This window comes from Stenotrophomonas sp. SORGH_AS_0282, from assembly GCF_030818125.1.
In the GTDB taxonomy this organism is placed as follows: Bacteria; Pseudomonadota; Gammaproteobacteria; order Xanthomonadales; family Xanthomonadaceae; genus Stenotrophomonas; species Stenotrophomonas rhizophila_A.
The window spans coordinates 2980120-3035122 of sequence record NZ_JAUTAB010000001.1; the positions used below are offsets into that span (position 1 = coordinate 2980120).

General features: G+C 66.9%; 58 protein-coding genes (2 of these 58 running past the window's edge). 35 read left to right on the forward strand and 23 right to left on the reverse strand.

Annotated features, from left to right (window positions below):
- Together QE395_RS13270 and QE395_RS13275 are read left to right on the forward strand one after the other, a co-directional pair.
- Positions 1 to 244, forward strand: the 3' portion of a protein-coding gene (locus QE395_RS13270) for a glycoside hydrolase family 97 protein (RefSeq protein ID WP_306989528.1). 1823 nt of this gene lie to the left of the window's left edge; 244 of the gene's 2067 nt are visible here — the last part of the coding sequence; its start codon lies off the left edge, out of view; its stop codon occupies positions 242 to 244.
- Between the two features lie 253 nt (positions 245 to 497).
- A complete protein-coding gene (locus QE395_RS13275) occupies positions 498 to 3248 on the forward strand; it encodes a TonB-dependent receptor (RefSeq protein WP_306989529.1) in 2751 nt (916 codons plus the stop codon).
- Between the two features lie 358 nt (positions 3249 to 3606).
- On the opposite strand, the gene QE395_RS13280 is transcribed toward QE395_RS13275, so the two are convergent.
- Positions 3607 to 5220, reverse strand: coding sequence for an alpha-amylase family glycosyl hydrolase (locus QE395_RS13280; protein WP_306989530.1), 1614 nt, complete (start codon positions 5218 to 5220; stop codon positions 3607 to 3609).
- A gap of 194 nt (positions 5221 to 5414) precedes the next feature.
- On the opposite strand from QE395_RS13280, the gene QE395_RS13285 reads away from it, so the two are divergent.
- A complete protein-coding gene (locus QE395_RS13285; RefSeq protein WP_093536772.1) occupies positions 5415 to 6413 on the forward strand; it encodes a polyprenyl synthetase family protein in 999 nt (332 codons plus the stop codon).
- 83 nt (positions 6414 to 6496) lie between these two features.
- Here the strand turns inward: QE395_RS13285 and QE395_RS13290 are convergent, their stop codons facing one another.
- The 4 genes from QE395_RS13290 to QE395_RS13305 form a co-directional block, all read right to left on the reverse strand.
- Positions 6497 to 7291, reverse strand: a complete 795-nt coding sequence (locus QE395_RS13290) for a dienelactone hydrolase family protein (RefSeq protein ID WP_095363772.1) — start codon at positions 7289 to 7291, stop codon at positions 6497 to 6499.
- A 415-nt stretch (positions 7292 to 7706) separates the two neighbouring features.
- Entirely contained in the window at positions 7707 to 9116 is a 1410-nt protein-coding gene (gene murD / locus QE395_RS13295) for a UDP-N-acetylmuramoyl-L-alanine--D-glutamate ligase (RefSeq protein ID WP_306989532.1), read from the reverse strand.
- Complete coding sequence (gene murL, locus QE395_RS13300) at positions 9097 to 10449, reverse strand: UDP-N-acetyl-alpha-D-muramoyl-L-alanyl-L-glutamate epimerase (RefSeq protein ID WP_306989534.1); 1353 nt, start codon at positions 10447 to 10449, stop codon at positions 9097 to 9099. Before murL ends, murD begins: the two co-directional genes overlap by 20 nt.
- Before the next feature lie 42 nt (positions 10450 to 10491).
- The gene (locus QE395_RS13305) at positions 10492 to 13095 is read right to left on the reverse strand and encodes a bifunctional aspartate kinase/diaminopimelate decarboxylase (protein WP_306989536.1); all 2604 of its coding nucleotides are present in this window, start codon (positions 13093 to 13095) and stop codon (positions 10492 to 10494) included.
- A gap of 128 nt (positions 13096 to 13223) precedes the next feature.
- Here QE395_RS13305 and QE395_RS13310 point away from each other — a divergent pair, with 128 nt between their 5' ends.
- Positions 13224 to 14099 (forward strand): PhzF family phenazine biosynthesis protein, encoded by an 876-nt coding sequence (locus tag QE395_RS13310; protein WP_306989538.1) that lies wholly within the window; start codon positions 13224 to 13226, stop codon positions 14097 to 14099.
- 42 nt (positions 14100 to 14141) lie between these two features.
- Here the strand turns inward: QE395_RS13310 and QE395_RS13315 are convergent, their stop codons facing one another.
- Entirely contained in the window at positions 14142 to 14576 is a 435-nt protein-coding gene (locus tag QE395_RS13315; protein WP_068849927.1) for an OsmC family protein, read from the reverse strand.
- A 384-nt stretch (positions 14577 to 14960) separates the two neighbouring features.
- On the opposite strand from QE395_RS13315, the gene QE395_RS13320 reads away from it, so the two are divergent.
- From QE395_RS13320 to QE395_RS13335, 4 genes are all read left to right on the forward strand, one after another.
- The gene (locus QE395_RS13320) at positions 14961 to 15359 is read left to right on the forward strand and encodes an HU family DNA-binding protein (protein ID WP_068854576.1); all 399 of its coding nucleotides are present in this window, start codon (positions 14961 to 14963) and stop codon (positions 15357 to 15359) included.
- Positions 15360 to 15618: 259 nt separating this feature from the next.
- The gene (locus tag QE395_RS13325; protein ID WP_306989540.1) at positions 15619 to 15927 is read left to right on the forward strand and encodes a DUF3861 family protein; all 309 of its coding nucleotides are present in this window, start codon (positions 15619 to 15621) and stop codon (positions 15925 to 15927) included.
- A gap of 39 nt (positions 15928 to 15966) precedes the next feature.
- Entirely contained in the window at positions 15967 to 16497 is a 531-nt protein-coding gene (locus tag QE395_RS13330) for a hypothetical protein (RefSeq protein WP_306989543.1), read from the forward strand.
- 121 nt (positions 16498 to 16618) lie between these two features.
- The gene (locus QE395_RS13335; RefSeq protein ID WP_306989544.1) at positions 16619 to 17215 is read left to right on the forward strand and encodes a DUF1439 domain-containing protein; all 597 of its coding nucleotides are present in this window, start codon (positions 16619 to 16621) and stop codon (positions 17213 to 17215) included.
- 57 nt (positions 17216 to 17272) lie between these two features.
- Here the strand turns inward: QE395_RS13335 and QE395_RS13340 are convergent, their stop codons facing one another.
- Positions 17273 to 17815: a type 1 glutamine amidotransferase domain-containing protein gene (locus tag QE395_RS13340; protein WP_306989546.1), complete on the reverse strand. Its 543-nt coding sequence runs from the start codon at positions 17813 to 17815 to the stop codon at positions 17273 to 17275.
- 166 nt (positions 17816 to 17981) lie between these two features.
- On the reverse strand, positions 17982 to 18449 hold the full coding sequence (locus QE395_RS13345; protein WP_068854575.1) for an SET domain-containing protein-lysine N-methyltransferase: 468 nt from the start codon (positions 18447 to 18449) through the stop codon (positions 17982 to 17984).
- 174 nt (positions 18450 to 18623) lie between these two features.
- Between QE395_RS13345 and QE395_RS13350 the strand changes: the two genes are divergently transcribed.
- The 5 genes from QE395_RS13350 to QE395_RS13370 all read left to right on the forward strand — a co-directional run bounded on the left by QE395_RS13350 (position 18624) and on the right by QE395_RS13370 (position 23912).
- Entirely contained in the window at positions 18624 to 19076 is a 453-nt protein-coding gene (locus QE395_RS13350) for an SUF system Fe-S cluster assembly regulator (RefSeq protein ID WP_068849911.1), read from the forward strand.
- Positions 19077 to 19092: 16 nt separating this feature from the next.
- The gene (gene sufB / locus QE395_RS13355) at positions 19093 to 20568 is read left to right on the forward strand and encodes a Fe-S cluster assembly protein SufB (RefSeq protein WP_210131767.1); all 1476 of its coding nucleotides are present in this window, start codon (positions 19093 to 19095) and stop codon (positions 20566 to 20568) included.
- Positions 20569 to 20629: 61 nt separating this feature from the next.
- Complete coding sequence (gene sufC / locus QE395_RS13360; RefSeq protein ID WP_306989550.1) at positions 20630 to 21397, forward strand: Fe-S cluster assembly ATPase SufC; 768 nt, start codon at positions 20630 to 20632, stop codon at positions 21395 to 21397.
- Entirely contained in the window at positions 21397 to 22659 is a 1263-nt protein-coding gene (sufD, locus tag QE395_RS13365) for a Fe-S cluster assembly protein SufD (RefSeq protein WP_095363761.1), read from the forward strand. The genes sufC and sufD overlap by 1 nt, the downstream gene beginning before the upstream one ends.
- On the forward strand, positions 22656 to 23912 hold the full coding sequence (locus QE395_RS13370) for a cysteine desulfurase (RefSeq protein WP_093533355.1): 1257 nt from the start codon (positions 22656 to 22658) through the stop codon (positions 23910 to 23912). The genes sufD and QE395_RS13370 overlap by 4 nt, the downstream gene beginning before the upstream one ends.
- A gap of 100 nt (positions 23913 to 24012) precedes the next feature.
- On the opposite strand, the gene QE395_RS13375 is transcribed toward QE395_RS13370, so the two are convergent.
- The 7 genes from QE395_RS13375 to QE395_RS13405 all read right to left on the reverse strand — a co-directional run bounded on the left by QE395_RS13375 (position 24013) and on the right by QE395_RS13405 (position 27963).
- Positions 24013 to 24228, reverse strand: coding sequence for a hypothetical protein (locus QE395_RS13375; RefSeq protein WP_095363760.1), 216 nt, complete (start codon positions 24226 to 24228; stop codon positions 24013 to 24015).
- Positions 24229 to 24356: 128 nt separating this feature from the next.
- Positions 24357 to 24722 carry a hypothetical protein gene (locus tag QE395_RS13380; protein WP_141236251.1) on the reverse strand — a complete coding sequence of 122 codons (366 nt, stop codon included), beginning with the start codon at positions 24720 to 24722 and terminating at the stop codon, positions 24357 to 24359.
- Positions 24723 to 24991: 269 nt separating this feature from the next.
- A complete protein-coding gene (locus tag QE395_RS13385; protein ID WP_095363757.1) occupies positions 24992 to 25558 on the reverse strand; it encodes a hypothetical protein in 567 nt (188 codons plus the stop codon).
- Entirely contained in the window at positions 25555 to 26079 is a 525-nt protein-coding gene (locus tag QE395_RS13390; RefSeq protein WP_141236250.1) for a hypothetical protein, read from the reverse strand. The genes QE395_RS13385 and QE395_RS13390 overlap by 4 nt, the downstream gene beginning before the upstream one ends.
- Before the next feature lie 250 nt (positions 26080 to 26329).
- On the reverse strand, positions 26330 to 26806 hold the full coding sequence (locus tag QE395_RS13395) for a DUF4265 domain-containing protein (RefSeq protein ID WP_176472649.1): 477 nt from the start codon (positions 26804 to 26806) through the stop codon (positions 26330 to 26332).
- 61 nt (positions 26807 to 26867) lie between these two features.
- Positions 26868 to 27143: a hypothetical protein gene (locus QE395_RS13400; RefSeq protein WP_176472648.1), complete on the reverse strand. Its 276-nt coding sequence runs from the start codon at positions 27141 to 27143 to the stop codon at positions 26868 to 26870.
- A gap of 484 nt (positions 27144 to 27627) precedes the next feature.
- Positions 27628 to 27963: a hypothetical protein gene (locus QE395_RS13405; RefSeq protein WP_176472647.1), complete on the reverse strand. Its 336-nt coding sequence runs from the start codon at positions 27961 to 27963 to the stop codon at positions 27628 to 27630.
- Positions 27964 to 28113: 150 nt separating this feature from the next.
- Between QE395_RS13405 and QE395_RS13410 the strand changes: the two genes are divergently transcribed.
- Positions 28114 to 28908 carry an energy transducer TonB gene (locus QE395_RS13410; RefSeq protein ID WP_306989555.1) on the forward strand — a complete coding sequence of 265 codons (795 nt, stop codon included), beginning with the start codon at positions 28114 to 28116 and terminating at the stop codon, positions 28906 to 28908.
- 17 nt (positions 28909 to 28925) lie between these two features.
- On the opposite strand, the gene QE395_RS13415 is transcribed toward QE395_RS13410, so the two are convergent.
- Positions 28926 to 29351, reverse strand: coding sequence for a hypothetical protein (locus tag QE395_RS13415; RefSeq protein ID WP_306989557.1), 426 nt, complete (start codon positions 29349 to 29351; stop codon positions 28926 to 28928).
- A 121-nt stretch (positions 29352 to 29472) separates the two neighbouring features.
- On the opposite strand from QE395_RS13415, the gene QE395_RS13420 reads away from it, so the two are divergent.
- From QE395_RS13420 to QE395_RS13475, 12 genes are all read left to right on the forward strand, one after another.
- Positions 29473 to 30009, forward strand: coding sequence for a GNAT family N-acetyltransferase (locus tag QE395_RS13420; RefSeq protein ID WP_217538039.1), 537 nt, complete (start codon positions 29473 to 29475; stop codon positions 30007 to 30009).
- A complete protein-coding gene (locus QE395_RS13425) occupies positions 30006 to 30338 on the forward strand; it encodes a non-heme iron oxygenase ferredoxin subunit (RefSeq protein ID WP_068849893.1) in 333 nt (110 codons plus the stop codon). Before QE395_RS13420 ends, QE395_RS13425 begins: the two co-directional genes overlap by 4 nt.
- Positions 30339 to 30477: 139 nt before the next feature.
- Positions 30478 to 30876 (forward strand): hypothetical protein, encoded by a 399-nt coding sequence (locus tag QE395_RS13430; RefSeq protein ID WP_176472646.1) that lies wholly within the window; start codon positions 30478 to 30480, stop codon positions 30874 to 30876.
- Between the two features lie 151 nt (positions 30877 to 31027).
- Positions 31028 to 33349, forward strand: a complete 2322-nt coding sequence (locus tag QE395_RS13435) for a catecholate siderophore receptor Fiu (protein ID WP_306989562.1) — start codon at positions 31028 to 31030, stop codon at positions 33347 to 33349.
- 18 nt (positions 33350 to 33367) lie between these two features.
- Positions 33368 to 34054, forward strand: a complete 687-nt coding sequence (locus QE395_RS13440; RefSeq protein WP_210131776.1) for a Fe2+-dependent dioxygenase — start codon at positions 33368 to 33370, stop codon at positions 34052 to 34054.
- Positions 34055 to 34148: 94 nt separating this feature from the next.
- Positions 34149 to 34577 (forward strand): hypothetical protein, encoded by a 429-nt coding sequence (locus tag QE395_RS13445; RefSeq protein WP_306989564.1) that lies wholly within the window; start codon positions 34149 to 34151, stop codon positions 34575 to 34577.
- 148 nt (positions 34578 to 34725) lie between these two features.
- Positions 34726 to 37158 carry a TonB-dependent receptor gene (locus QE395_RS13450; protein ID WP_306989566.1) on the forward strand — a complete coding sequence of 811 codons (2433 nt, stop codon included), beginning with the start codon at positions 34726 to 34728 and terminating at the stop codon, positions 37156 to 37158.
- A gap of 209 nt (positions 37159 to 37367) precedes the next feature.
- Complete coding sequence (locus QE395_RS13455) at positions 37368 to 38009, forward strand: PepSY-associated TM helix domain-containing protein (protein WP_095363795.1); 642 nt, start codon at positions 37368 to 37370, stop codon at positions 38007 to 38009.
- A 35-nt stretch (positions 38010 to 38044) separates the two neighbouring features.
- Positions 38045 to 38563: a DUF2271 domain-containing protein gene (locus tag QE395_RS13460; RefSeq protein WP_210131782.1), complete on the forward strand. Its 519-nt coding sequence runs from the start codon at positions 38045 to 38047 to the stop codon at positions 38561 to 38563.
- Between the two features lie 54 nt (positions 38564 to 38617).
- Entirely contained in the window at positions 38618 to 39424 is an 807-nt protein-coding gene (locus QE395_RS13465) for a DUF4198 domain-containing protein (protein ID WP_068849875.1), read from the forward strand.
- A gap of 2 nt (positions 39425 to 39426) precedes the next feature.
- Positions 39427 to 40401, forward strand: coding sequence for an FAD:protein FMN transferase (locus tag QE395_RS13470; RefSeq protein ID WP_095363746.1), 975 nt, complete (start codon positions 39427 to 39429; stop codon positions 40399 to 40401).
- The gene (locus tag QE395_RS13475; protein ID WP_306989570.1) at positions 40398 to 42008 is read left to right on the forward strand and encodes a sulfite reductase flavoprotein subunit alpha; all 1611 of its coding nucleotides are present in this window, start codon (positions 40398 to 40400) and stop codon (positions 42006 to 42008) included. The genes QE395_RS13470 and QE395_RS13475 overlap by 4 nt, the downstream gene beginning before the upstream one ends.
- On the opposite strand, the gene QE395_RS13480 is transcribed toward QE395_RS13475, so the two are convergent.
- The 4 genes from QE395_RS13480 to QE395_RS13495 form a co-directional block, all read right to left on the reverse strand.
- A complete protein-coding gene (locus QE395_RS13480; protein WP_306989572.1) occupies positions 42002 to 42607 on the reverse strand; it encodes a HutD family protein in 606 nt (201 codons plus the stop codon). The genes QE395_RS13475 and QE395_RS13480 overlap by 7 nt on opposite strands.
- Before the next feature lie 14 nt (positions 42608 to 42621).
- Positions 42622 to 43347 carry a murein L,D-transpeptidase catalytic domain family protein gene (locus QE395_RS13485; protein ID WP_306989575.1) on the reverse strand — a complete coding sequence of 242 codons (726 nt, stop codon included), beginning with the start codon at positions 43345 to 43347 and terminating at the stop codon, positions 42622 to 42624.
- A gap of 25 nt (positions 43348 to 43372) precedes the next feature.
- Positions 43373 to 44428, reverse strand: a complete 1056-nt coding sequence (locus QE395_RS13490) for a L,D-transpeptidase (RefSeq protein WP_306989577.1) — start codon at positions 44426 to 44428, stop codon at positions 43373 to 43375.
- A 345-nt stretch (positions 44429 to 44773) separates the two neighbouring features.
- A complete protein-coding gene (locus QE395_RS13495; protein WP_306990510.1) occupies positions 44774 to 45064 on the reverse strand; it encodes a helix-hairpin-helix domain-containing protein in 291 nt (96 codons plus the stop codon).
- Positions 45065 to 45302: 238 nt separating this feature from the next.
- Here QE395_RS13495 and QE395_RS13500 point away from each other — a divergent pair, with 238 nt between their 5' ends.
- From QE395_RS13500 to murU, 4 genes are all read left to right on the forward strand, one after another.
- A complete protein-coding gene (locus tag QE395_RS13500) occupies positions 45303 to 46796 on the forward strand; it encodes a M20 family metallopeptidase (RefSeq protein WP_306990513.1) in 1494 nt (497 codons plus the stop codon).
- A 66-nt stretch (positions 46797 to 46862) separates the two neighbouring features.
- The gene (locus QE395_RS13505) at positions 46863 to 47132 is read left to right on the forward strand and encodes a GlsB/YeaQ/YmgE family stress response membrane protein (protein WP_095363741.1); all 270 of its coding nucleotides are present in this window, start codon (positions 46863 to 46865) and stop codon (positions 47130 to 47132) included.
- Positions 47133 to 47189: 57 nt separating this feature from the next.
- On the forward strand, positions 47190 to 48215 hold the full coding sequence (locus QE395_RS13510; RefSeq protein ID WP_095363740.1) for a phosphotransferase: 1026 nt from the start codon (positions 47190 to 47192) through the stop codon (positions 48213 to 48215).
- Positions 48212 to 48913 carry an N-acetylmuramate alpha-1-phosphate uridylyltransferase MurU gene (murU, locus tag QE395_RS13515; RefSeq protein WP_306989581.1) on the forward strand — a complete coding sequence of 234 codons (702 nt, stop codon included), beginning with the start codon at positions 48212 to 48214 and terminating at the stop codon, positions 48911 to 48913. Before QE395_RS13510 ends, murU begins: the two co-directional genes overlap by 4 nt.
- Before the next feature lie 75 nt (positions 48914 to 48988).
- On the opposite strand, the gene hda is transcribed toward murU, so the two are convergent.
- Genes hda through QE395_RS13530 form a run of 3 tightly spaced genes read right to left on the reverse strand, consistent with a single transcriptional unit; the run spans position 48989 to position 51986 of the window.
- Complete coding sequence (hda, locus tag QE395_RS13520) at positions 48989 to 49699, reverse strand: DnaA regulatory inactivator Hda (RefSeq protein WP_068849849.1); 711 nt, start codon at positions 49697 to 49699, stop codon at positions 48989 to 48991.
- The gene (locus QE395_RS13525; RefSeq protein ID WP_306989584.1) at positions 49696 to 50865 is read right to left on the reverse strand and encodes an AI-2E family transporter; all 1170 of its coding nucleotides are present in this window, start codon (positions 50863 to 50865) and stop codon (positions 49696 to 49698) included. Before QE395_RS13525 ends, hda begins: the two co-directional genes overlap by 4 nt.
- Entirely contained in the window at positions 50862 to 51986 is a 1125-nt protein-coding gene (locus QE395_RS13530) for a DUF2066 domain-containing protein (protein WP_083214254.1), read from the reverse strand. Before QE395_RS13530 ends, QE395_RS13525 begins: the two co-directional genes overlap by 4 nt.
- Before the next feature lie 138 nt (positions 51987 to 52124).
- On the opposite strand from QE395_RS13530, the gene purM reads away from it, so the two are divergent.
- The 5 genes in view from purM to purN are tightly spaced (at most 47 nt apart) and all read left to right on the forward strand, a layout consistent with a single transcriptional unit that may run on beyond the window.
- Positions 52125 to 53150, forward strand: a complete 1026-nt coding sequence (gene purM / locus QE395_RS13535; RefSeq protein ID WP_306990515.1) for a phosphoribosylformylglycinamidine cyclo-ligase — start codon at positions 52125 to 52127, stop codon at positions 53148 to 53150.
- Positions 53151 to 53168: 18 nt separating this feature from the next.
- The gene (locus tag QE395_RS13540) at positions 53169 to 53627 is read left to right on the forward strand and encodes a hypothetical protein (protein ID WP_095363736.1); all 459 of its coding nucleotides are present in this window, start codon (positions 53169 to 53171) and stop codon (positions 53625 to 53627) included.
- 9 nt (positions 53628 to 53636) lie between these two features.
- Complete coding sequence (locus tag QE395_RS13545; RefSeq protein ID WP_068849836.1) at positions 53637 to 54074, forward strand: hypothetical protein; 438 nt, start codon at positions 53637 to 53639, stop codon at positions 54072 to 54074.
- 47 nt (positions 54075 to 54121) lie between these two features.
- Positions 54122 to 54733, forward strand: a complete 612-nt coding sequence (locus QE395_RS13550) for a DUF2238 domain-containing protein (RefSeq protein ID WP_068854568.1) — start codon at positions 54122 to 54124, stop codon at positions 54731 to 54733.
- Positions 54730 to 55003, forward strand: the 5' end (the start) of a protein-coding gene (purN, locus tag QE395_RS13555) for a phosphoribosylglycinamide formyltransferase (RefSeq protein ID WP_306989589.1). The gene runs 386 nt beyond the window's last position; the window shows 274 of its 660 coding nt (coding positions 1-274); it begins with the start codon at positions 54730 to 54732; its stop codon lies off the right edge, out of view. The genes QE395_RS13550 and purN overlap by 4 nt, the downstream gene beginning before the upstream one ends.

Genomic DNA, 55003 nt, shown 5'->3' on the forward strand with positions numbered 1-55003 from the left:
CAGCCGCGATTGGTTTCTGGGCAGCATCACCGATGAGCATGGGCGTTCGCTGCCGGTACCGCTGTCGTTCCTGGAGCCCGGCGTGCGCTACCGCGCCGAGATCTACCGCGATGGGGAGGGTGCGGATTATCAGTCCAATCCTTTCGCGTTCATGCGCGAAACCCGCCAGGTCACCAGCGCTGACACCCTGACTATCGTGCTGGCGCCCGGTGGCGGCCAAGCCATCCGGTTCACCCCGTTGTGAAGCCGTAACGACCAGCGGTCGTTACCTACCGCGGGCGTCAATGCCCCGGTAGGGCACGACCGTTGGTCGAGCCGCCGGTGAAACCGGTTCCATAATCCCGCATTTTCATTGAATACGTATGCAGGGTGATTCACGCCGAAGGCGCGCTGCCTACCATAGCCACGCAGTCAACGGCCACCGCGCCATGACACCTGCGGCAACGCATCGCCGTTGATCACAACATGAGTTTGGCAACATTGCCTGGGAGGGGAAAATGTTGAATCGCAAGCGCAGCGCGCTGAGTATCGCGCTGGCCGTCGCCCTGACGCCGTCATTGGCGTTGGCGCAGTCCACCACCACCGCACCGCCGGCGGGTAACGCCGCCACCGACCTGGATACCGTCCAGGTCACCGGCATCCGCCGCGGCATCGAAAACGCCATTGCGATCAAGCAGGACGCCACCTCGGTAGTCGAGGTGATCTCGGCCGAAGACATCGGCAAGCTGCCGGATGTGAGCATCGCCGAATCCTTGGCCCGCCTGCCCGGCCTGGCCGCCCAGCGCGTAGCCGGCCGTGCGCAGGTGATCAGCGTGCGCGGCCTGTCGCCCGACTTCGCCACCACCCTGCTCAACGGGCGTGAAGTGGTCAGCACCGGCGATAACCGCAGCGTGGAATTCGACCAGTACCCGTCCGAACTGGTCAACGGCGTGACCGTGTACAAGACCCCGGATGCGGCGCTGGTCGGCCAGGGCCTGTCGGGCACCATCGACATGCAGACCGTGCGCCCGCTGGCATTCGGCGAGCGCGTGATCGCGCTCAGCGGCCGCTATTCGAAGAACTCGCTTGGCAAGGCCGCCAACGTGGACGCGTTCGGCAACCGCTTCAGCGCCAGCTACATCGACCAGTTCGCCGAAGACACCTGGGGCATCGCACTGGGCTACGCGCACAGCGACAACCCTATCCAGGAAAACCAGGTGGGCCTGTACGAGCCGTGGACCACCGAGCAGACCGACCAGGGCAACCGCCCCGGCGTGGCGCCGGGCACCGCGTTCTCCGACGGCATCAAGGCGCTGCGCCGTACCGGCAACGCCAAGCGTGACGGCTACATGGCCACCGTGCAGTTCCGCCCGTCGAACGTGTGGACCAGCACCCTGGACATGTTCCACACCAAAGCCGAGCAGATCGACACCGCCAACCAGTTCGAGGTCAACCTCAGCAACTACAACGGCGGCTACACCCCGGGCCTGCTGATCACCAATCCGCAGGTGAACGGCAACGGCACCTTCACCGGCGGCACCGCCAGCGGCGTGTACCCGTTGGTGCGCGGCATGTACAACAAGCGCGAAGACAAGATCGACGCGTTCGGCTGGAACAACGAGCTGACCTTCGACAGCTTCAAGCTCACCGCCGATGTGAACTACTCCAAGGCCACCCGCGATGAGCTGAACCTGGAGAACAACCTGCAGCTCACCCCGATGCCGCAGCTGGACACCATCGGGCTGACCATCAACCCGGATGGCTTCTCGCAGATCCGCCCGGGCCTGGACTACTCCAACCCTGAAGGGCTGTACCTGACCAACACCATCTACGGCTCCGGCTACGGCAAGGTGCCGCAGGTGGAAGACCGCCTGAAGGGCGCGCGACTGCAGGGCACGTTCAACATGCCCGAAGCGCTGTCGTGGTTCCAGGACGTGGACGTGGGCGTCAACTACGCCGATCGCCGCAAAGAAAAGACCCAGGCCGAAGGCAACATCCTGCTCGGCGCGCAGGGCGACGCCAACGTCGCCGGCGACCTGCAGTACGCCCCGGTCAACCTGGGCTTTGCCGGCATCGGCTACATCCCGGCGTGGAACGTGCCGGCGGCGGTCGACCGCTACATGACGTTCAACCCGGTCACCAACCTGGATTACCTGATTCCCAAGTCGTGGGTGGTGCAGGAAAAGACCACCACGGCCTGGGTGCGCGCCAACATCAACACCGACATCGGTGACGTGGGCGTGCGCGGCAACATCGGTGTGCAGATGATCACCACCGACCAGAGCTCGCAGTCGAACTACTTCGACCGCTCGCGCCCGGCCGGCCAGGAAGTGCTGCCGATCGATGAAGGCAAAAAGTACACCGACTGGCTGCCGAGCCTGAACCTGGCCTTCCTGTTCCCGCACCAGCAGACCCTGCGCTTCGCGGTGGCCAAGCAGGTCGCGCGCCCGCGCGTGGACCAGATGCGCGCCGGCCTGGAGTTCGGCGTGGATACGGCCACCGGCAAGCCGGGCGGCAGTGGCGGCAACCCGCTGCTGGATCCGTGGCGCGCCAACGCGATCGACCTGTCGTACGAGAAGTACTTCGGTGAGAAGGCGTATGTGGCGGCAGCGATCTTCTACAAGGACCTGAAGAGCTACGTCTACACCCAGTCGGTGGACGATTACGACTTCAGCGACCTGCTGGCCAGCTACGTCATCCCGCCGGGCATGACCGCCCCGCTGCAGACCACGGGCACCTTCTCCGCACCGCAGAACGGCGAAGGCGGCACCCTGCGTGGCCTGGAGCTGACCGCCTCGTTCCCGCTGGAAATGCTGGCCGAACCGCTGCGTGGCTTCGGCGTGCAGGCCAGCGCGACCTTCAATGACAGCGACATCAAGATCCTGGACCCGGAAAGCGCGTCCAGCGTGGGCACCGATCCGATCAGCCTGCCTGGCCTGTCCGAGCGCGTGTACAACTTCACCGCCTATTACGAGCGCAACGGCTTCGAAGCGCGCGTGAGCCAGCGCCGTCGTTCGGACTTCATCGGTGAAATCGGCAACTTCAACGGCAACCGCACGCTGCGTTACGTGGTGGGTGAGAACGTCACCGACGCGCAGATCAGCTACACCTTCGCCGACGACAGCGCGCTGCACGGCCTGACCCTGCTGCTGCAGGGAAGCAACCTGACCAACGAGCCGTACCGCACCTACGCCGGCACCAAGGATCGCCCGCTGGAGTACATCGAGTGGGGCCGTACCTACATGCTGGGTGTGAACTACAAGTTCTGATCCAGGCGTAGAAGCACGAATAAAGAACCCGCTGCGCGAGCAGCGGGTTTTTTTATAGGTCCGTGGTGAATCAAACGCGGCTGCCGGTGAATCGAGCGCCGGGGCGGCATACCCTTTCCGGCGAATGTCCCCCGGCGTCGGCCGGAGGCCGACACCTCCTCCTTTACTTCGCCTCCAAGGGTATGCCGCCCCGGCACTCGACCCACCGGCGTTGCCCCCCTCCTTCTGCTTTTTCCATCGCGAACCGCAAGCCTTGCCCCGTCGCGGCCGGGGCCCTCAACGCTCACGATGAACCTGATCGAAGAAAAAAGGGCGGAACCTTGCGGCTCCGCCCATCAATACCACCGGAAATCGTGTATCAGGCGCGGCGTGCGCAGTACATTGCCTGTGCCGGCAGATGCAGAAGGCCACCGTCGGCCTGTCCCGCATCCGGGCCGGGCACATGCAGCGCGTGCCACTGCCCTTCGGGCAACGTCAAATGGGTCGCCTCGGCCGACAGGTTGAACGCCAGCAGCAGCGTCTCATCGCCGTGCGTGCGTTCAAACATCAGCACCGGTTCGGCCGTCTCCAGAAACCGGATGTCACCCAGCAGCAGCGTCGGCATCGTCCGCCGCCACGCCAGGAACTGGCGGAACGCGTTCAACACCGAATGCGGATCGTGCTCCTGCACCGCCACTGCACTCGCCTGGTGCTCCTGCGGGATCGGCAGCCACGGCGCACCGATGGTGAACCCTGCCAGCGGAGCGTCCAGCCACGGCATCGGCGTGCGGCACCCGTCGCGGCCCTTGAAGTTGGGCCAGAAGGTGATGCCGTACGGATCCTGCAGCGCCTCGAACGGCACGTCCGCTTCGCCCAAGCCCAGTTCCTCGCCCTGGTACAGACAGATCGAACCGCGCAGCGAACACAGCACCGCCACCAGCAGCCGCGCCAGCCGCGGCTGCGCCGGGTGCCCGCCCCAACGGGTCACCGCGCGTTCCACGTCGTGGTTGGAGATCGCCCAGCACGGCCAGCCTTCGGTCATGGTCGCTTCCAGCCGCGACACGGTGTCGCGGATGTAGGCCGCGCTGTAGTCCTTGACCAGCAGTTCGAAGCTGTAGCCCATGTGCAGGCGACCCGGCGCGGTGTACTCGGCCGTGGTCGCCAGCGAATCCTCGGCGGAGATTTCGCCCAGGCTGACCGCGCCCGGGTACTCGTCCAGCAGCTCGCGCAGGCGCTGGATGAACGGCAGGTTCTCCGGCTGGGTGTTGTTGTAGTAGTGGTACTGGTAGGCGTACGGGTTGTCGGTGCTGAAGCCCCGGCCCAGGCGCTTTTCCAGCGGCTTGGCCGGGTTGTCGCGCAGCTGCTTGTCGTGGAAGCAGAAGTTGATCGAATCCAGGCGGAAGCCGTCCACGCCGCGGTCCAGCCAGAACCGCACGTAGTCCAGGGTGGCCTGCTGCACGGCCGGATTGTGGAAATCCAGGTCCGGCTGGTCTGCCAGGAAATTGTGCAGGAAGTACTGCTCGCGGCGCGGCTCCCACTGCCAGGCCACGCCTCCGAAGATGGACATCCAGTTGTTGGGCGGGGTGCCGTCCTCGCGCGGGTCGGCCCACACGTACCAGTCCGCCTTGGGATTGGTGCGGTCCTGGCGGCTCTCGCGGAACCAGGCGTGCTCGATCGAGGTGTGGCTGAACACCTGGTCGATCATCACCTTCAGGCCCAGCGCGTGCGCCTTGGCCAGCAACCGGTCGAAATCGGCCAGGGTGCCGAACAGCGGATCCACATCGCGGTGGTCGGCGATGTCGTAGCCGAAGTCGGCCATGGGCGAGGTGAAGAACGGCGAAATCCAGATCGCGTCCACCCCCAGCGAGGCCACGTAGTCCAGCCGTTCGATGATGCCGGGCAGGTCGCCCACGCCATCACCGTTGGCATCCAGGAAACTGCGCGGGTAAATCTGATAGATGACGGCACCGCGCCACCATGGAATCTGCGTCATCAAGGGCCCCCCTCCGGGCTTCCAGGGCGCCCTCCCACGGGCGCCAGAACGTACCCGACAAGCTTAGCGGCGCACCCTCGGCGGTGGCGCCGCTTGCATACGTATTCACGCCCTGCCCGGCCCCCGGACCGCCTTCGCGGGCGGAATACGTCCGCACCGCCTATAATTCCGCCCAAGCCTGAAAGTCAGACCGCATGACCATCACCGAAGACACCCGCCCCGCGCTGGGCCTGCCCCAGATCCAGTCGCTCGCCGCGCCCGACATGGCCGCCGTGGATGCGCTGATTCGCCGCCGACTGTCCTCGGATGTCGTGCTGATCAACCAGATCGCCGACCACATCATCTCTGCCGGCGGCAAGCGCCTGCGGCCGATGCTGGTCATGCTGGCCGGCCACGCGGTCGGCCAGGCTGGTCCGGAGCACCACCAGCTGGCGGCGATCATCGAGTTCATCCACACCTCGACCCTGCTGCACGACGACGTGGTGGACGAATCCAGCCTGCGGCGCGGCCGCAGCACCGCCAATGCGCTGTGGGGCAACGCCCCGAGCGTGCTGGTCGGCGACTTCCTGTACTCGCGCAGTTTCCAGCTGATGGTCGAACTGGACCGCATGCCGGTCATGCAGATCCTGGCCGACACCACCAACCGCATCGCCGAAGGCGAAGTGCTGCAGCTGCTGCACGTGCACAACCCGGATACCGACGAGGCCGCCTACCTGCGGGTGATCGAGCGCAAGACCGCGGTGCTGTTCGCCGCCGGTACCCGGCTGGGGGCACTGGCCAGCGGCGTGGACGAGGCGACCCAGCAGGCGCTGTACGACTACGGCATGCACCTGGGCTACGCCTTCCAGATCGCAGACGACGTGCTGGATTACTCGGCCAACGCCGACGAGCTGGGCAAGAACCTGGGCGACGACCTGGCCGAAGGCAAGGCGACCCTGCCGCTGATCCACGCCATGGCCCATTCCGACGCCACCACCCGCGAGCGTCTGCGCGCCATCGTGCAGAACGGCGATGCGGATGCGATGCCGGAAGTGCTGGCCGCCATCCACGCCACCGGCGGGCTGGAATACAGCCGCCGCCGCGCCGAGGAATACGCCGACGCCGCCGAGCGCGCGCTCGACGGCCTGGCCGACAACGATGCGGTCGCCGCCCTGCGCGGCCTGGCCCGTTACGCGGTACAGCGTTCGCATTGATCCCCGCGGGTGACGACCAACGGTCGTCGCCTACCGGGGTAGCGCCCGACCGTTGGTCGGGCGGCGCCGCAACGCGGCGTGCGTCAGCGCTTGTCGAACAACCCGTCGAAGAATGTATCCAGGCTCTTCCACGCCCGCTTCGCCGCCCGCTCGTTGTACAGGCAGCCCGGCGGGTTGTTGGCATCGGATTCGGCGAAGCAGTGCACCGCACCGCTGTAGTTGGTGAACTCCCAATCGACCTTGGCCGCGTTCATCTCCTGCTCGAAGCTGGCGATGTCGTCCTTGCTGATGCCCTTGTCGTCGGCGCCATTGAGCACCAGCACCGACGGATGAGTACCGCCGGCCTTGGCCGGCAACGGCGAGCCCAGCCCGCCATGCAGGCTGACCACACCGGCCAGCGGCGCCCCGGCACGGGCCAGCTCCAGCACCGTGGTGCCGCCGAAGCAGAACCCGACCGCGCCGATCTTCGTGGCATCCAGCGGCGCGTTGCCGGCCTGGGCCTTGAGCACTTCCAGCGCCTTCAGCGCGCGGGCGCGCAGCACCGGGCGGTCATTGCGCAGCTTGGTCGCCACCGGGCCGGCTTCCGCGTCGGTCTTCGGGCGCACGCCCTTGCCGTACACGTCGGCCACCAGCACCACGTAGTCATCGCCGGCCAGCTGCTTGGCCTTGGCGATGGCTGAGTCGTTCACGCCCCTCCAGTTCGGCACCATCACCAGGCCGGGGCGCTTGTCGTTGTCTTCGTCGTCGTAGACCAGCACCCCGCTGAAGGTGGTGCCTTCGTGCTTCCACTCCACCGGCTTGGCCTGCATCGCCGCCACCGCCGGCAACGCCGTCATGCCCAGTACCAGTGCCGCACCCCACTGCCATTGCTGCTTCATGCGCCTGCTCCTTCCGGGAAAGAGCCCAGAGTGTATGTCGGGACATGTGACGGGCCGCAGGTGGCGGGTGGTTACGTGGCGGGGGGTCGCGTGGCGAGTGGTCAAACGGCGGGTGGTCGCTCGGCGCGGGTCAAACGGCGGGCGGTCGCTCGGCGCGGGTCAAACGGTGGGCGGTCGCGCGGCGGGTGGTAGAGCCGACTGTTAGTCGGCTGCGCCGTTGGCGCGATGTCAAGGTAGGCCGCGAAGAGCAGCGGACTAACAGTCCGCTCTACCGTCCGGCTGCGCCGTTGGCGCTTTGCCAGGGTGGGCCGCGAAGAGCAGCGGACTGACAGTCCGCTCTACCGTCCGCTCTACCGTCCGCTCTACCGTCCGCTCTACCGTCCGCTCTACCGTCCGCTGCGCCTTTGGCGAAATGTCAGGCGATGCCGATGCCCGGGATCGCGGTGATCTGGTCCGGGTCGAACCCGGCCAGCTCGGCGAAATGGCGGCCGCGGGCGACGTAATCGCGGTAGACGCCGTAGCTCGGTGCGCCCGGGGACATCAATACCACCCCACCCTGTTCGCCGAGCGCCGTGCGGGCGAGGCGCACCGCCTCCTCCAGGTCGCGGGCGGCATGCAGACCGAACCTCCCTGCATCAGCCAGCGGCTGCAGCAACGCATGGATGCGCGGGCCGTTGGCGCCCATGGTGACGATCTCCACCGGCGGCACGTCGTGCGCCATGTGGTCCACGAAATCGTGCCAGTCCAGCCCCCGGTCATGCCCGCCCACCAGCAGCGCGATGCGCTGGCCAGCGAAGCATTCCAGCGCCGCCAGGCTGGCGTGCGGGGTGGTGCTGATCGAATCGTTGACGAAGCGCAGCCCGTCGCGGATGCCGATGGTCTGCAGGCGGTTGGGCAGCGGCCGGAAATCCTGCACGGCAGGCGCCAGCGCCACCGCATCCAGGCCCAGCGCTTCGATCGCCGCCAGCACCGCGCACAGGTTGCCGCGGTTGTGCCGGCCCGGCAGCGGCGTGTTCGCGGTATCGAACACCCGCTGCTCGCCGCGATACACCCACTCGCCGCGCATGTGCCAGCCCTGCGGCTGGTTGAACCACACTACTTCGCTGTCCGGCAGCGACAGCGCGGCCAGGTGCGGGTCGGCCGCGTTGAGCACCGCGATACGCGGTGCCGCGCCGGTCACCAGCGCCAGCTTGTCCTGGATGTAGCGCGCTTCGCTGCCATGCCAGTCCAGGTGCTCGGGAAACAGGTTCAGCACCACCGCCACCTGCGGGTGCGCGCCACTGCGCGCCACCTCGCCGGTCTGGTAGCTGGACAGCTCCACCGCCCAGTACTCCGGCGCCGGCTGCGGGTCCAGCACCTCCAGCAGCGGCAGGCCGATGTTGCCCACCAGGCCGGTGCGCGCGCCGGAGGCGCGCAGCAGATGCGCCAGCAACGAGGTGGTGGTGCTCTTGCCCTTGGTGCCGGTCACGCACACGGTGTCGCGCACGGTGTCTTCGGCATCGGCATGCTCGGCAAACCACAGCGAGGTACCGCCGATGAACTGCGTGCCCTGCGTCGCCGCCGACACCGCGGCTTCGCCGTAGGGGCTGATCCCCGGCGACTTGATCACCACCTCGAAGGCGGCCAGGGATTCACCGCTGACATCCGACCGCACCTGCAGCGCATTGCCGGCCTCGGCCCGCGCGGCGGCGGCCTCGGCCTCGGGGCAGAACAGGGTCAGGGCCAGCGCCGGCAGGCGCTGGCGCAGGACGGCGAATGCCGCACGCCCCTCACGCCCCCAGCCCCACAGCGCTACGCGCTTGCCTTCAAGCTGCGAAATTCGCACGCAGGCGCTCCCAGATCGCCGCCGGAATCCGGTGCTCGCCTTCCAGCACCAGCAACGGTTCGATCTGCAGTTCGGCGCCGTCCAGCTGCGGCTGGATCTCCTGGATGAAACGCTTCACCAGCGCATCCTCGTTCCATTCCGGACGTGCCGCCAGGGTGGCCATCGCCGCACGCGATTCGCGGCCTTCGCCCACGCATTCGAACGGCTTGTGGTCCTGGAATTCCAGCAGCGCGTCGAAGCCGCCGGCCTGCTCCATGTCGTCCAGCAGGTTGCGGCCGAAGATGCGCACCAGCCGGGTCTTGGGCATGAACGGGGCCAGCGCCAGGAACACGAAGTGGCACTTCGGGCAGACCCCGCACCAGCGGTTCACCGGGCGCTCGCCCAGGATGTGGAAGTTGCGGTTGCAGCTGGAGAAATGCGCGTCGTAGAAATCGGTCCTGGCGAACTGGCGCGCCACGGCCAGCTCCGACAGCGGGCGCAGCAGCGAGTAGTAGTGCAGGTCCGCCGCCACGTGCCTCTCAAGGTGTTCGCCAAAGGCCTGCTCGAAGGCCCAGCCCTTGGACCACTGGTGGTTCACTTCACCGGTACCCGGGATCTGGCTGCCGTAGCTGGCCGAACGCTCGTTGGAGAACACGACCTGGTCCACGCCCTGCAGCAGCGCGGCCAGCACCATGATCGCCGAGTTCACCGCGGTGACCGGGATATGCCCGTTCCACGCGCCCTGGCGGTTGAGCTCGAACAGCTCGGGGGCCAGCGTGCGGCCGATGTTGAGCATCGGCAGGCCGGTGCGTTCGGCGCAGGCACGGATCAGCTGCGAACCGCCGATCCAGGTCACCGTTTCGGTGATGCCCAGCGTGCGCAGCGCTTCAATGCTGACAAGCGAATCCTTGCCGCCGCCGATGGCCACCAGTGCATGCTCGCGCAGGCCCACCGCCGGCGCGTTGAACGCCTCGCCGTCCACCGGCAGGCGGAACCGCCCGCGCAGGTTCAGCCCGTTGCGGTAGGCGAACTCGCCCAGCCCGTTGAGGTACACCGTTTCCACCAGCGCGGCGGTATCGGCATCGATGCTGTAGCTGTCGATCCGCACCTGCTCCGGCACCGCAGCCTTGTAATAGCTGACGCCCGCGAACAGGTGCAGCAGGCGCAGCGCACGCTCAACGGCCTCGGCGCGGGCAGCGTCCAGCACGAACGGCGCGCCGGGAATGCTGACCGTCTCGACCAGCTCCGGACCATTGTCGAAGGCGTAGACCAGCTGCGCCACGCCGGTATCCGCGGCGAAGTCGCAGCGGACGAAGCGGAAGCAGGCAACCTGGTGTTTATCGAAAGCAGTCATGGCGTATCCGGTGAGGCAATAAGGGAAACCAACGGGAGGCGCTCAAGGCACATCGTCGATGATGTCCTCGCGCGGCAGCTCGCGCTGGTTGTAGGTGTTGGCCATGACGTACCCGTAGGCACCGGCATCGGCGATCAGCATCACATCGTCCGGCGCGGTGGATACCGGCAGCCGGCGGCGCTTGCCGAACACATCGCTGGATTCGCAGATCGGCCCGACCACGTCGAACAGTGCCTCGGCATACCCGCCCAGCCGGCTGAGGTTCTCGATGTCGTGCCAGGCGTCGTACAGCGCCGGGCGCATCAGGGTGTTCATGCCCGCATCCAGGCCCACGCGGCGGATGCCGTCCTTCTCCACCACCTGGGTGGCGGTGGTGAGCAGCACGCCCGATTCGGCCACCAGGTAGCGGCCCGGTTCAATCGCCAGGCGGAACGCCGGGTGCACCGCCTTCACCTCGGCCAGGCCGACGGCCCAGGCGTCCAGGTCGAACGGTTCATCGTCATCGCTGTAGGGAATGGGCAACCCGCCGCCGATATCGATGGTTTCCACGCTGCCGATCCGGCGCGCGAACCCGGCCAGTTCGTCGCACATCAGGCGCCAGTGCTGCGCCGTTTCCACGCCGCTGCCCAAGTGGGCGTGCAGGCCGACCACGCGGGTGCCGAGGTCTTCGGCCAGGCGCACGAACTCGTCCACGCGGGCGATCGGCAGGCCGAACTTGGAGTCCTTGCCGCCGGTACGGACCTTGGCGTGGTGGCCTTCGCCCCGGCCCAGGTCCACGCGCAGCCACAGCTCGCGGTTGCGGAACAGGTCCGGCCAGCGCTGCAGCGCTTCCACGTTGTCCACGGTGACGGTCACGCCGAGCGCGAACGCCGCTTCATATTCGGTGCGCGGCGCGAAGCTGGGGGTGAACAGCACCCGGCGCGGCGACAGCGTCGGCAGCACATTGAACACATGCTTGAGTTCACCGTGCGACACGCATTCCAGGCCGAAGCCTTCCTGCTCCAGCAGCTCCAGGATGGCCGGGTGGCTGTTGGCCTTGATCGCGTAATACCGCTGGTCGATCGGCCTGATCGCCGCCAGCGCGCGGGCGCGGGCGCGCACCGTGGCCAGGTTGTACACATAGCGCGGCGTACCGGCCTGGGCCAGGTGCAGCAGGTGCTCGCGCTGGCCCCGCCACCAGGCGGTTTCGCGCGGGCGGATGGTGCCGGCGATCTCGCGCCAGCGCGGGCCGAACACCTCGCCTTCTTCCACCGGCATCGCGCCGCTGTCGATCAGCTCGGCGTGCAGGATCGGCAGCAGGCCGTCGGCGTCGGCTTCATCGATGACGAAGGTCAGGTTGAGGTCGTTGGACGACTGCGAAATCATGTGCACGCGCTCGCGCCCGAAGGTCGCCCACACGTCCGACAGCTTGTGCAGCAGCGAACGCATGCCGCGGCCGACCAGGGTGATCGCCGCGCACGGCACGATGATCTTGACCTTGCAGATCTGCGACAGGTCGGCCGACAGCGCGGCCAGCACATCGGTATTGACCAGGTTTTCGGACGGGTCCAGCGATACCGTGACGTTGGTTTCGGCCGAACCGATCAGGTCCACCGACAGTCCGTGCTTCTTGAACAGCCCGAACACGTCGGCCAGGAAGCCGACCTGCTGCCACATGCCGATGCCTTCCATCGACACCAGCACGATGCCGTTGCGGCGGCTGATCGCCTTCACCCCCGGCACCGGTGCGGCATTGCCGTCGATGCTGGTGCCCGGCAGTTCCGGGCGTTCGGTATCCAGGATCGCCATCGGCACGCCGGCATCGCGGCACGGCTTGATCGAACGCGGGTGCAGCACCTTGGCGCCGGTGGTGGCAATTTCCTGTGCTTCGTAATAATCCAGGCGGGTCAGCAGGCGCGCGTCGGGTACGTCCTTCGGGTTGGCGCTGAACATGCCCGGCACGTCGGTCCAGATTTCCACCCGGCTGGCACCCAGCAGCGCGCCAAAGTAGGCGGCCGAGGTATCCGAGCCGCCCCGGCCGAGGATGGCGGTACCGCCATCGGCGTGGCGCGAGATGAAGCCCTGGGTGATCAGCATGCGGGTCGGCTGGGCGCGGAACGCCGCAGCCCACTCGGCGTCCGAACGCCACTGGCAGTTCACCGACAGGCGCTGCGACCAGTCGCTCTGGTTGGGCTGCGGCGGCAGCGCCTGCAGCCACTCACGGGCGTCCATCCAGCCGAAATCCAGGCCGCTGGTGCGCAGGTAGGCCGCGCCGATGGTGGAGGACAGCAGTTCGCCCTGGCCCAGCACGTCGGCCTGCCACTCCAGCGGCCGCGCGGCGGCGCGCGGCTCGTCCAGCAGGCCCTGCAGCGCGGCCAGGCGCACATCCAGCGCGCTGGCATCGAGCTCGAGCTCGGCCAGGAACTCGCGGTGGCGGGCCACCAGCGCATCCACGCGGGCGCGGCTGTCGGCGGCGCCATCGGCGATCGCGGTCAGTTCATTGGTCACCCCGGACAGGGCCGACACCACCACCAGCACGCGCGCACCGGTTTCTTCCGCACGTTTTTTCGCCAGCTTCCCGATCGTGTCCCAACGGTGACGACGCGACACGGAGGTGCCGCCGAACTTCAGTACGATCCAGCGATCGACAAGGGGGGAAGCTGACATGGAGGTAAGAATGGGTAGGTAGTGGGGGGATCGACCCGGCACGCCGGGCCGAACCTCTGATTCTATGCCAAGCCACGCCCCGGCAGGGCTTGTTAAGCTGCCCGACCGTTCCGCCAGACCGATCCGCCATGACCGCCCGCCGTTTCCTGCAGCTTGACGTGTTTTCCCCTTATCCCGGCGCCGGCAACCCGCTGGCCGTGGTGCTGGACGCGGAGGGCCTGGACGACGCGCGCATGCAGGCCATCGCCCGCTGGACCCGCCTGCCGGAAACCACGTTCGTTTTCGCCCCGCAGGTGCCGGGCGACAGCTACCGCATCCGCATGTTCAGCCCGCAGAAGGAAGTGCCGTTCGCCGGCCACCCCAGCGTGGGCACCGCGCACGCGGTGCTGGACGCCGGCCTGGCCGCGCCGGTGGACGGCGTCCTGGTCCAGGACGGCATCGCCGGCGCGCTGCCGCTGCGGGTGGTGGGCGAAGGGGCCACGCGCAGCATCGCCATCCGCACCCCGCGCGCGGAGGTCGCCGAGGTGACCACGGCGGACGATCCGCGCCTGCAGGCGGCGCTGGCTGGCTGGACATTGGGCGGATTGCCGCCGGCGCGCATGTTCGGCGGACGCAGCTGGTGGGTGGTGGAACTGGCCGATGAAGCCACGTTGCGCGCCCTGTCACCGGACTGGGACGCGGTGGCTGCGCTGGCCGAAAGCACCGACAGCATGGGCGTGTTCGCCTATACGCGGAGCTCGGCAGACGATTACCAGCTGGCCGTGCGCGCGTTCGTGGGCAACGGCCGGCGCTTCGAGGATGCCGCTTCAGGCGCGGCCAATGCGGTGTTGGCCGCGTGGCTGGACAGCCGCAACGCCCTGCCCGGCGTGGATGGCAGTTATGTCGTCAGCCAAGGCCGCGAGGTCGGCCACGACGCGCGGTTGACCCTGCATGTGGATGCCGAGGGCGAGGTTTGGTCCGGCGGCCAGGTGCAGACGGTCATCCAGGGCACGATCACCTGGTAGGGACACTCAGGGTGCCGACTTTGCGTCGGCACCCTGAACATTTCAGCCAGCCAGCTCGGCTTCCATGCTGATCGGCACCGCGCTCAGCGCCTTGGATACCGGGCAGTTCTGCTTGGCATCATCGGCAATGGCACGGAACTGGGCCGCGTCGATGTTGGGGACCACCGCTTTGACCGTGAGCGTGATCTGCGACAGTTGCGGGCCACCTTCCATCGACAGGTCGACCTTGGCTTCAGTGTCCAGCGAGGTAGGCACGAAACCGGCCTCGGTGAGCTTGGCCGACAGCGCCATGGTGAAGCAGCCGGCGTGCGCGGCGGCGATCAGTTCTTCCGGGTTGGTGCCCTTCTCGTCGCCGAAGCGGCTGCTGAAGGCATAGCGGGTCTTGTCCAGCAGGCCGCTCTGCGGCGTGCTCAATTGTCCCTTGCCTGTCTTGAGGTCACCTTCCCAGTGCGCAGTGGCGTGACGCGAAATGCCCATCGTTGGATCCTTAGTGGGTGAATGGCAGCACCAGCGTAGACCGGCAGGCGTTAGCACCGTGTCTGGCCGTGCCGGCCTGCGGCTTCCGGTCGCAGCCGCCCGCCCCCTTGCCAGCCATGCGTGACCCTGGCCTCGTTGCAAAGTGCTGTTTTCAAGGCATTTCCGCACAATCCCTGCCCGCCCGCCTGGCCCGGCAAACCGCTTCCACGCCGCCGAACGGACCGTTTTTTTGGGCATGTCCTGATGCACTGCAGTAACCGCAAACGCAGAAAAGCCGAATATTTATGCGTTTGCCTATTGGCGGCGCCGCATTGTTGCCCTACATTTCGCTTGCCGATGGGTTCGGCGCGACCACACAACCAACCGATCACGGAACAGGAAACCATGGCAAAGACCGCTAAGAAGGCTGCCCCGAAGAAGGCAGTGAAGAAAGTCGCTACGAAGGCCGCCGCAAAGCCGGCAGCTCCGAAGCCGATCAAGGAAGTGCTGACCAAGTCCGGCCTGGTTGCACACATCGTGGAAGCCTCCGGCGTTGTCGCCAAGGACGTCCGCGCTGTGCTGGCCTCGCTGGAAACCGCCGTGGCTTCCTCGGTGCACAAGAAGGGCGCAGGCAGCTTCACCCTGCCGGGCCTGCTGAAGATCACCACCGTCAGCGTTGCGGCCAAGCCGAAGCGCAAGGGCATCAACCCGTTCACCAAGGAAGAACAGTGGTTCGCCGCCAAGCCGGCCACCACCAAGCTGAAGGTGCGTCCGCTCAAGAAGCTCAAGGACGCCGCGCTGTAATCTGCGCGCTTCCTGCAGCACCCGAACGGGACGGCCTTGGCCGTCCCGTTCTTTTTTGGCCAGGTCCTTCGCGGCGAAACACAGCGTTGCCAAACCGCCAGTTCCCGCCTGACGCCCACGCAAAGCCAGTCGCTGCGGCCTTCCTGCCATGCACGTACGGCATCGGAACGCACAAGGTGGAACACTGCGTGCGACCGCGCCTGTCGTCCGGCCCGCCGGCCACGCCTAAGGTGGACCTACTCCCCCACAGTGCAGCGCCATGGCCAGCCCCTCGCAACGCTATCGCATCACCATCACCCCGATCGAAAAGGACGGGCTGCAGTGCAGCGGACGCTGCACCATCGAACTGGAACATCGCGCGCAGCAGGACTGGATGCGCCTGCTGGAGGTCGCCCGCCGGCAGACCGGGCTGGCCGGTGACGAGCGCGCCGCGGCCATCGTCGCGACCCAGCTGCTGCAGGACATGGCCGCGCGCTACGCCGAACAGCCTGCGCATCCACTCACAACCCTGCAGCCGCAGCTGGGTCAGGTGCTCGACGCCCTGGATGCAATCCAGCGCGCACCCTGAAGGTGGTTACACTCTCCCTTCCTCTGGGGAGAGTGCACCATGCGTCGAGCCTTGATCCTGTTACCGCTGTTGCTGGGAAGCTGTTCCTGCCAGCGCGATGCCGAACCTGAGCGCGGGCTGGCGGCCAGCGCCTCGACGCCGGCCCCGGCGCCGATTGATGTCAGCGCCGCCGCGTCGCAGGGGATGACGGCCACGGCCCCGCCGGCGCTCAGCGCGGTGGCGCCCGACGCGCCGAGTGAGTCGATCACGGTTCGGAACTACATCTATGCCCTGCTGGGCAAGGACCGCAGCGCGTCCGATGCCTACTGGACCGGTGGACGAACCTCGTCGCGCCCGGACGATGCCGTGCTGCGCTCGATCCCGCAGCTGCGCAGCCTGCGCGTGGATACCGAAAGCCCCATCGCCCGCGACACCGCGCAGCCCTCGCGCCTGCGCGAAGTCCCTGTGCGTGTCCGCGCCATCACCGCGGACGGCACGTTCAGATACGAGGGCTGGTACCGGCTGCAACCGCGCCCGGATGGGAACGGCTGGGAAATCCTGAGCGCTTCATTGCAGCCGAGTCTCCAGTGACACGCCGACCAGAGCGCTGCGCCCCGGGGGAGCACTAGCGGTCCGGGTGTCTGCGCTCATGAAGCGCTGATTCAGGCCGACGCGCTATGGTGTCACCACCTCCCTGCCGCGCCTGCCGATCATGACGCTACGCCCCCTGTTGACCCGCTTCGCCGCCTGCACCGTCCTCATTGCTGCCGCCGTCGCCGCACAGGCCGCGCCGAGCATTTCCGGCCGCGAGCTATCGGTCGGTGCCACCGATGTCCAGCAGTATCTGGACGGCAGCTTCCCGCGCACCCAGGACGCCCTCGGTGGCCTGATCGCGATGACCATGAGCCACCCCAAGCTGACCCTGCCGCAGGGCAACCGCCTCGACCTGGGCTTTGATGTGGCACTGGCGACTGCCGGCGGTGCGCCCGCCCCGCTGGGCAAGGTCAAGCTGAGCAGCGGCCTGCGCTACGACGCGCAGACCCAGGGTTTCCATCTGGACCAGCCGACCGTGGACGACTTCACCCCGGCCAACAACGGCGGCAGGCTCGACTCACGCACCCGCGAGCTGCTCAACGCGTTCCTGGTCGACTACGCCCGCCGTGAGCCGATCTACAAGATCGACCCGACGGTCGGCGCGATGCTTGGCGCGCTGCAGGTGCAGTCCGCCCAGGTGCAGAACGGCAAGCTGGTGGTCACCTTCAACCAGGACCTCGGCAGCCTGGTGCCCGCCGGCGTGCTCGGCCGGTAACGCCGATCTCTGCCCGGCTGGCGTGGAACCGGGCCCGGCCCGGCTCCACGCCCTCGTTTACCCAAGCAGCGCCTTCGCCACGGCCTCGGAGAACGCCGGAATATCATCCGGCTTCCGGCTGGTGATCACGCCGTTGTCCACCACCACTTCCGCGTCGGTCCACTGCGCGCCCGCATTGCCAAGATCGCTTTTCAGCGACGGCCACGAGGTCACCTTGCGACCCTTGGCCAGGCCGGATTCCACCAGCAGCCAGGGACCGTGGCAGATCGCCGCGACCGGCTTCCCGGCCGCCGCAAACGCCTTGATGAACGCCACTGCCGGCGCCTGGGTGCGCAGCGTGTCGGGGTTGATCACCCCGCCCGGCAGCACCAGCGCGTCGTAGCTGGCGGCGTCGGCGCCGTCGAGCGACTGGTCCACCGGCACGCTGTCGCCCCAGTCCTTGTCCTTCCAACCCCGGATCTGGCTGGCGTCACCCGGTGCGATGACCGACACCTTGGCGCCCCAGGATTCCAGGAGGCGCTTGGGTTCCTGCAGCTCGGACTGCTCGAATCCATCGGTGGCGAGCAGGGCAACGCGCTTGCCGTTGAGGTCATGTGCCATGTGGGGGCTCCTTGAAAAAGTGAGCCCCTACCATGCAGATCCGCGCATTGGCGGAGAGTGACTGGCATGTGGACGTCGCGTGGCCGGTAGGTACCGACCGTTGGTCGGTACGCAATGTCACCCGACCAACGGTCGGGTGCTACCGCGGTAAAGCGCCGCAGGCGCTTTACCGCTTGGGCTGCAGCATCGTCCCGGTGCACTTCTTCGACCCGCAGCGGCATTCCCAGATCTTCTTCAGGCGTGCGGTGTGGCGCTCGGCCAGGGTGATGCCGTAGTTGTAGGTCAGCTCGTCGCCCGGCTTGATGTCCTTGATCGCCTCGATGAACACCTTGTCCTCGCGGCGGTTGTCGCCCTCGGCTTCCTCGATCACGGCCTCGCAGTTGGGGTCGCAGCTGTGATTCAGCCAGCGCGCATCGTTGCCCTTGTAGTTGGCATCGATGACGTAATCGTCGTTCAAGGTGAACAGGAAGGTGTGACCGCTTTCCACATCCCCGGTATCATCCGCATCCACGTCGGCGTGGCTGCGCAGCAGCCCCTTGTACTGGATCACCCGCTCGCCCTTCTTGAGCGGCGCCAGCGCGAACACGCCATTGCCGTGAATGGTCGACTTGCGGGCTTGGATCTTCTTGGGCATGTGGCTGGCCATTACGTTGGGATGGTCGATTCTCGCTTAATCTTTGTGATTGCCCAACCACGTCTGCACCGCGCCCCTGCTGGCGCCCCGCCTTGAGCACCTGAACAGGACGGGTTGGATGCCCGGGCATAAAAGCGTACAATTTCAGTCCGCTTTATGGTTCTGCCCTCCCCCATGCTCCGCGTCACCAAGCTCACCGATTACGCCACCGTCGTCCTGACCGTCCTTGCCGCTCGCCCGGGCGAGGTCCTCAGTGCGACCGAACTGGCCGAATTCGCCAGCCTCGAGCCGCCCACCGTCAGCAAGCTGCTCAAGCCCCTGGCCCAGGCCGGGCTGGTGGAAGGCCTGCGCGGCGTGCGCGGCGGCTACCGGCTGACCCGCCGCCCCGATCAGATCAGCCTGTTCGAGGTCGTCGAAGCCATGGAAGGCCCGCTGGGCCTGACCGAGTGCGCGCACGACCACAGCCAGTGCGGACGCGAGCTGCAATGCGGCGCGCGCAGCAGCTGGCGGATGATCAACGACGTGGTGTCCGACGCACTGCGCAAGGTCACCCTGGCGCAGATCCTGCCCCCTCTTCCCCTTGTTGACGCCCCCCGCCGCGTGATCGCGGCGGATGTCGTCTCCTGATCCACAGGCAGCCCCCATGGCCACCGATACCCTCGACACCGTCGCCCCCGGCGACACCCCCAACCGCGAGATCCACGAGCAGCTCGGCCGCAAGTATTCGGCCGGCTTCATCACGGACATCGAATCGGATTCGCTGCCGCCCGGCCTGGACGAGGACACCATCCGTGCCCTGTCGGCGAAGAAGGACGAGCCGGAATGGATGACGCAGTGGCGCCTGGACGCCTACCGCCACTTCCTGACCATGCCGATGCCGAACTGGGCCAAGCTGCAGATCGCCGCGATCGACCTGCAGGCGCTCAGCTACTACTCCGCGCCCAAGGGCCCGAAGTACGCCTCGCTGGATGAGGTGCCCAAGGAACTGCTGGACACCTACGACAAGCTGGGCGTCCCGCTGCATGAGCGCGCCAAGCTGGCGGGCGTGGCCGTGGACGCGGTGTTCGACTCGGTCTCGGTCGGCACCACCTTCCGCAAGGAACTGGCCGAGAAGGGCGTGATCTTCTGTTCCATGTCCGAAGCCATCAAGGAACACCCGGAACTGGTCAAGCAGTACCTGGGCAGCGTGGTGCCGGTGGGCGACAACTACTTCGCCGCGCTCAACTCGGCCGTGTTCTCCGATGGCAGCTTCGTGTTCATTCCCAAGGGCGTGCGCTGCCCCATGGAACTGAGCACCTACTTCCGCATCAACGCCGGCCATACCGGCCAGTTCGAGCGCACCCTGATCATCTGCGAGGACAAGGCGTACGTGTCCTACCTGGAAGGCTGCACCGCGCCGATGCGCGATGAGAACCAGCTGCACGCCGCGGTGGTCGAACTGGTGGCGCTGGAAGACGCCGAGATCAAGTATTCGACCGTGCAGAACTGGTACCCGGGCGACGAGAACGGCGTGGGCGGCATCTACAACTTCGTCACCAAGCGTGCCGAATGCCGTGGCGCGCGCAGCAAGGTCACCTGGACCCAGGTCGAAACCGGTTCGGCGATCACCTGGAAGTACCCGTCCTGCGTGCTGCTGGGCGATGACTCCGTTGGCGAGTTCCACTCCGTGGCGCTGACTCATCACCGCCAGCAGGCCGACACCGGCACCAAGATGATCCACATCGGCAAGCGCACCAAGAGCAAGATCGTCAGCAAGGGCATCAGCGCCGGCCGTGGCCAGAACACCTACCGTGGCCTGGTCAAGGTGGACCGCAATGCCGATGGCGCGCGCAACTACACCCAGTGCGATTCGCTGCTGATCGGCAAGACCTCCGGCGCGCACACCTTCCCGTACATCGAGGTGAAGAACCCGAGCGCGACGGTGGAGCACGAAGCCACCACGTCGAAGATTTCCGATGACCAGATGTTCTATTGCCGCGCGCGTGGCATCGACCAGGAAAACGCGGTCTCGATGATCGTGGATGGCTTCTGCAAGCAGGTGTTCCGCGAGCTGCCGATGGAGTTCGCGGTGGAAGCCAAGAAGCTGTTGGAAGTCTCCCTTGAAGGTTCCGTGGGCTGACCGGTCGCGCCTTCGTTTGATTTTTTTGCCACGCATGGCGTGGCACTACTGGATTCGTATCATGCTGAAGATTGACAACCTCCACGCCCGCATCGGCGACAAGGAAATCCTCAAGGGCCTGTCGCTGGACGTGAGGCCGGGCCAGGTGCACGCCATCATGGGCCCCAACGGCGCGGGCAAGTCCACGCTGGGCAACGTGCTGGCCGGCCGCGAAGGCTATGACGTCAGCGAAGGCGGCGTGCAGTTCGAAGGCCGCGACCTGCTGGAGCTGGCGCCGGAAGAACGCGCCGCCGCCGGCGGCCTGTTCCTGGCCTTCCAGTACCCGGTGGAAATCCCCGGCGTGAACAACACCTACTTCCTGCGCGCCGCGCTCAATGCCCAGCGCAAGGCGCGCGGCGAGGAAGAACTCGATTCCATGCAGTTCCTCAAGCTGGTGCGCCAGAAGCTGGCCGTGCTGCACCTGAAGGATGAGCTGCTGCACCGTGGCGTCAACGAAGGCTTCTCCGGTGGCGAGAAGAAGCGCAACGAGATCTTCCAGCTGGCCGTGCTCGAGCCGAAGCTGGCGATCCTGGACGAGACCGACAGCGGCCTGGACATCGACGCGCTCAAGAGCGTGGCCGACGGCGTCAATGCGCTGCGCTCGCCGGACCGTTCGTTCCTGGTCATCACCCACTACCAGCGCCTGCTCGATTACATCAAGCCGGACGTGGTGCACGTGCTGGCTGACGGCAAGATCGTGCAGAGCGGCGGCCCCGAACTGGCCCTGGAACTGGAAGCCCATGGCTACCACTTCCTGAAGGACCGCGTGGTGCCGGAGGCAGCGGTCTGATGAGCGCCCTGCTCGATTCCCTCGCCGCCGGCTTCTGCGGCAGCGACGCCCGCCGCGCCGAGCTCGATGCCGCCCTGCAGGCTGGCCTGCCGGGCCCGCGCAGCGAAGCCTGGAAGTACACCTCGCTGCGCCAGCTCGAACGCCGTACGTTCCAGCCCGCGCCGCTGGCCGCGCCCGACATCGACCCTGCCCTGCTGGCCGACATTCCGTCGCCGCGGCTGGTGTTCGTCAACGGCCGCCCGTCCGCCGCGCACAGCGACGTGTCGGCGCTGCCGGCCGGCGTGCAGGTGCAGACCCTGTCCTCGGCGCTGGCCGCCGGCGAGGAAGCCCTGCGCTTCCTGGGCCGCCGCTTCGAGCGCAGCGAAGAAGTCTTCGCCCGCCTCAACGCCGCCCTCGCCGATGAAGGCGTGCTGGTGCGCGTGGACGACGGCGTGCAGGTCGAAACCCCGCTGCAGCTGGTCTTCATCAGCGCCGCCGGTGGCAGCGACCTGGCCTGGCATCACCGCCACCTGATCGAACTGCGTGCCGGTGCCGCGCTCGGCGTGGTCGAGCACCACCTGGATGCCGGCGATGCCGCGCACCTGGGCAACACCCTGGTGCACGTCCATCTGGCCCAGGACGCGGTGCTCTCGCACGCCCGCGTGCAGGCCGATGGCAGCCGCGCCACCGCCCTGCTGCGCACCGATGCCGTGCTGGCCCGCAACGCGCAGTACCGCCGCGTAGACCTGGAGCTGGGTGCCGCGCTCAGCCGCCACGAACTCAACGTGCGCCTGGAAGGCGACAACGCGCAGCTGACCGCCAACGGCGTGCTGCTCGGCAACGGCCGCCGCCATGTCGATACCCGCCTCGGCATCGAACACATCGCGCGCGATACCGCCTCGGAAATGGTGTGGCGTGGCGTGGCCGCCAACCGCAGCCGCGTGGTCTTCCACGGCGGCATCCACATCCGTGCCGGCGCCGATGGCACCGATGCCAACCTGTCCAACAAGAACCTGCTGCTGTCCGCCGACGCCGAAATCGATACCCAGCCCACGCTGGTGATCGACGCCGATGAGGTGAAGGCCGCACACGGCGCCACCGTCGGCCAGCTCGATGCCAACGCCCTGTTCTACCTGCGCTCGCGCGGTCTGCCGGCCCAGCAGGCCCAGCAGCTGCTCAGCGCCGCGTTCTGCCACGAGCCGCTGAACGTGCTCGACGCGCGCCTGACCGAGCAGCTGCGCCGCCAGCTGGACCTCGCGCTGGCCAAGGCAGGCGTGGCATGAACCTCTCCACCCCGCGCCCGGTGGCCGACACGGCCGCCGCTCCCGACTGGGACCGCGTGCGCCTGGACTTCCCGCTGCTGATGCGGGAAGTGCACGGCAAGCCGCTGGTGTACTTCGACAACGCCAACACCGGCCAGAAGCCGGTGCAGGTGATCGGCGCGGTGGATGAGTTCTACCGCCGCTACAACGCCAACGTCAGCCGCGCCGTGCACGCGCTGGGCACCGAGGCTACCGACGCCTACGAAGGCGCGCGCAGCAAGCTGGCGCGCTTCCTCAACGTGCGCGCCAGCGAACTCATCCTGTGCAGCGGCACCACCTTCGCCATCAACCTGGTGGCCTATTCGTGGGCCCTGCCGCGGCTGAAGGCCGGCGATGTCATCCTCGTATCGCGCATGGAGCACCACGCCAACATCGTGCCGTGGCAACTGGTAGCCCAGCGCACCGGCGCCACGATCCGCGTGGCCGAGATCACCCCCGAAGGTGCGCTCGACCTGGACGCCCTGCGCAAAGCCATGACCCCCGAGGTCAAGCTGCTTGCCGTGGCCCACGTCTCCAACGTGCTGGGCACGGTCAACCCGGTGCGCGAGATCTGCCGGGAAGCGCGCAAGCGCGGCATCATCACCGTGGTCGACGGCTCGCAGGCCGTGCCACACCGCAAGGTTGACATCGCCAACATCGGCTGCGACTTCTACGCCATCACCGGCCATAAGATGTGCGGCCCTACCGGCACCGGCGCACTGTGGGCCAAGCGCGAGCATCTCGATGCCATGCCGCCGTTCCTCGGTGGCGGCGAGATGATCAAGGAAGTGAGCTTCGAGGGCACCGTCTTCAACGACGCCCCGCACAAGTTCGAAGCTGGCACCCCGAACATCGCCGGCTTCATCGGCCTCGGCGTGGCGGTGGACTATCTGGAATCACTGGGCCTGGAGCACGTGGAAGCGCGCGAAAGCGAGCTGCTGGCGCACTTCACCGAAGAGCTGAACAAGATCGACGGCCTGCGCATCTTCGGCACCACGCCGGACAAGGCGGCGGTGGTCTCTTTCCTGATCGAAGGCGCGCACGCGCACGACCTGGCCACCCTGCTGGATCTGGAAGGCGTGGCCATCCGCTCCGGCCAGCACTGCGCGCACCCGCTGCTGCAGTACTACGGCGTGGCGGCCACCTGCCGCGCGTCTCTCGCGTTCTACAACACGCATGCGGAGATCGAGCGGTTCATTGCGGCGTTGAACAAGGTGCGCAAGCTGCTGGGCTGACGCCAGCCCCGTACGCTGACAAGAAGACGCCGCGGACAACCGCGGCGTTTTGCATGGCGCGCACCTTTTACATCGAGCCGGTAGCGCACGACAAATTCAACTACGGCCTCGCCTCCAACTGACCCTCATGCACATCGGCAACCTGCCCATCATCGTATTCAATGGTGTAGATCACGCCGTCTGGAAAGTCAGCAAAGTATGAGCCGACAGGTCGCTCTTCAAATATGCCGACCACCCAAGCGTCGTCCCCTGGCCTCAAGTGCGAGCCTGCGCCATGAATGACGCGGACTCGGTCGTCGTAGTTGAACAGCGGCATACCAAAAGACCTCAGGCTTGGCTTCCGGATCCAAAAGCTTCTCGGCTGAGCCCCCCGTCGGCAGCGCACGACCTTTAGTCACGCTGACGTGCCTCCAATTCATGACTTAGTGTCCAAGCCGTGACCGGTCAACAGCGAACCCTTACCTCGAAACTGGAGGTCAGCGTGAGTGATGCGTAGCCTGGAAGTTCAGCGAGCACAGTGTATACCTCCAAGAAGGAGAGAAAGCCACCTCGCACGAACAGAATAAACTCAACTCCAAAACCATCCGCCCCTGTAGCCGACAGACCCTCAATCTCAAAGTCCGCCTCACCTGAAAGCGGGATCGCGTCGCTCTCCAGAATAAAGTCGACGTACACGCCGACACGACTTTCCGATCGCACAATAGCAATGACGCGGCCCAATTGAGCACTGAGTTCTTCCGGTACACCCTCAGCCTCAAGCAGATGCTTGATTGCCGTTTGTTCCAGATCGGGAATATCAGAGAGCTTCATCAACGCTGCCCTCAGTTGCAGCTGCCGCTGGCGACGCTTTCATGCGCCGCGACGTTCGCACATCGGACAGTCCGGTGAGGCCCGAGCATAGACCACCGTCTTCGAAGACCAAGACACGACACGAGTACCCGTCGTGGCGATCCATCTCGTCTTCGGATCTGATCAGCTCCTTTGCAAGCGCAAGCGCCTGAACCATATGCCCTTCCTCAAAGAGGCGAACCCCGATCATGAATTTTTGATGGACCTTTCTCATTGGTCGTCCCTGACTATCACAGCGGCGCAAGCAGCCCATCAATGTAGGTACCGAGACCGACCACATCGTCTGCATCACCGATGAGATCGTCGTCCATCATCTTCCTGACTTCCGCCACCCCGCCCAACCTGTCCACCACGGATCGCATGAAGTCCAATTTTCCCAGGAACAGTGTCGTATCCTGATCCAGTCGAATGATCCATTGCTGGTCGAGAGAGAAGACATAGTGGTCGCGCAGGAAACTGTAATTCTCATCCCAGTACGTGCGAATGGATTCCATATCCGGCTTGATGTGGACGCCGCTCAACAGATCAGAGGCGTTCCTGTATCTGACTGCACCGAGTCCCGAAGGATACCCGGCCGCCTGGTTGTGCACCGCCATCCAGCATTCCCACACGTTATCCGGTGCCAGATCCTCATAGGAGGTTCGGTCAAAGGCCATTCCAGCCCAGCCCTGGATCGCGAAGGGCAGATCGGGGGGCATCGTCGGCAATACGATGGACTCGATGAAGTTCAGCCAAGCAGCCGTCGGGGAGAGCCCAAGGGCTTCTGGGAAATGATCAGCCATTCCATCCAAGGTCATCGGTCGGGCTCTAGGTTAAGGTCTGGCGGCACCCCTGATCCCTGGATCACCACGCTGAACTGTTTTTCGGCATTGTATCCATAGCAGTCCACGAGTATCACGACCCCAGCAGCTTCAGAGTGGAACAGGGCCGACTCACCAGTGGAGGCCGCAACCGCCACCATGGAGGTGACGGCAAACCCCCTCACGGGCGCGAATCCTAGATAGTCCTTCTCATGAAAGCCAATCTCGCCCTCAAGGGCACCCAGCCTGCGCTCGACGCAGCGCATGACCCTGAGTGCCTCGGCCAGGCCGACATAGGCTCGAACGAGACCCGGGGCATTGCGAATATCCTGCGGCCACACAATGTCCCAGTCGGATGACCTGGTCCGGAAGTCCTCGATACGCAGGCTGCAGGAAGCCGCTTCATTGATAGCCTGGACCAGAGCAGCGCCGTGGCGTAGCCGCAGATGCGCACGCTCCCTCTCTTCGGCCAGCAACATTCGCCGCTTACGCACCTCATCCCAGCTTTTGCTCTCCACGCGTAGCGTCCTCGGATCAAGCTGTTGTGACATCAACGCAGGGCGAGGTCAATAACCAAACGCCGGGCGAAACACATACCGAATCGCTACTACTTCAGATTCAGCCACCGATCGTTCTCGAGCCTGAAGATGGGGCCCCAAAACAATGAACAAACTCGTCTCGCAGACCCACTACCGGGAGGCCCATGTCGGGCCGTTACGCAACTCTTGAAGCCGCAGCACTGTTATCGCGCCCCAAAGTTCCGGGCAGTCACTCAACATCTACAGCCAAGACGTCCCCATCATCATGCTGGATGGATGCCTCTTCATAGTCCAGGACGCCCTGCCCGGCAAAGCGTTCCAGGAAATTCACCACAGCAGAAAAACTGACGTCCGGCGGAACATCGACGGAGAAGAAGGACGGGACATTACTCAACTCCGTTGCACAACCCAAGCCAGACAGCTTGCTTCTAAGCTCAGCTACCTGATCAACCTCGTATACGATCACCCTGACCGTAGAGTGTCCGCCTGCGGTCAGAACTTTTTGGAATGTCAACTGTCCGTCCACATGCAACGCAGCAACAACATCGCCGGAACTGATCAGCTTTACATAGAACGGAACGCTATCCACAAGATAGCTCCCATCACTGAGAGGGATTGCCCAAAGATTCTCCCAATCCACGGGAGGATACCCGTCATCCCCACGGGGCAACTTGAATGCCACTTTCGCGTACTCTGCTTTACTCATGGCAATCCATTGAAATCGAATCCCATGGCAGCACGACTCAGGACTTCCACATACGCTTGATTCATTCCCCCCTCCTGGGGTTGCGGGTACCCTTGGCCGAAAACCCATTGGAAGTCGCATTCGAATAGGTCATCGCGGACTCGGTGCCATCCAACTCGGTTTCGAGATTGTCTTCCACAAGAACTTCGTACGCACCCACCTGCGCAAACGCTACTACCTCTTCCTTCCGACCTTCCGCATTCCAGTAGTAGCCCGTCGCTTTGGTCGGATCGATCCTTAGACGCCCGCCCTCCCTTGAAACTCCCTGGCACAGGAAGTCCGCCGATGCCAGCATCACGAACCGCTTGTCGGGGTGACTACGGCGACCCCGACAGTGCTCGGCCCGTCTAGTGCAAACGACAATACGCTATCGACATCCCACCCCGCGCGTGATGCTTCCGGGACTGCCGGGGGGTCACACATCTCCAGTGCCGACCGGCCAACGCTGCCCAGGCAGGGTCCCACGAGCGGGTGCGGGATGCAGGTCCCGGCACCCAGCATCTTCTCCTGCGCGCCTGTCACTACATAGTAGATCTCATAGCTGGACGGCTGGCCTACCGTGGCGTCCCTCTGGACGAAATCGACCAGATGTATCCGGCACGCGCGTCCGTGCAGGCGGGGAATCACCTCTGTGGCGAACGTTCGCTCAAACGCCCGTGCATAGCCTTGTGCGATCGCGCGGCTTGGCTGATGGTTGGTGACGTACGGGCCCTCCGAGCGATCGCCACCGCATCCTGCCAGCAGCAACACGCACAGAAGACCAGTCCAGCAGCGGAGCCTGCTCATGTCTTCCTGCACTCAGCCAATGCCAGATCGACAATCTGCGCCGAGCAACGGGTGATGCTGCCTTCGCAGGTGCGCGCCTGAAGCAGCTCCTCGTTCGGCCCCTGAAGTGCATAGAACACGCGAGTGCGGTCTTTCTGCGATGCGGTCGGGATCAGGCTGCTCCCGATCAGATGGACACCGATGCTTCGCGAAGGATCGCCATGCTTTCCTGCAAGCCCATGCTCGATCTTCGACCAGTAATGCTGCGAAACTCCGCTGTGCGGATCCCTGGTGGATAAGGTGTAGGTGCACTGCGGGCGCTGGGCGCAACCAGCACCCAGCAGCGTCGACAACAATAGTCCGACGACGCCGATATGCCGCGCCGTTCTCCCTTCCCGGTGTTGCGTCTTCAGCCCCATCCTGCGCCCCATCCCTTTCCCCCGCCAGAGCATACGACGAAGCGCGTATGCCATAATGAGAACCCTTCTCATTAATGACACTGGATGTCGTCGATCGCCCCCAGTGCCGCGAGCCCCCAACCGCTGCACGCTTATCTGCAGTGCCCGCACCAGGGTGCCCCGGGCCGTGCGCGGGCACGCGCCTCGTTCACCGAACGCCATGCGCGCACGATCGCTGGCAGCCTGACAGTGCTGGCCCACGCTGCCGTCATCGCGCTGCTGCTCTGGACCCACGTTGCCAGCACGCCGGTGCTGCTGCCCCCGCCGGCCGATCGCACCCAGTTGGTACTGCTGCCGCCGCGCGCGCCGGAAGTACCGCTGGAAGACATCGTGGCGCCTACCCCCAGCAAGGCGGCCACGCTCCAACGGCAAAAGCCCGAACCCCCGCGCGACCTGCCCAGGACGCCGCCGCGCGAGACGGCCCACTGGGTGATCCCGCCACCGACCCCGCCGCAGCCCAAGCCGGATTCGCCAGCGCCGCTGCAACAGCAGGCCTCAGTCGCCGCCTCGCCGCCCAGCCCACCGCTGCCGCCCGGCCCCAGCGATACCACGCCCGGCCGCGACAGCTGGGAAGGCCGGGTCATGGCGCGGCTGGAACGCTTCCGTCGTTACCCCCACGCCGCACGGGCGCGCCGCCATGAGGGCGTCGTGCAGGTGCGGGTGAGCCTGGCCCGCGATGGCCAGCTGCTTGCGCTGACGGTGGAGCAGAGCTCGGGCTACGCGATGCTGGACCAAGCCGCGCTGGATACCTTCCGCCGGGCCGCGCCGTTGCCGGCCGTGCCCGACGACCGGCCGGCACCGGTGGAACTCTCGTTCCCGGTGGAATTCTTCATCCGCTGAGCGCCCGCGCAGGCGTGTTATTCGGTCAGCGCCGTGCGCATCTCGCGCTCGATCTGTTCGACCAGCAGCAGGTTGGCATGCTCCGGCGCGCGCTCGTAGGCGCGTTTGGCCGCGTCCTGGGCTTCGGCCAGCAGACGGAAGCGCGCCTCGGCACTCTCCGCCACCCGCGCGGAAGCGAAACGCGACGCCGCCTGGTAGTAGAGCTCCTGGACATCGCCCAGGTCGCGCGCGCGCTGCCGCCAGCGCGCGGCCGGCACGTCATTGCCAGGGGTGGCTTCGTAGTGCGCGATCAGCCGCTTGATCGCCACCAGGTCGTCATCCTTGGCGGCGGCGGTCACCACGGCCAACTGGCGGGGCGACAGGTAGCGGTCGTCCGTCGGGGGCCCTTCGCCGCAGCCAGGCAGCGCCAACAGAAACACGCAGGACAGGAAAGTGGACTTCATAGCCGCACGATCCTGCCAGTGCCCGATCCGCACGGCCAACGCACCGTTCCTATCAAAAAGCGGCATTACATAGGCAACGCCACTGCTACCCGCCACCGGCGCCCCGCTCTAGAATGACGGCATGAGCACCCTGACCTTCCGTGCGGCCACGCTGGCCGACATTCCCGCCCTGATCACCCTGGTCACCTCGGCCTACCGCGGCGACGCCAGCCGCGCCGGCTGGACCACCGAAGCGGACATGCTGGACGGCGCGCGCATTGACGCAACCGGTCTGCAAGCCGATATCGAGCGCCCGCGCAGCACCGTCCTGCTGGCCGAACGCGACGGCCAACTGCTGGCCTGCGCGCACGTGGCCGACGACCACGGCAAGGGCTACTTCGGCATGTTTTCGGTGGACCCGGCCCAGCAGGGCGGTGGCATCGGCAAGCAGGTGATGGACGCGGCCGAAGCGCACGCCGCGCGCGAATGGGGCGTGGCAGTGATGCAGATGACGGTGATCGACATCCGCGATGAGCTGATCGCCTTCTACGAGCGCCGTGGCTACCAGCGCACCGGCATCAAGAAACCGTTCCCGTACGGGGATGAGCGCTTCGGCATTCCCAAGCGCGACGACCTGCGCTTCGAGATCCTGGAAAAGCCGCTGGCGGCCCACGCATGAGCGAGACCTGGACCTTCGTCTGCGCCACGGCCGAACTGCTGCCGGGCGAGATGAAGAGCACCTTCGACGAGGTTACCGGCACCCCGATCGTGGTGTTCAACCTGGATGGCGAGCTGTTCGCCCTGGAAGACCAGTGCACCCACGAGGAATTCGAACTGTCCTCGGGTACCTTCGATACCGAGGAAGGCAGCATCGAATGCGTGCTCCATAGCGCGCGTTTTGACGTGCGCGATGGCCGTGCCCTTTGCGCCCCGGCCTATACGGCGGTGCCGAAGTTCCCGGTGAAGCGCGAGTTCGACGGCGTCTGGACCCGCGACGACCGCGACTGAGTCTCACCGAGCCGATAGAAAACTTGAATCGGCCCCTGGCCGGTTCTGTGATGCCCGCCGCACGGCGGCGGATGCGAATCATTATCGTTTCTGTTAATTTATCGGTATTCGCCTTCCCGGCCTGACCGACTACCGCCTCATGGCTGCCGCCACTGATGCCACCGCCAACCGCTGCTCGACCCCATTGCTGCTGACCGCGGCGGTGCTGTTCTGCCTGCTGGCCGTCGTGGCTGAATTGGGCACTTCGCCGGGTTCGATGGATCGTGCGGGAACGGTGGCCGCGATGGTCGCTGGCGAATCGCTGCAGGTGTCCGGCATACCTGCACCAGACCGCGCCCCGGTCGCTGTCCACGCCTGCGCCGCAGCGGAAAAGGAAGCCGAGAACGGCCGCCCCGACCCTGCCGAACGTGCCACGTCGCTTCCGTCGTGCATGGCAGGCACGCGCACCGCAGCGTCACCCGCCGCGTGGGCCATGCCGGCCATCCAATCGCGCCCACTGCGTTCGCATCTGTCGCAGGCACCGCCCGCGCACGCCTGACCGCTGCTGCCCAGGCACCTCGCCACGCAGGGCGCCCAACGCCCCCTGCACATCGCATCTCTTTCGCTCGACCGTCCATGCCCCTGCGTGCGCGCCCCACCCGTGCGCGCTCGATGGCATTCCTCTTCCCGTTTCCAGGTCCATCACCACCATGATCAAGAGCCGCAAGCATTCCTCCCCCGCCCGCAGTGCCGCCAGCCTGGCCACCGCCAGCCTCGTCACCGGCCTCAGCCTGGCCATGCTGCCGGTGGCCGCCCAGGCCGAGTCGGCCAGTGACTCCCCGCGCACGCTGGACCAGGTGCAGGTGCAGGCCGCCCGCGGCTTCAAGGTCGACAAGGTCGCATCGCCCAAGTTCACCCAGTCCCTGCAGGACACGCCGCAGACCATCCAGATCATCAGCCGCGACCTGTTCACCCAGCAGGGCGCGACCACGCTGACCGATGCGCTGCGCAACAGCCCGGGCGTGGGTACGTTCTACGTCGGCGAGAACGGCAACACCAACACCGGCGACAGCATCTTCATGCGTGGGTTCGATACCTCCAGCAGCATCTTCGTGGACGGCGTGCGCGATGTCGGCTCGATCTCGCGCGATGTGTTCAATACCGAGCAGGTGGAAGTGTCCAAGGGCCCGGCCGGCACCGACAACGGCCGCTCCGCGCCCACCGGTTCGATCAACATGGTGAGCAAGCAGGCCAACCTGCATGACGCGGTGAGCGGCACCGTGTCGGTCGGCAGCGACAGCCAGCAGCGCGCGTCGGCCGACTGGAACCAGTCCCTCGGCGCCACCAGCGCGCTGCGCCTGAATGCCATGTGGCAGGACAGCGACCAGCCCGGCCGCGACCACGTGAACAACTCGCGCTGGGGCATCGCGCCGTCGCTGGCGTTCGGTCTGGGCACCAACACCCGCTATATCCTCAACCTGCTCTATGTGGACCAGCAGAACGTGCCCGACGGCGGCGTGCCGACCCTGGGCCTGCCCGGCTGGACGCCGCAGCCCACGCTGGAACCGCTGGCTGGCCATCCGGTGAACCCGGAGAACTTCTACGGCACCCGCGCCGACCATGACGATGTCACCGCGAAGATGGCCACCTTCCGCGTCGAGCATGACTTCAACGACAGCGTGCGCCTGACCAACACCGCACGTTGGGGCCGTACCGACCAGGACTACATGCTCACCGCCTTCATGGGCACCGGCACGCGCGGCGCCAACGGTGCGCCGACCGGCAACATCCGCTACACCGACCGCAACAACCTCGACACCTACACCATCGCGCGCAGCCTGCCGACCTTCAAGGACCAGCAGAACACCATCCTCACCGACCAGCTCAACCTGCGCGCGGACGTCAGCACCGGCGCCATCGTGCACAACCTGAGCACCGGCGTGGAGTTCACCCGCGAAGAACTCAAGAGCTTCGGGCAGGCGGCCACCAACGGCACCACCTGGTCGCCGGCCAACCTGTACAACCCGGACTGGAACGCCACCGGCCTGACCTGGGCACACAACGGTGCCGACAGCCGTGGCAAGACCACCACCTCGTCGGTGTACCTGTTCGATACGCTGAACTTCACCGACAGCTTCCTGGTCACCGCCGGCCTGCGTGCGGACCATTACAAGACCGAGTACCAGAGCGCGGTGGTGTGCGGCGGGCGTGGCCCGGCGTGCGGCAGCAACCCGGTGGGCACGGTGATTCCCAATCCGTCGCTGGAGCATTCCGACACCCTGCTCAACTGGAAGCTGGGCGCCGTGTACAAGGTCGGCGACATCGTCAGCCTGTACGGCAACTACGCGCTGTCCCAGCAGCCCCCGGGCGGCAGCAACTTCCAGCTGAGCAGCTCGGCCAGCAGCGCCGACAACCCCAGCCTGGACCCGCAGAAGGCCAAGACGCTTGAAGTGGGCACCAAGTGGGCCTTCCTCGACGATGCACTGGCCTTCAACGTCGCGCTGTTCAAGACCGAAGTCAGCAACGAGATCAACACCCAGGTGCTCGACGATGCCGGCAACCCGACCCAGACCGGCAAGAAGTCGGTGCAGGGCATCGAGGTGTCCACGGTGGGCCGCATCACCGACAACTGGTCGGTGTCGGCCGGCTACAGCCACCTGGATACCGAAGTCGAGGAAGGCGCCAACGTGGCCGCCGACGGCACCCGTAACCTGACCTACACCCCGGGCGCGACCTTCACCAGCTGGACCAGCTACACCTTCCCGTTCGGCCTGACCGTGGGCGGTGGCGTGCGTTACGCCGGCCGCATGCACCGCGGTACCGATGGCGCGGTGGGCACGCCGGCGTTCACCAAGTCGTACACGGTGTACGACGCAGTGGCCTCGTATGAAATCAACGAGCACCTGGTGCTGCGCTTGAACGCCTACAACCTGTTCGACAAGGACTATGTGGCCGCGATCAACAAGAGCGGCTACCGTTACACCCCGGGCGCCCCGCGCAGCGTGCTGTTCAGCGCGGACTTCCGCTTCTGATCCACCAAGGACCCTGCCATGCTCCTGCACGTTCCCGATGTCCTCAACGCCGACGAACTGGCCCACCTGCAGCGCGCGCTTGCCGCGGCAGACTGGGCCGACGGCCGCGAGACCGTGGGCGTGCAGGGCGCGCAGGTCAAGCGCAACCAGCAGTTGCCTGACGCCTCACCGCTGAAGGCCGAGCTGGGCAGGAACGTGCTGGCGGCGCTGGAACGGCACCCGCTGTTCTTCGCCGCCGCACTGCCGCTGCGCATCCTTCCGCCGCGTTTCAACCGCTACCAGGGCGGTGGCGAGTATGGCTTCCATGTGGATGGCGCGGTAATGATCACCGACAGCCAGGGCGTGCGCAGCCACCTGCGTTCGGACGTGTCATGCACGTTGTTCCTCAATGCGCCGGAGGACTACGAAGGGGGCGAACTGGTCATCAGTGATACCTACGGCGAGCATGAGGTGAAACTGCCTGCCGGCGACCTGGTGCTGTACCCGTCCAGCAGCCTGCACAAGGTCAACCCGGTCACCCAGGGCGCACGGCTGGCGTCGTTCTTCTGGGTACAGAGCATGGTCCGCGACGATGGCGCACGGCGGATGCTGCTGGAGATGGATGGCGCGATCGAGACGCTGCGCGTGACCGGCGGCGATCCGGGGGCGGTGCTGCAGTTGACCGGCGTGTATCACAACCTGTTGCGTCGCTGGAGCGAGACCTGACGCTGTAAATCATTCCCATTTGCGTTTGTTACATACCCTCTCTACAATCCCCGCCGCGCCAGACCTGCTGACGTGCTCCGACAGGGATATCTCCTTGCGCCACCCCCACCGCCACCGCAGCTTTGCCCCCGCCATGCGCGGGCAGCGCCCGGCGTTGGCGACGGTGTTGGCGTGGCTGGCCCTGCTCTCGATGTTGCTGGGCACGCTGCCGCTGCTGGAACAGCGCCTGCCCGGCACCGCCGCGCTGGTGCTGCAGCAGCCCGCCGAAGAACGTCCCGGCGGCGAGAATCGCCTGCAGGAAGAAGCCCCGGCCAAGCCACGCCGGACGGCCAGTGCCCGCCCGGCGGCCACGCCGCCGCGCCTGCCCCAGCCGCCGCTGACCGATTCGCTGGATGCCCTGATGGCCACCCTGGCCGAGCTGCCGCCGCAGGTCATCCCCACCATCGATTCCGCCCCGGCAACACCGCTGCCGGCGGCCCCCGGGTTGCGCGTCCAGCGCGGCCAGGCGCCCCCGCAGGGCTGATCCCGCCCGCGTCCGCGTCGCTGCGCCTGCACGACCGCCGCCGAGCGCCGCTGCTGCCTGCACTGCAGGCCCCCTGACGATTTTTCGATTGCGCTGCGGCCGCCGGCCACGGCGTTCCCGCGTTCGCATCCTTTTCGAGGTACTTCCCATGGCCCAGCGCCATCGTCGTCGCACGTCCCTGTCCCGCTGCTCGTTGAGCGTTGCCCTGTTGGGCGCGCTCAGCGCCCCCGCCTTCGCCTTCGCCGCCGGCGATGTCGCGGGCGACCCCAAGACCCTGGACCAGGTGGTGGTCACCGCCTCGGGCTTCGAACAGAAGATCACCGACGCCCCGGCCAGCATCAGCGTGGTCAGCCGCGAGGAGCTGGCCAAGCGCCCGTACACCAGCCTGGTGGATGCGCTGCGCGACGTGGAAGGCATCGACGTGGGCATGGAAACCACCGACAAGAACGGCCGCGCCACCATCTCCATGCGCGGCATGCCGTCCGAGTACACGCTGGTGCTGATCGACGGCCGCCGCCAGAGCAATGTGGGCCAGCTGTACCCGAACAACTTCGGCGGCGGCCAGTTCGCCTACCTGCCGCCGCTGGATGCGATCGAGCGCATTGAAGTGGTGCGTGGCCCGATGTCCACGCTGTACGGCTCCGATGCCATGGGCGGGGTCATCAACATCATCACCCGTCGCAACCAGGGCAGCTGGCACGGCTCGGTCACCCAGGGCTTCACCGTGCAGCAGGACGACCAGTTCGGCGATGCACGCACCACCGACGTGTACCTCACCGGCCCGCTGGTGAAGGAACGGTTGGACGTAGCCGTGCGCGGGAGTTACTACGATGCCAAGGCCTCCAACCCGGAATGGGAAGCACTGACCCTGCCCGACGGCACGCTGTGGGAACGCAGCATCGGCTTCGGCGGTGGTGGCAAGGCGGTGGCCAACACCAACTGGAACACCGGCGTGCGCCTGAGCTGGTCGATCAACGACGACCACGACCTGTCACTGGACTACGACGTCTCGCGCCAGAAGTACGACAACAGCGAAGGCCAGACCGGCACGCTGGACAGCGCTGCCAGCCTCTGGCGCGTGGGCAATGCCACCATTCCGAACCCCAACGGCACCGGCACGGTCACCCGCCGCGTGGTGCAGCCGCGCGTGGGCTACACCGCCTACCAGCGCTACGAGCGCGACCAGCTGGCACTGAGCCACCAGGGCCGTTATGCATTCGGCACCTGGCAGACCACGCTGACCCATACCAGGAGCAACAACCTGGGGCGTTCGCTGCCGCTGACCCTGGACGAACGCGCCGACCTGCAGACGCTGTGGAACGACGTGTGCCGCCGCACCGGCGCGGCCAACAACTGCGCCGCCGGCGCCCGTAACGGTCTCGCCGCGCTGAACCCCGCCGAGATGGCACGCCTGGAAGCATTCCTGCCACGCCCGCTGCGCACCATGGAGCTGGAAGGCTACGTGCTGGACACCATGCTCGACATGAGCTTGGACGCGCACAAACTGACCGTGGGCGGCCAGTACACCGACACCGACATGCTCGACGGCGTGTTCGGCATGGACGGCGCCGGCTACCGCGACAACGTCAAGCAGAAGCACCGCATGTGGTCTGTGTTCGCCGAGGACAACTGGGCGCTGACCGATGCGCTGACCGCAACGGTGGGCGTGCGTTACGACGACCACAACATCTTCGGCAGCCACGTCAGCCCGCGTGCCTACCTGGTGTGGAACGCCAGCGACGCCTGGACCTTCAAGGGTGGCGTGAGCACCGGCTACAAGACCCCGCGCCCGGACCAGCTGTTCCCCGGCGTCACCGGGTTCGGCGGCCAGGGCGTGCTGCCGCTGGTGGGTTCGCCCAACCTGCAGCCCGAAACCAGCACCAACTATGAAATCGCCTCGTACTACGAGGGCGAGCGCTGGGGCTTCAACGTCACCGGTTTCCTCAACAAGTTCGACGACAAGATCGCCAGCGGCGGCACCTTCCCGAACTGCGAAGTGGCACCGGTCGGCGGCGGCTACTGCGTGGACGTGGGCCCGGGCTGGGCGGCGCTGGGCTACAGCACCTTCAGCCAGAGCGTGAACATCGATACGGCTGAAACGCGGGGCATTGAAGCGGCGGCGCACGTGGACCTGCTGCAGAACCTGCAGCTGCGAGGCAACTACACGTATACGAAGTCCGAGCAGACCAGCGGCGCCGCGAACGGCCAACCGATCGCCGGCAATCCCGCCAAGCACATGGCCAATGCCAGCCTGAACTGGCAGGTCAGTGAGGCGGTGAGCCTGTCGCTGATCGGTGAGGGGCGGTATGACCGCTATCGGGACACGCTGGTGAGCAACGTGGGCGGGGTGAGTTCGTCGCAGGTGCGGTACTACGACGATTACACCATCTTCCACCTGGGTGGCAGTTGGAACATCAACGAGTGGCTGACGGTAAACGCGCGGGTGAACAACCTGTTCGACAAGGATTTCGTCTCGCAGTCGTGCGTGCTGATCAGCGACAGTGAGTACAACTGCGTGGATGATTACGCGACGAAGGACCAGCGTCGGAGTTACTGGATTTCGTTGAACGCGGCGTTCTGAGGTCCCGGCGCTGCGCGCCGCCGCCCGACCAACGGTCGGGCGCTACCGGCTCCCACACACACCGGGCGCCCCAGGCACACCGGGCGCCCCACGCACTGGTAGGTGCCGACCGTTGGTCGGCACACGCCGCAGACCGGCATCGCGCGACCAATAATTGCGAACCATTCTCATCAATGGTGTAATTGGCTATTCGTCTTCCTGCCGTGACCGTGGCCACCAGCGCTCCTTCTTCCGCCGTACAGCAACAGCAAAGCCGTGGCTTCTGGCTGCGCACCCTGCACCAGTGGCACTGGATCAGCTCGGCGGTGTGCCTGATCGGCATGCTGCTGTTCGCCGCCACGGGAATCACGCTGAACCATGCGGCAAAGATAGAGGCCACCCCGCAGGTGCTGAACCGCCAGCTGGAACTGCCGGCCGAGCTGCTGGGCCAGCTGGGCGACCGGACCGACGGCAACGCCCCGGTGCCACGCCCGGCGGTGCGCTGGCTGGACCGCGAACTGGGCATTTCCATCGGCCGTCGTCCGGCCGAATGGTCCGCCGGGGAAATCTATCTCTCCATGCCCAGCCCCGGCGGCGACGCCTGGTTGAGCATCGACCGCGAAAGCGGCGCGGTGGAATACGAAGCCACCTCGCGCGGCTGGGTGTCCTACTTCAACGACCTGCACAAGGGCCGTAACGCCGGCCCGGCCTGGGGCTGGTTCCTGGATGTGTTCGCCGTGGCCTGCCTGGTGTTCTGCATCACGGGCCTGTTCCTGCTGCACCTGCATGCGCGCCAGCGCCGCATGACCTGGCCGCTGGTGGGCCTGGGCCTGATGGTGCCGCTGCTGATCGCCCTGATCCTGATCCACTGACTTCCTTCGCCCTTCCCCTTCCCGGAGCCGCACCCATGCGCGTCACCCTCACCATCGCCCTGAGCGGCCTGCTGGCCACCTCGCCGGCCTATGCCACCACCCTGGACATCAACGTCGAGGTGCCCAAGCTCAACGTGGCCGAGTACCACCGCCCGTATGTGGCGGTGTGGCTGGAAGGCGCCGACCAGAAGGTCGCCGCCAACCTGGCGGTCTGGTACCAGCAGACCGGCAACAGCGAAGGCCATGGCACCAAGTGGCTGCCCGACCTGCGCCAGTGGTGGCGCAAGAGCGGCCGCGAGCTGAAGGTGCCGGTGGACGGCGTGACCGGGCCGACCCGACCGGTCGGCACCCACGCGCTGTCGTTCACCGACAAGCAGCCGGCACTGAAGGCGCTGGCACCGGGCAACTACACGCTGGTGGTGGAAGCGGCACGCGAAGTCGGCGGCCGCGAGCTGGTCAAGATTCCCTTTACCTGGCCGGCCACCGCGCCGCAGACCGGCAAGGCCCAGGGCAGCACCGAGCTGGGCCTGGTCACGCTGTCGTCCAAGCCCTGATGTTCCACTGCCCTCCCCGTCGAGGGCACCCTTAACCTGTACATGGAGTTGTTGATGAAGCGCTCGCTCGTCCTAGCCGCCGCCCTGGCCGCCGCCCTTCCGTTCTCCGCCCTGGCCCACAAGGCCTGGCTGCAGCCCTCGCAGACCGTGATCGCCGGTGACCATCCGTGGATCACCGTCGATGCGGCGGTGTCCAACGACCTGTTCTACTTCAACCACGTGCCGCTGCGCCTGGAAAGCCTGGTCATCACCGCACCGGACGGCAGCACCGTGCAGCCGCAGAACGCCTCCACCGGCAAGTTCCGCAGCGTGTTCGATGTCGAGCTGACCCAGCAGGGCACCTACCGCCTGGCCTCGGTCAACAACGGCCTGTCGGCCAGCTGGGAAGAAGACGGCAAGCCCAAGCGCTGGCGCGGCACCGTGGCGACCTTCGCCACTGAAGTGCCGAAGAAGGCCAAGAAGCTGCAGGTAAGCCAGTCGGTCAACCGCATCGAAACCTTCGTCACCAACGGCACCCCGAACAGCACCGCGCTGGCGCCGACCAAGTCGGGAATCGAGCTGGTCGCCGTGGGCCATCCCAACGACCTGGCCGCCGGCGAAGAAGCCAGGTTCCGCGTGCTGGTCGACGGCAAGCCGCGCGCCGGCCTGGCCTTCGAGATCACCCGTGGCGGCACGCGTTACCGCAACGCCCAGGAAGAGATCAAGGTCACCAGCGACAAGAAGGGCGAGTTCTCGGTCACCTGGCCCGAAGCCGGCATGTACTGGCTGGAAACAAGCAGCGAAGACAAGAAGACCACGCTCAAGCAGGCCAAGACCCGCCGCCTGAACTACGTCGCCACGCTGGAAGTGCTGCCGCTGTAATCATGTCCACCCTGCACGACATCGCCAGCCTCGGTGGCCACACCATGGGCACCACCTGGCAGGTCAAACTGACCACCACGCCCGGCCGCGATCTGCACCCGCTGCATGCGGGGATCCAGGCGCAGCTGGATGCGGTGGTCGCGCAGATGAGCACCTGGGAAGCGGCCAGCGACATTGCCGCGTTCAACCGCGCAGCGGCCGGCACGTCGCTGCCGCTGCCCGGCCTGTTCGCCGAGGTGATCGACTGCGCGCTCGATATCGCCCGGCGCAGCGAAGGGGCGTTCGATCCCACGGTCGGCCCGCTGGTCTCACTGTGGGGGTTCGGTGCGCACGCACACGCGCAACGCGTTCCCGATGCTGCCCGGCTGGCCGCCACGCAGGCACGCTGCGGTTGGCAGCGGCTGCACTGGCAGCATGGCCGCCTGCTGCAGCCGGGTGGACTGGAGCTGGATCTTTCGGCCATCGCCAAGGGCTTTGCGGTGGACCTGGTGAGCCGTTGGCTGCGCGGCGAGGGCATTGCGGCGGCACTGGTGGAAGTGGGCGGCGAGCTGCACGGCTATGGGCGCAAGCCCGATGGGCAGCCGTGGCGTGTCCTGGTCGAAGCAGGTCCCGAAGAAGAAGCAGAACTTGCGCATCCGCCGCGCGTGCTGGCATTGGACGATCTGGCCGTTGCTACTTCCGGTGATCGCTGGCACCAATTCGTCGAGGATGGCACGCACTACAGCCATACGCTGGATCCACGCGCGGGCGCGCCGGTCAGCCGCACGGCGGCCGCGGTGACCGTGGTCGCCCAGCACGCCATGCACGCCGATGGATGGGCCACCGCGTTGACGGTGATGGGCGCCCAGGAAGGGCTTGCGTTCGCCAATGCCAACGCGCTCGCCGCACGCTTCATCACCCGCACTGCGCAGGGCATCGAAGAACACTTGAGCACGGCGTTTACCGCGCTGCTCACCGAACAGGATGCCGCTGCATGAAAGGCAGCCCGTCGCGCGCGATAGTGGGCAATGTGCTGGTGGTGGCCCTGCTGGCCGGACTGGCGTGGTTGCTGTTGCGCCTGCATCTGCAGGAAGACTGGTGGTTGGCCACGCCACTGGCCTCGCACTGGCGTTGGGCGGCAGGCACCCTCACCGCCTACGCGGCGCTATGCGCGCTGCTGTGGTGGCGCGGCCGAACCCGCGACGATGTTGGCGGCGCCGCCGGCGCAGCACCGACGCTGCTGGTCTGGGCCAGCCAGACCGGGTTCGCCCAGCAGCTGTGCGAGCGCAGCGCCGAGGTCCTGCGCGCGGCCGGGGTGCCGGTGCGCGTGCGCGGCCTGCACCAGGTGGACGCCGCATTGCTGCAGCAGACCACCCGGGTGCTGCTGATCGCCAGCACCACCGGCGAAGGCGATCCACCGGACCACACCCTTCCCTTCCTGCGCCGCGTGATGCCGCAGGACATGGCACTGCCGCAGTTGCACTACGGTGTGCTGGCACTGGGCGACCGCAGCTACGGGCACTTCTGCGCGTTCGGCCACCAGCTCGATGCGTGGCTGCGCCAGCACGGCGCGCACCCGCTGTTCGACACGGTGGAAGTGGACAACGCCGACCCGGCCGCCCTGCGCCACTGGCAGCAGTTGCTGGGCCAGCTTGGCGGGAACGCCACCGAGCTGCCCGACTGGGCGCCGGCGCAGTACCAGCCCTGGCAGCTGCAGTCGCGCCGCCAGGAAAACCCCGGCAGCCCCGGCGCGGCGACGTGGCGGGTGAGCCTGGTGCCGGCCGATGGCGTGCTGCCGGCGTGGCAGGCCGGTGATGTGGCGGAGATTGGTCCGCAGCACAGTCCGGTCGAGGTCGATGCCTGGCTGGCCACGCATGCACGCGACGGCGCGGCGATGGTCGAGGGGCAGCCGCTGCGTGAGTGGCTGGCGCGCTCGCACCTGCCGGTACTGCCCGATGCGGTACCGGCCGATGACACGGCACTGGTGGCCACGCTCAAGCCGTTGCCGCACCGCGAATATTCCATTGCCAGCATGCCGGGCGAAGGCCACGTGCTGCTGCTATTGCGGCGGCTGCTGCGCCCGGATGGCACGCCGGGGCTGGGCAGCGGCTGGCTGTGCGATCACGCGGCGCTGGGTGGGCGCATCAACCTGCGCTTCCGCGGCAACCCGAATTTCCACGCACCCGCGCCGGACGCACCGCTGATCCTGATCGGCAACGGCACCGGCATTGCCGGGCTGCGCGCGCACCTTCGTGCGCGGGTGGACCTTGGCGCCGGTCGCAACTGGCTGCTGTTCGGCGAGCGTACCGCCGCGCATGATTTCTATTTCAAGGAAGACCTGCAGCGCTGGCAACGTGACGGCATGATCGCGCGGTTGGATACGGTGTTCAGCCGCGACGGCGGCGAGCACCGTTACGTGCAGGACCGCCTGCTCGCGCAGCTGGACACCCTGCGCCAGTGGGTCCGCGACGGCGCCACGATCCTGGTCTGCGGCAGCCTGCAGGGCATGGCCCCGGCAGTGGACGCGGTGATCGAACAGGCGCTGGGCCGCGAAGGCAAGGAAGCCCTGATCGTCGCCGGCCGCTACCGCCGCGACGTTTATTGACCGCGCTGGTCCAGGCGGATGGCGAGCAGCTCACCGCCACCACGCAACGCGTAGCGGCGGCGCGGCCCTGCCGCCAGCCACGCGGTGTCGCCCTGCTCCAGTGGCGGCAGTTCCGGCTCACCCTCGAACTCCGCCTGCCCCGCCAACAGATGGATCGCCCACGCCGTGCCCGGCTCGGTGAAGAAGAACATGCTGCCCACCAGCGGGCGGTGCAGCAGTTCGGCATCGACCTGGTCGCGCCGCCACATCAGGTTGAAATCATGGGTGAGCCCATCCACCAGCTCGCCATGGACCTCCGCTTCGCCGGCAAAGCGCAGGCGATCGTGTGGTGGCAGCAACGTATGCAGCGCGCCATCGGCAAAGCGCAGGCGCAGCCCTTCGCCGCGCAGCAGGACCAGTTCGCGGTCGATGCCGGGGAACGACGAGAACGCCGCATCCTGTTCGATCTCGGCAATCGACAAACGTACCAGCCACGCATCGCTGTCCGGCACGCGCAGGATTTCCCGCGTCCAGCCAAGACCATTTCGCCAGCGTTCGCGGCGGTATTCAAAGCTGGGAATGACGCGCGTGGCAGCGCTCAATGCGGTGGCGGTCGACATGCCGCCATTGTGCCTCAGCCGGGCTTGCCGCCGCAGTCCGCTTCCAGCAGCTGCGAGCGCGACAGCCACTCCTTGTCCGGGTAGTAGGCGAACACCATCGCGCCACCGCGCAGGCTGTCGATCAGCGGCCTCGCCACGGTCAGGCGTACCGCCGGGCAGCCCAGGCTGCGGCCGAGCCGGCCCTGCAGCCGGGCGATGGTGGGATTCACGTATGGCGCACCGTGGATGACGATGGCGCGGTCGCGCGCCTTGTCGTTGAAGCCCGGCTCCAGTCCCTCCAGGCGCAGCGAATAGCCGTTGCCGCCCATGTAGGTTTCCGTGGCGGTGAACGCGCCCAGGCTGGACATGAAACTGCCATCGCGGTTGGAGAAGCGTTCGGTGGCGTTGCCGCCGCTGTTGCGGCCATGGGCCACCCACTCCTCGAACAGCAGCTTCTGGTGGGCCAGGTCGAACACCCACATGCGCTGTTCGGTGGACGGGCGCGAGTAATCAATCACGCTCAAGCGGCCCGGATCAACGCCCAGCTCCGGCCGGCGCAGGGCGCAGGTCATCGCGTTGGCGGCCAGCTGCAGCACCTTGCGGTCCGCATTGGGCGCGGCGCGCGCCAGCATGTCGGCCAGCTGGGCCGGGGGCAGCGTGCGGGGTGGAGGCGTGGTCGCCGCACGGGCGCTGCCAGCCGGCGCGGTCAGCGCCAGCCCGCACAGGGCAACGGTGGCAATCGAAACGGGAATGGAACGCATCAACGCGGTACCGGCAGGGCCATCCCTACAAGGTGGCCCCGCCCGCGTCGGATTCCAAGACCGGCTGCAGGTTCTGTTCATCCGCCACCGGGCGAACCGCCGGCAGGCTGGTCACCAGCAGCGTGGTGCCCGGCACCAGCACCTTGTACAGCTGCGCGGCGAAGGACGGCGGCAGCGCCATGGGCAGGCTGGGCGTGGCCAGCAGGTCCGGGCTGGCGTTGCCAGCGCTCTGCCCCAGCAGCGGGTAGGCGGTCCACTTGTGCAGCTTCTGGGTCGCATCCAGCGGGCTGGCGGTGTCCGAATAGCCGTCCTGCATCACAAACAGCGTGGTGCCCTCGAACGCCGGCAGCGCCTTGGCTTCCAGCCGCGATTCGCCGATCAGCACGCCGTCGCGCAGCACGTACAGGCGCTGGTCGTGCAGGCTGACCAGGATGCCCACCTGGCCCGAGGGTGCGGCGCTGTCATTCCAATACTGGTCCGGCGCACCGGTGGTTTCCAGCAGGGTCTTGCCCACGCTGTTCACCGGGGCCAGCACCGCCGGGTAGGCCAGCGTCATCGGCGCGCTCTTGGCGTCGGCCACCACCACGGTATCGCCACGCTTGGTTTCGCCGAACAGCTTCTGCGCGAAGGCCTGGGGCAGGCGCACGCAGCCGTGCGACGCGGGATGCCCGGGCAGGTTGCCACCGTGCAGCGCGATGCCGTCCCAGGTCAGCCGCTGCATGTAGGGCATGGGCGCGCTGTTGTAGAGGTTGGATTTGTGGTCTTTGTCTTTCTGCAGGATGGTGAACACCCCGGTCGGCGTTTCATGCCCGGCCTTGCCCGAGCTGATCGTGCTCAGGCCAATGGCGATGCCGTTGCGGTACACGTAGGCACGCTGCTCATCCAGGCTGACCACCAGCACGATCGGCCCGGCCGGCGATATTTCCGGATGCCAGAGGAACTGACCGGGCTTGAGGTCGGTGGGGCCCGGCTCTGGCTGGGTTGCTGCGGGTGCAGGTGGAGTGGCGGCCAGCGCAGGAAATACAGCGGTGGCCAGCAGCGAAGCAAGTCCGAGGGTGAGCAGCGTGCGGCGTGGTGCCATGAAAAAGATCCCGGGGATTTGAGGGTGACGCTACACCCCCAGAAAAGAAATTGCCCGGTCACACATCCCTGTGCGGACCGGGCAATCGTCACGTCCTTGTCGGCATCCCGCCTTCCCCCTGTGCGTCCTGCCCAGTGTGGGTGCCGGCCATGCTCCATGCACTCGGCCGTATGTTGTTCCGCCATCCGTCCCCTTCCCGGGTATGGATGCCACCGTCCTGGTGGATCCGCGCCAATCCCTCCGCGCTGCGTCCCTGCGTGCCCCGTCCCTGCGGCTGTCGAGGTGGCCGGCTCCTGCCTGGCTACCGTGACCGGCTTCATGCCGGTCGCGACCCATCCTGTTGTGTCAGCGCCTTGGTACGGGTGCCGGCACTGCCCTCCTGGGCGGTGCCACCGTGGGCGCCGCCATGGCCCCCACCGTCATCCGTCGTCGATTCCGTTCGACCGTTGCTGTCCCTATCCCTTTCACCCGTGCCAGGTCCTCGACCCGGAGGAAAGGTCCGTGTTGTCGCCGGTACGCCACGATCGCCTGGGCCTTTTGGGCCCCTACGTTCGTCAATCCCTGCTGCAGCGTCGACGCATCTGCCGTATTGATGTTGATGCGGTCGGCCGCCGAAGCGGTTCCGGTCAACAGCAGTGCCAGCGCAAGCGCCTTCCACGAAAACCAAGGCCCCACCGTGTAGCTCCCTGTGACGTCGGACCGACCGCTGCCGGCATCCCGTCGGAGCAGTCAGTGTCCCTCGCCACATACACACAGCCTATCGTCCACATCACCTTCACACAGCCAGCTAAATACCTGACGTGATGTAGGGAAATCCCTACCCCCTGCGCAGGCGTAGAATGGCGGGATCAGCCACATGCATTCGGAGTACCAGATGGACAGCGCCAAGCTCGGCCAATTCGTCAGTGAAAAGTGGGACAGCGAGATCGTTCCGCAATTGGTCGAATACATCCGCATTCCCAACAAATCGCCGATGTTCGACGCCAATTGGGTCGAGAACGGCTACATGGAGCAGGCCGTCACCCTGATGGAAACCTGGGCCAGGGCGCAGAAGCTGCCGGGCCTGAAGGTCGAAGTGGTGCGCCTGGAAGGCCGCACGCCGCTGCTGCTGCTGGAAATTCCCGCCACCGGCGCCGAAACCGGCGACGACACCGTGCTGCTGTACGGCCACCTGGACAAGCAGCCGGAAATGACCGGCTGGGACGACGACCTCGGCCCGTGGGTGCCGGTGCTGCGCGGCGACAAGCTGTACGGCCGCGGCGGCGCCGATGACGGCTACGCCATCTTCGGCTCGCTGGCTGCGGTGCTGGCGCTGCAGGAACAGAACCTGCCGCACGCGCGCTGCGTGGTGCTGATCGAAGCCTGTGAGGAATCGGGCAGCTACGACCTGCCGGCCTACGTGGACCACCTGGCCGACCGCATCGGCAAGCCGTCGCTGGTGGTGTGCCTGGATTCGGGCTGCGCCAACTACGACCAGCTGTGGTGCACCACCTCGCTGCGCGGCCTGACCGGCGGCAACTTCTCGGTGAAGGTGCTCAACGAGGGCGTGCATTCGGGCGATGCCTCCGGCGTGGTGCCGTCCAGCTTCCGCCTGCTGCGCCAGCTGCTGTCGCGCATCGAAGACGAAAAGACCGGCCGCATCCTGCTCGACGGCATGCACGTGGAGATTCCGGAAGAGCGCCAGGCCCAGGCCAAGCGCGCTGCCGAGGTGGTGGATACCGAGATCTTCGAGAAATTCCCGATGGTCGACGGCCTCAAGCCGATGAACGACGACCTCACCGAACTGGTGCTCAACCGCACCTGGCGCCCGGCGCTGTCGGTGACCGGCGTGGACGGCATGCCGCCGTTGGCCTCGGCCGGCAACGTGCTGCGCCCGCATACCGCGGTGAAGCTGTCGCTGCGCCTGCCGCCGACCGCCGACGGCAAGGCCTGCGGTGAACTGCTGAAGGAAGCCCTGCTGCGCGACCCGCCGAACGGCGCGGAAGTGAAGCTGGACCTGGAAAAGGCTTCCTCCGGCTGGAACGCTCCGGCGATGGCGCCGTGGCTGACCCAGGCGATCGACGAGGCCAGCCAGACCTTCTTCGGCAAGCCGGCGATGTACATGGGCGAAGGCGGCTCGATTCCGTTCATGGGCATGCTGGGCGAGAAGTTCCCCGGCGCGCAGTTCATGATCACCGGCGTGCTCGGCCCGCATTCCAACGCGCACGGCCCGAACGAGTTCCTGCACATCCCGATGGGCAAGCGCGTCACCTCGTGCGTGTCCAAGGTGATCAGCGAGCACTACGCGGCCAGCCTGCGCGGTGAAACCAGCGGTTCGCCGGTGGCCGCCGACAGCGGCACCCGCCACGGCGGCCACGGCTGCTGCTGATAGCGACGATGACGGACGCAGCCTGCCCTTGGTAGGCTGCGTCAATCTTCTGCGGGAAACAGCGCAATGAATGGTCTGTTCGGCAGCACCAGCTGGCTCTACATCATCCTGGTCGGCTTCGTGGTCGGCCTGCTCGGGCGCTTCGTGATGCCCGGCAACAACCGCATGGGCTGCCTGCTGACCATCGTGCTGGGCATCGTCGGCGCACTGGTGGCCGGCTGGTTCGGCCAGTACATGGGCTGGTATGCGCGCGGCGAACCGGCCGGCTTCATCGGCGCGATCCTGGGCGCCATTGCAGTGCTGGCCCTGCTCCGCCTGTTAAGCAGCAAGCGCTGAACGCACTCCCCCCCTTCTTCCCGAGCGCCGCAGGGCGCCGCTTCGACGTACCTGTCCATGAACGATCCTGCTTCCGACCCACTGCGCGCCGAGCTTCGCCGGCAGTGGACCTGCGCCGCGCTGGGCGACCCCGACCTGCACCTGGACCGGGCGTCGGTGGACGCTGGGTTCCGCAGCTACTGGCGCGCCACCAGCGTGCACGGCAGCCACGTCGTGATGGATTCGCCGCCCGGGCTGGAGGATGTACGCCCGTGGCTGCGCATGCATGACCTGCTGGAACCCAACGGCGTGCGCGTACCGCGCGTGCTGGCCCGCGACGAGGAACAGGGCTTCCTGCTGCTGGAAGATCTCGGCGGCCCGACCCTGGCCCGGCACATCGATGACGCCAATGCCGACGCATGGTTCGATGCCGCCTTCGGGCAGCTGATCCGCCTGCAGCAGATTCCCGTTCCCGAGGGCATGGGGTCGTTCGGCGAGGCCCTGCTGCAGCGCGATGCCGGGCTGTTCGACGAATGGTTCCTGCAGCGCCACCTGGGCCTGCAGCTGGACTGCGGTGAGCTTGAAACGCTGCAGCTGGCGCATCGCCGGCTGATGGACAACGCGCTGCAGCAGCCGCAGGTGCTGACCCACCGCGACTTCATGCCGCGCAACCTGATGCCCACCGAACCCGGCCCGGCCGTGCTGGATTTCCAGGACCTGGTGCGCGGACCGATTGCCTACGACCCGGTGAGCCTGTTCAAGGATGCGTTCCTGAGCTGGCCGCTGGCGCGCGTGGATGCCTGGCTGGCGCGCTACCACGCACAGGCGCTGGCGGCAGGCTTGCCGGTGCGGCCGTGGCCGCAGTTCCTGCGCGATGCCGACTGGATGGGCGTGCAGCGCCACCTGAAGATCCTGGGCCTGTTCGTGCGCCTGCGCGACCGCGATGGCAAGGGCCACTATTTCGCCGACGCGCCGCGTTTCATCCGCTACCTGGATGAAGTGCTGCCGCGCCATCCGGAACTGGCCGGGTTGAACACCCTGCTGCAGGAACGGATCAAGCCGGCGATGGCCGCGCTGGCATTGCCGGTCTCCAGCCGCGCATGAAGGCGATCATCTTCAGCGCCGGCAAGGGCGAGCGCATGCGCCCGCTCACGCTCACCACGCCCAAGCCGTTGCTGGTGGCAGGCGGCAAACCGCTGATCGTGTGGCACCTGGAGCGGTTGGCGGCGGCCGGTTTCAGCGAGGTGGTGATCAACACCTCGTGGCTGGGCGACCAGTTCGAACCCGCGCTGGGCAATGGGGATCGGTGGGGCCTGCGCCTGCATTTCATCGACGAAGGCGCGGTGCCGCTGGAGACCGGTGGCGGCATCCTCAATGCGCTGCCACTGCTGGGCGATGCGCCGTTCCTGGTGATCAACGGCGATGTCTGGACCGATGTGGATGTCGCCACGTTGCCACGGCAACCAAAGGGCGATGCGCACCTGGTGCTGGTCGACAACCCGGTGCAGCACCCGCGCGGGGATTTCATCCTGCGCGCGGATGGCACGGTCAGTGATGAAGGCAATGCACCGCGGCTGACGTACGCGGGCGTGGGGGTATTTCGCCCGTCGATTCTCGATGGATGGCGCAGCGTGATCGGCAACACCGAAGGCGCAGCTGCAACTCCGCCACAGTTTGGCCTGGCCCCGCTGATGCGCCACGCGATGGCAAGCAGCCGCGTAACCGGACAACACCATCAAGGAAGGTGGACCGACGTAGGCACGCCGGAACGCCTGGCAGATCTGGACGCAACCCTGCGGTAGGGTTGGATTCCGATCAACCGCCGATACCGCCCATCGGTGCGACAGACGCATGACCACGGCCGAAGCCGCGCGTGATCACAACCGGTGCGACCCTTCTTCCACCACCTGCCGCAGAAACGGCACGGTAATGCGACGCTGCGCGGCCAGCGATTCCCGGTCCAGCCAGTCCAGCAGGCTCACCAGGCTGCCCAGCTCCCGCCCGGTGCGGGTCAGCAGCCACTCGATGGCCGCCTCATCAATCGACAACCCCCGCCGCGCCGCACGCTCACGCAGCACGGCCGCGCGGCCTTCGTCATCCAGCGGCTGCAGTACCACGCGCACGCACTGCTGCAGGCGCGAGCGCAGGTCCGGCAGCACCAGCCCCAGCTGGTCCGGCGCGTGCTGCGCGGTGTACATCAAGGTGATGCCCGCACTGCGCGCGCGGTTATGGAAATCGAACAGCGCCACTTCGTCGTCGCGGTTGCCGGCCACCGCATCCAGCCCATCCAGCGCCACCAGGTCGCGGCCTTCCAGCGATTCCAGCGCAGCGCGGGTGCGCCCCACCACCGCCTTCAGCGGCAGGTAGGTGGGCTGGCGCCCGGCCTGTTCGGCCAGCGAGCACATCGCAAGCGCCTGGTGGGTCTTGCCGGTGCCCGCCGCCCCTTCCAGGTACACCCAGTGCGGGTCGTCGCCCACGGCAATGGCGCGCAGCTGCGCCAGCGCACCATCGGGCGCGCCGATGAAGGTTTCCAGTCGCTCGTCCTGCGGGTAGCGCAGGGCAAGCGGCAGCTGCGGCACTACGCTCACTTCAGGTCCGGGCCCTTCGGCGCATCGACGATCAGGGTCGGCTTGTCGATGTACGAATCAAGCACGATCGCGGTCTTCTCGCCGGCATACAGTTCGCTCTCGCGATAGCGCAGGTGCGCATAGCGCAGCAGCACGTTGCTCACCGCCGCCACCGGCAGCGCCAGCAGCATGCCCAGGAAGCCGAACAGCTGGCCACCGGCCATCACCGCGAAGATCACCGCCACCGGGTGCAGGCCGATCTTGTCGCCCACGATGCGCGGGGTGAGCACGTAGCTTTCCAGCAGCTGGCCCACGGTGAACACCACGCCGACCAGGATCAGCAGCTTCAGGTCGAAGCCCTGCGCCTGGACCAGCGCGGCCAGCACCGCCATGACGATGCCGGTGGTGGCGCCCAGGTACGGAATGAAGCTGATCAGGCCGGCGATCAGGCCGATCAACAGGCCCAGCTTCAGGCCCACCAGCGACAGGCCGATGGCGTAGATCAGGCCCAGCGCGACCATCACCAGGAACTGGCCGCGGATGAACGCGCCCAGCACTTCGTTGGATTCACGCGCCAGCTTGCTGATGGTGCCCACATGGTTGCGCGGAATGGTCGAGGCCACCCGCTCGACCAGCTTGTCCCAGTCGCGCAGGAAATAGAACGCCAGGATCGGCAGCAGCAGGATGTTGACCACCCAGGTCACCATCGCAAAGCCGGAGCGCGACACGTAGCCAAAGAAGGTCTTGGCGAAGCCGCCGGCCTGTTCCCAATGGCTGCGCACCCAGTCGATCAGCCGGTCCGGTTCCAGCCACGGCATGATTTCCATGCCGGTCTTCTGCTCGAACCACGGAATGCCCTTCTCCATCAGCCACTGCTGGGCCTGCGGAATGGCCGCGATCAGGGTGGAAATCTGGCGTTCGATCATCGGCACCAGGATCAGCAGCGCGGCGGTGATCACCAGCACCATCGCCACGAACACCAGCACCACGCCGGTGTTGCGCGAGCGGCCGTTGGCCTCGATGCGGTCCACCAGCGGGTCGCCCAGCCAGGCCAGCGCCAGGGCAAGCACGAACGGGGTCAGGATCGGGGCCAGCAGCCACACCACCCAACCCACCGCCAGCGCGAACAGGATGTACTTGACGCGGCGCAGGAACTGCGCGATCTCGGCTTCCGGGGTGAGGATCATCGCAGGCGGTACTCGTTGCTGGCGGGCGGCGGCGGGGTGCCCGGGGCCGCGTCTTCATCGATCGGCACGGGCAGCGGGGCCAGCGGCACGATCACGCCGTTCTCGCCCAGCATGCGGTTCAGCCCGGCCAGGCCGGCGGTCATCTCCAGCGACAGCTCCAGGCGGTTGCCCGAGGCGCGCAGCGGGGTGATGTTGCGCACCACCGGGTTCTCGCGCAGGCCGGCGGCCAGGCGCATGTAGTCCTCGGCGCTGTCTACCCCGGTCACGGCGATGGTGTAGGTGCCGGCCGCGCCGGTGGCCGCACCGGCCTTGGCGTAGCGCTTGACCAGCGCGTCAGCTGCGCCGTCGGCGCCGCTGGACATCGCGCGACGGGCGTCGCTGTCCTTGACCGTCCACTTGTTCAGTTCCTTGCCGCCGTCCACGAACACCCAGTCCGCGACCCAACCGCCGGTACTGTCGCGGTAGAGCTTGCCGACCAGCTGCATCGGCGGGGCGTAGCGGGAGGAGGCACGGGCCACGGCTGCGGTGTCCTGGCGCCAGATCGCGCCGACCACGGCCTGCTCGGCGGCGCTGCCGGTCGGCAGGCCGAGCTTGAAGCCGCGCTCGATGGCCCGGTTCAGCAACGGGCGGGCCGCGTTGGCCTGCTGCACCGTGACCAACCGCGGGCCGGAGCCGTCATCGATGGCCAGCCAGATCACCGGCTTGGGCCGCGGCTGCGGCCACAGCGGCAGGCCCAGCGCGGAAATCAGCCCGTCCACGTCGTCCTGGCGGAACCGGGCCACCAGCATGGTGCGGTAGCTGGGGGCGCCGCTGGCCGAGGTGCTCTGGTCCTGGCGGTAGTCATAGCTGGCCACGTAGTTCTTCGCGTCGCGCAGGGCCTGCATCACGCCCGGGCGGGACAGCACGCTGCGGTCGCCCGACAGCTTGGTCAGCACGTTGCCCAGCGCGCGGGCCAGGGCCCCGTTGCGGTCGGACTCGCCTTGGCTGTTGACCGGCACTTCGGCCTCATAGGCCCCGCTGGCCGTGGCCACGTCGCCTTCGGTACGCAGGCCGCTCTGGGCCATCGTGGCCACCGGCAGGCACAGCGCGAGGAACATCATTACAAAGAGGCTGCGGCGCATCAGGACTTCCATTGAGCGTATCCGGGGGGAATTGTTGCCCGAATAGGGCCTGCGCGCCAACGTGGCCTGTTAAAATCCCGCTTTCACCCCAGCGCAGCGCCGACGCCCGTGACCAATTCCCCGTCCAACCCCTCCCCCCTGACCTACCGCGACGCCGGCGTCGACATCGACGCGGGCAACGAACTGGTCGAGCGCATCAAACCGCTGGTGAAGCGCAGCTTCCGGCCCGAGGTGATGGGTGGCCTGGGCGGGTTCGGGGCGCTGTTCGACCTCTCCAGCAAGTACCGCGAGCCGGTGCTGGTGTCGGGTACGGATGGCGTTGGCACGAAGCTGAAGCTGGCACAACAGCTGGACCGCCACGACACGATCGGCATCGACCTGGTCGCCATGTGCGTGAACGACGTGCTGGTGCAGGGCGCCGAGCCGCTGTTCTTCCTGGACTACTTCGCCACCGGCAAGCTCGACATCGACACCGCCGCGGCGGTCGTGGGCGGCATCGCCAACGGCTGCACCGAGGCCGGCTGCGCGCTGATCGGCGGCGAAACCGCGGAAATGCCCGACATGTATGCCCCGGGTGAGTACGACCTGGCCGGCTTCACCGTGGCCGGCGTGGAAAAGAGCGAGCTGAAGGACGGCGCCAGCGTCGCTGAGGGCGACGTGCTGATCGGCATCGCCTCGTCCGGCCCGCATTCCAACGGCTACTCGCTGGTGCGCCGCATCTACGACCGTGCCGGCCAGCCGGCCGACCTGGAACTGGAAGGCGGGGTCAAGCTGGTCGATGCGCTGATGGCGCCGACCCGCCTGTACGTGAAGCCGATCCTGGCCCTGCTCAAGACCCATGGCGCGGCCATCCACGGCATGGCCCACATCACCGGTGGCGGGCTGACCGAGAACATCATCCGCGTGGTGCCCGACGGCCTGGGCCTGGACATCGATGCCTCGTCCTGGACCCTGCCGCCGGTGTTCCAGTGGCTGCAGAAGGAAGGCGCGGTGGCCGACAGCGAAATGTGGCGTACCTTCAACTGCGGCATCGGCTTCGTGCTGATCGTCGCCGCGGACCAGGTGGCGAGCGTGACCGCCGCCGTCGAGGCGCAGGGCCTGGCGCAGTGGACCATCGGCAAGGTCACCACGGCCGACGGCGCCGAACGCGTGCGGATCGGCTGACCGGCCAAGGAGACCTGCATGGACGCACCGCTCCCTCCCGCCCCTGCGCTGTCACTGGAAGACGCCTCGCACCTGCGATTGCTGTCTATCTTCCATTACGTCGTGGCCGGCCTGACCGCGCTGTTCTCGCTGTTTCCGCTGATCCATGTGGGCATCGGCATCGCTGCGCTTAGCGGCGCGATGCCCATTGAAAGCAATGGCGGGGCGGCGTCGCCTGATGAGACCCGGCTGTTCGGCTGGCTGTTCATCGTGATCGGCTCGATCCTGATCCTGTGCGGCCTGACCCTGGCCGGCTTCATGGCGTATGCCGGGCGCTGCCTGGCCCGCCAGCAGCGGCATACGCTGTGCCTGGTCGTGGCCGCCTTGTCGTGCATGTTGATGCCGCTGGGCACGGTGCTGGGCGTGTTCACCCTGATCGTGCTGTTGCGGCCGGCGGTCAAGGCCGCCTTCGACGCTTCCCCCACTGCCCACGCCTGAGGCCTGCCGATGTCTTCCACCCCCCCGCCGCTGAACTTCCCGCGCGGCTGGACACCGCATCAGGTCGCCTCGCACCTGCATACCCTGAAGATCCTGTTCTACATCCTGGGCGTGCTGGAACTGCTGCTGGTGCCGATCCTGCTGCTGGGCGCCGCCGGCGGCTACATCAGCGAAAGCAACAGCGCCAACCCCAACGCCCAGCCGGCCCTGCTGGCGGCGATCATGGTTGGCGCCGGCGCGATCTTCGCCGGCCTGGGTACCTTGAACATCCTCGGCGCGCGGCGCATGGCCGAGCGCCGTTCGCACAAGCTGTGCAAGATCGCCGCCGGCGCGGCCTGCCTGGCCGGCGCGCTCGGCATCGCGCTGGGCGTTTACGCCCTGATCGTACTGATGCGCCCGGAAGTGGTGGCCAGCTTCAGCGCTTCTGACGGTACGGTCGCGGCATGAGCGACGGCAGTGCCCTGCCCGTGTCCGGCGTGACCCGTGCGGACCGCATGGCGCCGGGCAAGAAGGCGGCGTTCGTCGGCGTGCTCGCGGTGTTCGCGCTGACCTGGATCCAGCCGATGTGGCCGGTCGAACAAGGGCTGCACAGCAGCCTCACCGTGATCGGGCTGGTCGCCTTGTGGTGGGTGGACCGGCGCTGGACGCTGGGCAGCGGCGCGTTTGCCGCCATCTGCGGCTTCATCGCCATCCACTGCATCGCCGCGCGCTGGCTGTATTCCAACGTCCCGTACGACGCATGGCTGCAGGCAGTCGTGCACTGGTCGCCGAACACGGCTTTTGGCTGGAAGCGCAACCACTTCGACCGCCTGATCCACCTGCTGTACGGCGTCTGCTTCACCCCGGCGCTGACCCAGCTGGCGCGGCATGCCTGGCCGCAACTGCGTATCGGCCAGGCCTTCGCGCTGGCGGTGATGGCGGTGATGTGTTCGAGCCTGGTCTACGAATGGTTTGAATGGGGCATCGCCCTGTTGTTGTCTCCCGAAGCGGCCGAGTCGTACAACGGCCAGCAGGGCGACCTGTGGGATGCCCATGCGGACATGCTGCTGGCGACGGTGGGCGCGCTGCTCACCTGGCCCCTGCTCAAGCGGAACGTACTGAAATGAGTTCACCCAGCCGCATCACGGTGCTGGCCTCCGGCCGTGGCAGCAACCTGCAGGCCATTGTCGATGCGATCGCCGCCGGCACCCTCGACGCCGAGGTGGTGGCGGTGCTGTCAGACAAGCCGGAGGCCTCGGCACTTCAGAAAGTCGCGCCAGAGCGTCGCTGGGCGCGCTCGCCCAAGGACTTCGCCGACCGCGCCGCCTTCGACGCCGCGATGGGCGACGCTCTGGCCGCCTTCGCGCCAGACTGGGTGGTCTGCGCCGGTTACATGC

What these genes read in the sequence shown, in the direction of transcription:
- QE395_RS13275 (WP_306989529.1), top strand. Translation starts at nt 498, where the DNA reads ATGTTGAATCGCAAGCGCAGCGCGCTGAGTATCGCGCTGGCCGTCGCC.
- QE395_RS13280 (WP_306989530.1), bottom strand. Translation starts at nt 5,220, where the DNA reads ATGACGCAGATTCCATGGTGGCGCGGTGCCGTCATCTATCAGATTTAC.
- QE395_RS13285 (WP_093536772.1), top strand. Translation starts at nt 5,415, where the DNA reads ATGACCATCACCGAAGACACCCGCCCCGCGCTGGGCCTGCCCCAGATC.
- QE395_RS13290 (WP_095363772.1), bottom strand. Translation starts at nt 7,291, where the DNA reads ATGAAGCAGCAATGGCAGTGGGGTGCGGCACTGGTACTGGGCATGACG.
- murL (WP_306989534.1), bottom strand. Translation starts at nt 10,449, where the DNA reads ATGACTGCTTTCGATAAACACCAGGTTGCCTGCTTCCGCTTCGTCCGC.
- QE395_RS13305 (WP_306989536.1), bottom strand. Translation starts at nt 13,095, where the DNA reads ATGTCAGCTTCCCCCCTTGTCGATCGCTGGATCGTACTGAAGTTCGGC.
- QE395_RS13310 (WP_306989538.1), top strand. Translation starts at nt 13,224, where the DNA reads ATGACCGCCCGCCGTTTCCTGCAGCTTGACGTGTTTTCCCCTTATCCC.
- QE395_RS13315 (WP_068849927.1), bottom strand. Translation starts at nt 14,576, where the DNA reads ATGGGCATTTCGCGTCACGCCACTGCGCACTGGGAAGGTGACCTCAAG.
- QE395_RS13320 (WP_068854576.1), top strand. Translation starts at nt 14,961, where the DNA reads ATGGCAAAGACCGCTAAGAAGGCTGCCCCGAAGAAGGCAGTGAAGAAA.
- QE395_RS13325 (WP_306989540.1), top strand. Translation starts at nt 15,619, where the DNA reads ATGGCCAGCCCCTCGCAACGCTATCGCATCACCATCACCCCGATCGAA.
- QE395_RS13330 (WP_306989543.1), top strand. Translation starts at nt 15,967, where the DNA reads ATGCGTCGAGCCTTGATCCTGTTACCGCTGTTGCTGGGAAGCTGTTCC.
- QE395_RS13335 (WP_306989544.1), top strand. Translation starts at nt 16,619, where the DNA reads ATGACGCTACGCCCCCTGTTGACCCGCTTCGCCGCCTGCACCGTCCTC.
- QE395_RS13340 (WP_306989546.1), bottom strand. Translation starts at nt 17,815, where the DNA reads ATGGCACATGACCTCAACGGCAAGCGCGTTGCCCTGCTCGCCACCGAT.
- QE395_RS13345 (WP_068854575.1), bottom strand. Translation starts at nt 18,449, where the DNA reads ATGCCCAAGAAGATCCAAGCCCGCAAGTCGACCATTCACGGCAATGGC.
- QE395_RS13350 (WP_068849911.1), top strand. Translation starts at nt 18,624, where the DNA reads ATGCTCCGCGTCACCAAGCTCACCGATTACGCCACCGTCGTCCTGACC.
- sufB (WP_210131767.1), top strand. Translation starts at nt 19,093, where the DNA reads ATGGCCACCGATACCCTCGACACCGTCGCCCCCGGCGACACCCCCAAC.
- sufC (WP_306989550.1), top strand. Translation starts at nt 20,630, where the DNA reads ATGCTGAAGATTGACAACCTCCACGCCCGCATCGGCGACAAGGAAATC.
- sufD (WP_095363761.1), top strand. Translation starts at nt 21,397, where the DNA reads ATGAGCGCCCTGCTCGATTCCCTCGCCGCCGGCTTCTGCGGCAGCGAC.
- QE395_RS13370 (WP_093533355.1), top strand. Translation starts at nt 22,656, where the DNA reads ATGAACCTCTCCACCCCGCGCCCGGTGGCCGACACGGCCGCCGCTCCC.
- QE395_RS13375 (WP_095363760.1), bottom strand. Translation starts at nt 24,228, where the DNA reads ATGCCGCTGTTCAACTACGACGACCGAGTCCGCGTCATTCATGGCGCA.
- QE395_RS13380 (WP_141236251.1), bottom strand. Translation starts at nt 24,722, where the DNA reads ATGAAGCTCTCTGATATTCCCGATCTGGAACAAACGGCAATCAAGCAT.
- QE395_RS13385 (WP_095363757.1), bottom strand. Translation starts at nt 25,558, where the DNA reads ATGACCTTGGATGGAATGGCTGATCATTTCCCAGAAGCCCTTGGGCTC.
- QE395_RS13395 (WP_176472649.1), bottom strand. Translation starts at nt 26,806, where the DNA reads ATGAGTAAAGCAGAGTACGCGAAAGTGGCATTCAAGTTGCCCCGTGGG.
- QE395_RS13410 (WP_306989555.1), top strand. Translation starts at nt 28,114, where the DNA reads ATGTCGTCGATCGCCCCCAGTGCCGCGAGCCCCCAACCGCTGCACGCT.
- QE395_RS13415 (WP_306989557.1), bottom strand. Translation starts at nt 29,351, where the DNA reads ATGAAGTCCACTTTCCTGTCCTGCGTGTTTCTGTTGGCGCTGCCTGGC.
- QE395_RS13420 (WP_217538039.1), top strand. Translation starts at nt 29,473, where the DNA reads ATGAGCACCCTGACCTTCCGTGCGGCCACGCTGGCCGACATTCCCGCC.
- QE395_RS13425 (WP_068849893.1), top strand. Translation starts at nt 30,006, where the DNA reads ATGAGCGAGACCTGGACCTTCGTCTGCGCCACGGCCGAACTGCTGCCG.
- QE395_RS13430 (WP_176472646.1), top strand. Translation starts at nt 30,478, where the DNA reads ATGGCTGCCGCCACTGATGCCACCGCCAACCGCTGCTCGACCCCATTG.
- QE395_RS13435 (WP_306989562.1), top strand. Translation starts at nt 31,028, where the DNA reads ATGATCAAGAGCCGCAAGCATTCCTCCCCCGCCCGCAGTGCCGCCAGC.
- QE395_RS13440 (WP_210131776.1), top strand. Translation starts at nt 33,368, where the DNA reads ATGCTCCTGCACGTTCCCGATGTCCTCAACGCCGACGAACTGGCCCAC.
- QE395_RS13450 (WP_306989566.1), top strand. Translation starts at nt 34,726, where the DNA reads ATGGCCCAGCGCCATCGTCGTCGCACGTCCCTGTCCCGCTGCTCGTTG.
- QE395_RS13460 (WP_210131782.1), top strand. Translation starts at nt 38,045, where the DNA reads ATGCGCGTCACCCTCACCATCGCCCTGAGCGGCCTGCTGGCCACCTCG.
- QE395_RS13465 (WP_068849875.1), top strand. Translation starts at nt 38,618, where the DNA reads ATGAAGCGCTCGCTCGTCCTAGCCGCCGCCCTGGCCGCCGCCCTTCCG.
- QE395_RS13470 (WP_095363746.1), top strand. Translation starts at nt 39,427, where the DNA reads ATGTCCACCCTGCACGACATCGCCAGCCTCGGTGGCCACACCATGGGC.
- QE395_RS13475 (WP_306989570.1), top strand. Translation starts at nt 40,398, where the DNA reads ATGAAAGGCAGCCCGTCGCGCGCGATAGTGGGCAATGTGCTGGTGGTG.
- QE395_RS13480 (WP_306989572.1), bottom strand. Translation starts at nt 42,607, where the DNA reads ATGTCGACCGCCACCGCATTGAGCGCTGCCACGCGCGTCATTCCCAGC.
- QE395_RS13485 (WP_306989575.1), bottom strand. Translation starts at nt 43,347, where the DNA reads ATGCGTTCCATTCCCGTTTCGATTGCCACCGTTGCCCTGTGCGGGCTG.
- QE395_RS13490 (WP_306989577.1), bottom strand. Translation starts at nt 44,428, where the DNA reads ATGGCACCACGCCGCACGCTGCTCACCCTCGGACTTGCTTCGCTGCTG.
- QE395_RS13500 (WP_306990513.1), top strand. Translation starts at nt 45,303, where the DNA reads ATGGACAGCGCCAAGCTCGGCCAATTCGTCAGTGAAAAGTGGGACAGC.
- QE395_RS13505 (WP_095363741.1), top strand. Translation starts at nt 46,863, where the DNA reads ATGAATGGTCTGTTCGGCAGCACCAGCTGGCTCTACATCATCCTGGTC.
- QE395_RS13510 (WP_095363740.1), top strand. Translation starts at nt 47,190, where the DNA reads ATGAACGATCCTGCTTCCGACCCACTGCGCGCCGAGCTTCGCCGGCAG.
- murU (WP_306989581.1), top strand. Translation starts at nt 48,212, where the DNA reads ATGAAGGCGATCATCTTCAGCGCCGGCAAGGGCGAGCGCATGCGCCCG.
- QE395_RS13525 (WP_306989584.1), bottom strand. Translation starts at nt 50,865, where the DNA reads ATGATCCTCACCCCGGAAGCCGAGATCGCGCAGTTCCTGCGCCGCGTC.
- QE395_RS13530 (WP_083214254.1), bottom strand. Translation starts at nt 51,986, where the DNA reads ATGCGCCGCAGCCTCTTTGTAATGATGTTCCTCGCGCTGTGCCTGCCG.
- QE395_RS13540 (WP_095363736.1), top strand. Translation starts at nt 53,169, where the DNA reads ATGGACGCACCGCTCCCTCCCGCCCCTGCGCTGTCACTGGAAGACGCC.
- QE395_RS13545 (WP_068849836.1), top strand. Translation starts at nt 53,637, where the DNA reads ATGTCTTCCACCCCCCCGCCGCTGAACTTCCCGCGCGGCTGGACACCG.
- QE395_RS13550 (WP_068854568.1), top strand. Translation starts at nt 54,122, where the DNA reads ATGGCGCCGGGCAAGAAGGCGGCGTTCGTCGGCGTGCTCGCGGTGTTC.